Annotated in this window: 54 protein-coding genes and 2 tRNA genes (2 of these 56 only partly in view); 36 read left to right on the top strand and 20 right to left on the bottom strand. The window is 70.1% G+C overall.

Annotated elements, in window-relative coordinates; genetic code table 11:
• Positions 1–306 carry the end of a leucine--tRNA ligase gene (leuS, locus tag QNO21_RS06555; protein WP_257518970.1) on the top strand. Its footprint begins 2,271 nt before the window's first position, so only the last 306 of its 2,577 coding nucleotides appear in the window; the start codon falls outside the window, past its left edge; its stop codon occupies positions 304–306.
• Positions 307–324: 18 nt separating this feature from the next.
• Here the strand turns inward: leuS and QNO21_RS06550 are convergent, their stop codons facing one another.
• Positions 325–1,032 (bottom strand): gamma-glutamyl-gamma-aminobutyrate hydrolase family protein, encoded by a 708-nt coding sequence (locus QNO21_RS06550; protein ID WP_257518969.1) that lies wholly within the window; start codon positions 1,030–1,032, stop codon positions 325–327.
• A 213-nt stretch (positions 1,033–1,245) separates the two neighbouring features.
• Between QNO21_RS06550 and QNO21_RS06545 the strand changes: the two genes are divergently transcribed.
• Genes QNO21_RS06545 through holA form a run of 3 tightly spaced genes read left to right on the top strand, consistent with a single transcriptional unit; the run spans position 1,246 to position 5,285 of the window.
• Complete coding sequence (locus QNO21_RS06545) at positions 1,246–1,860, top strand: ComEA family DNA-binding protein (RefSeq protein ID WP_257518968.1); 615 nt, start codon at positions 1,246–1,248, stop codon at positions 1,858–1,860.
• Positions 1,857–4,223: a ComEC/Rec2 family competence protein gene (locus QNO21_RS06540; RefSeq protein WP_257518967.1), complete on the top strand. Its 2,367-nt coding sequence runs from the start codon at positions 1,857–1,859 to the stop codon at positions 4,221–4,223. Before QNO21_RS06545 ends, QNO21_RS06540 begins: the two co-directional genes overlap by 4 nt.
• Positions 4,224–4,232: 9 nt before the next feature.
• Complete coding sequence (gene holA, locus QNO21_RS06535; RefSeq protein WP_257518966.1) at positions 4,233–5,285, top strand: DNA polymerase III subunit delta; 1,053 nt, start codon at positions 4,233–4,235, stop codon at positions 5,283–5,285.
• Positions 5,286–5,649: 364 nt separating this feature from the next.
• On the opposite strand, the gene rpsT is transcribed toward holA, so the two are convergent.
• The 3 genes from rpsT to QNO21_RS06520 form a co-directional block, all read right to left on the bottom strand.
• Entirely contained in the window at positions 5,650–5,910 is a 261-nt protein-coding gene (gene rpsT, locus QNO21_RS06530; protein WP_257509709.1) for a 30S ribosomal protein S20, read from the bottom strand.
• A 116-nt stretch (positions 5,911–6,026) separates the two neighbouring features.
• The gene (locus tag QNO21_RS06525) at positions 6,027–6,770 is read right to left on the bottom strand and encodes an alpha/beta fold hydrolase (protein ID WP_257518965.1); all 744 of its coding nucleotides are present in this window, start codon (positions 6,768–6,770) and stop codon (positions 6,027–6,029) included.
• 65 nt (positions 6,771–6,835) lie between these two features.
• A complete protein-coding gene (locus QNO21_RS06520; protein ID WP_257518964.1) occupies positions 6,836–11,575 on the bottom strand; it encodes an ExeM/NucH family extracellular endonuclease in 4,740 nt (1,579 codons plus the stop codon).
• Between the two features lie 225 nt (positions 11,576–11,800).
• Between QNO21_RS06520 and lepA the strand changes: the two genes are divergently transcribed.
• From lepA to leuA, 14 genes are all read left to right on the top strand, one after another.
• Positions 11,801–13,645 carry a translation elongation factor 4 gene (gene lepA / locus QNO21_RS06515; protein WP_257516065.1) on the top strand — a complete coding sequence of 615 codons (1,845 nt, stop codon included), beginning with the start codon at positions 11,801–11,803 and terminating at the stop codon, positions 13,643–13,645.
• Positions 13,646–13,687: 42 nt separating this feature from the next.
• Positions 13,688–14,338 (top strand): DUF1990 domain-containing protein, encoded by a 651-nt coding sequence (locus tag QNO21_RS06510; RefSeq protein ID WP_257518963.1) that lies wholly within the window; start codon positions 13,688–13,690, stop codon positions 14,336–14,338.
• Positions 14,338–15,555, top strand: coding sequence for a radical SAM family heme chaperone HemW (hemW, locus tag QNO21_RS06505; RefSeq protein ID WP_257518962.1), 1,218 nt, complete (start codon positions 14,338–14,340; stop codon positions 15,553–15,555). The genes QNO21_RS06510 and hemW overlap by 1 nt, the downstream gene beginning before the upstream one ends.
• Positions 15,556–15,624: 69 nt before the next feature.
• The gene (gene hrcA / locus QNO21_RS06500; RefSeq protein WP_257518961.1) at positions 15,625–16,662 is read left to right on the top strand and encodes a heat-inducible transcriptional repressor HrcA; all 1,038 of its coding nucleotides are present in this window, start codon (positions 15,625–15,627) and stop codon (positions 16,660–16,662) included.
• 39 nt (positions 16,663–16,701) lie between these two features.
• Positions 16,702–17,811, top strand: coding sequence for a molecular chaperone DnaJ (dnaJ, locus tag QNO21_RS06495; protein WP_257518960.1), 1,110 nt, complete (start codon positions 16,702–16,704; stop codon positions 17,809–17,811).
• Positions 17,812–17,813: 2 nt separating this feature from the next.
• Positions 17,814–18,548, top strand: coding sequence for a 16S rRNA (uracil(1498)-N(3))-methyltransferase (locus QNO21_RS06490; RefSeq protein WP_257516688.1), 735 nt, complete (start codon positions 17,814–17,816; stop codon positions 18,546–18,548).
• A gap of 70 nt (positions 18,549–18,618) precedes the next feature.
• Positions 18,619–18,966: a histidine triad nucleotide-binding protein gene (locus QNO21_RS06485; protein ID WP_257516687.1), complete on the top strand. Its 348-nt coding sequence runs from the start codon at positions 18,619–18,621 to the stop codon at positions 18,964–18,966.
• A 58-nt stretch (positions 18,967–19,024) separates the two neighbouring features.
• A complete protein-coding gene (locus QNO21_RS06480) occupies positions 19,025–20,050 on the top strand; it encodes a PhoH family protein (RefSeq protein ID WP_257519030.1) in 1,026 nt (341 codons plus the stop codon).
• The gene (gene ybeY / locus QNO21_RS06475) at positions 20,047–20,517 is read left to right on the top strand and encodes an rRNA maturation RNase YbeY (RefSeq protein ID WP_257516686.1); all 471 of its coding nucleotides are present in this window, start codon (positions 20,047–20,049) and stop codon (positions 20,515–20,517) included. Before QNO21_RS06480 ends, ybeY begins: the two co-directional genes overlap by 4 nt.
• Positions 20,514–21,881, top strand: coding sequence for a hemolysin family protein (locus tag QNO21_RS06470; protein WP_257518959.1), 1,368 nt, complete (start codon positions 20,514–20,516; stop codon positions 21,879–21,881). Before ybeY ends, QNO21_RS06470 begins: the two co-directional genes overlap by 4 nt.
• Before the next feature lie 91 nt (positions 21,882–21,972).
• Complete coding sequence (gene bsh / locus QNO21_RS06465) at positions 21,973–22,947, top strand: choloylglycine hydrolase (protein WP_257518958.1); 975 nt, start codon at positions 21,973–21,975, stop codon at positions 22,945–22,947.
• 9 nt (positions 22,948–22,956) lie between these two features.
• Positions 22,957–23,856 carry a GTPase Era gene (gene era / locus QNO21_RS06460; RefSeq protein WP_257516473.1) on the top strand — a complete coding sequence of 300 codons (900 nt, stop codon included), beginning with the start codon at positions 22,957–22,959 and terminating at the stop codon, positions 23,854–23,856.
• Complete coding sequence (locus QNO21_RS06455) at positions 23,856–24,794, top strand: quinone oxidoreductase family protein (RefSeq protein ID WP_257518957.1); 939 nt, start codon at positions 23,856–23,858, stop codon at positions 24,792–24,794. The genes era and QNO21_RS06455 overlap by 1 nt, the downstream gene beginning before the upstream one ends.
• Before the next feature lie 396 nt (positions 24,795–25,190).
• Positions 25,191–26,951: a 2-isopropylmalate synthase gene (leuA, locus tag QNO21_RS06450; RefSeq protein ID WP_257518956.1), complete on the top strand. Its 1,761-nt coding sequence runs from the start codon at positions 25,191–25,193 to the stop codon at positions 26,949–26,951.
• Between the two features lie 88 nt (positions 26,952–27,039).
• On the opposite strand, the gene QNO21_RS06445 is transcribed toward leuA, so the two are convergent.
• Positions 27,040–27,780, bottom strand: a complete 741-nt coding sequence (locus tag QNO21_RS06445) for a trimeric intracellular cation channel family protein (protein WP_257516629.1) — start codon at positions 27,778–27,780, stop codon at positions 27,040–27,042.
• Between the two features lie 63 nt (positions 27,781–27,843).
• On the opposite strand from QNO21_RS06445, the gene recO reads away from it, so the two are divergent.
• Genes recO through QNO21_RS06430 form a run of 3 tightly spaced genes read left to right on the top strand, consistent with a single transcriptional unit; the run spans position 27,844 to position 30,134 of the window.
• Positions 27,844–28,596 (top strand): DNA repair protein RecO, encoded by a 753-nt coding sequence (gene recO, locus QNO21_RS06440; RefSeq protein ID WP_257516630.1) that lies wholly within the window; start codon positions 27,844–27,846, stop codon positions 28,594–28,596.
• Positions 28,593–29,396: an isoprenyl transferase gene (locus QNO21_RS06435; RefSeq protein ID WP_257516631.1), complete on the top strand. Its 804-nt coding sequence runs from the start codon at positions 28,593–28,595 to the stop codon at positions 29,394–29,396. The genes recO and QNO21_RS06435 overlap by 4 nt, the downstream gene beginning before the upstream one ends.
• Before the next feature lie 42 nt (positions 29,397–29,438).
• Entirely contained in the window at positions 29,439–30,134 is a 696-nt protein-coding gene (locus tag QNO21_RS06430) for a DsbA family oxidoreductase (protein ID WP_257518955.1), read from the top strand.
• Between the two features lie 79 nt (positions 30,135–30,213).
• Here QNO21_RS06430 and QNO21_RS06425 read toward each other — a convergent pair whose 3' ends face one another.
• Entirely contained in the window at positions 30,214–30,717 is a 504-nt protein-coding gene (locus tag QNO21_RS06425; protein ID WP_257516633.1) for a glutathione peroxidase, read from the bottom strand.
• 62 nt (positions 30,718–30,779) lie between these two features.
• Between QNO21_RS06425 and dusB the strand changes: the two genes are divergently transcribed.
• The 11 genes from dusB (at position 30,780) to QNO21_RS06370 (ending at position 42,570) form a co-directional block, all read left to right on the top strand.
• On the top strand, positions 30,780–31,943 hold the full coding sequence (gene dusB / locus QNO21_RS06420; protein WP_257518938.1) for a tRNA dihydrouridine synthase DusB: 1,164 nt from the start codon (positions 30,780–30,782) through the stop codon (positions 31,941–31,943).
• The gene (locus QNO21_RS06415) at positions 31,933–33,306 is read left to right on the top strand and encodes a deoxyguanosinetriphosphate triphosphohydrolase (protein WP_257517169.1); all 1,374 of its coding nucleotides are present in this window, start codon (positions 31,933–31,935) and stop codon (positions 33,304–33,306) included. The genes dusB and QNO21_RS06415 overlap by 11 nt, the downstream gene beginning before the upstream one ends.
• Positions 33,306–35,174, top strand: coding sequence for a DNA primase (dnaG, locus tag QNO21_RS06410; protein ID WP_257518936.1), 1,869 nt, complete (start codon positions 33,306–33,308; stop codon positions 35,172–35,174). The genes QNO21_RS06415 and dnaG overlap by 1 nt, the downstream gene beginning before the upstream one ends.
• 32 nt (positions 35,175–35,206) lie before the next feature.
• A complete protein-coding gene (locus tag QNO21_RS06405) occupies positions 35,207–35,986 on the top strand; it encodes an ATP-binding cassette domain-containing protein (protein WP_257518935.1) in 780 nt (259 codons plus the stop codon).
• 62 nt (positions 35,987–36,048) lie between these two features.
• A tRNA-Asn gene (locus tag QNO21_RS06400) sits at positions 36,049–36,124 on the top strand.
• Between the two features lie 235 nt (positions 36,125–36,359).
• The gene (locus tag QNO21_RS06395) at positions 36,360–37,370 is read left to right on the top strand and encodes a VOC family protein (RefSeq protein ID WP_257518951.1); all 1,011 of its coding nucleotides are present in this window, start codon (positions 36,360–36,362) and stop codon (positions 37,368–37,370) included.
• Positions 37,371–37,446: 76 nt separating this feature from the next.
• Positions 37,447–38,412, top strand: coding sequence for a fumarylacetoacetate hydrolase family protein (locus QNO21_RS06390; RefSeq protein WP_257518934.1), 966 nt, complete (start codon positions 37,447–37,449; stop codon positions 38,410–38,412).
• Positions 38,409–39,407, top strand: a complete 999-nt coding sequence (locus tag QNO21_RS06385; protein WP_257518933.1) for a cyclase family protein — start codon at positions 38,409–38,411, stop codon at positions 39,405–39,407. The genes QNO21_RS06390 and QNO21_RS06385 overlap by 4 nt, the downstream gene beginning before the upstream one ends.
• A gap of 42 nt (positions 39,408–39,449) precedes the next feature.
• Positions 39,450–40,583 carry an FAD-dependent monooxygenase gene (locus QNO21_RS06380; RefSeq protein WP_257514373.1) on the top strand — a complete coding sequence of 378 codons (1,134 nt, stop codon included), beginning with the start codon at positions 39,450–39,452 and terminating at the stop codon, positions 40,581–40,583.
• Positions 40,580–41,602 carry an amidohydrolase family protein gene (locus QNO21_RS06375; RefSeq protein WP_257518932.1) on the top strand — a complete coding sequence of 341 codons (1,023 nt, stop codon included), beginning with the start codon at positions 40,580–40,582 and terminating at the stop codon, positions 41,600–41,602. Before QNO21_RS06380 ends, QNO21_RS06375 begins: the two co-directional genes overlap by 4 nt.
• Positions 41,599–42,570 (top strand): fumarylacetoacetate hydrolase family protein, encoded by a 972-nt coding sequence (locus tag QNO21_RS06370; protein ID WP_257518931.1) that lies wholly within the window; start codon positions 41,599–41,601, stop codon positions 42,568–42,570. Before QNO21_RS06375 ends, QNO21_RS06370 begins: the two co-directional genes overlap by 4 nt.
• A gap of 71 nt (positions 42,571–42,641) precedes the next feature.
• Here QNO21_RS06370 and QNO21_RS06365 read toward each other — a convergent pair whose 3' ends face one another.
• Genes QNO21_RS06365 through QNO21_RS06345 form a run of 5 tightly spaced genes read right to left on the bottom strand, consistent with a single transcriptional unit; the run spans position 42,642 to position 47,466 of the window.
• A complete protein-coding gene (locus tag QNO21_RS06365) occupies positions 42,642–43,871 on the bottom strand; it encodes an ABC transporter substrate-binding protein (protein WP_257514376.1) in 1,230 nt (409 codons plus the stop codon).
• On the bottom strand, positions 43,868–44,986 hold the full coding sequence (locus tag QNO21_RS06360) for a branched-chain amino acid ABC transporter permease (protein ID WP_257518930.1): 1,119 nt from the start codon (positions 44,984–44,986) through the stop codon (positions 43,868–43,870). The genes QNO21_RS06365 and QNO21_RS06360 overlap by 4 nt, the downstream gene beginning before the upstream one ends.
• Positions 44,983–45,864 carry a branched-chain amino acid ABC transporter permease gene (locus QNO21_RS06355; protein WP_257518929.1) on the bottom strand — a complete coding sequence of 294 codons (882 nt, stop codon included), beginning with the start codon at positions 45,862–45,864 and terminating at the stop codon, positions 44,983–44,985. Before QNO21_RS06355 ends, QNO21_RS06360 begins: the two co-directional genes overlap by 4 nt.
• Positions 45,857–46,630, bottom strand: coding sequence for an ABC transporter ATP-binding protein (locus QNO21_RS06350; protein WP_257518928.1), 774 nt, complete (start codon positions 46,628–46,630; stop codon positions 45,857–45,859). The genes QNO21_RS06355 and QNO21_RS06350 overlap by 8 nt, the downstream gene beginning before the upstream one ends.
• Positions 46,627–47,466 (bottom strand): ABC transporter ATP-binding protein, encoded by an 840-nt coding sequence (locus tag QNO21_RS06345; protein ID WP_257518927.1) that lies wholly within the window; start codon positions 47,464–47,466, stop codon positions 46,627–46,629. The genes QNO21_RS06350 and QNO21_RS06345 overlap by 4 nt, the downstream gene beginning before the upstream one ends.
• A gap of 291 nt (positions 47,467–47,757) precedes the next feature.
• Between QNO21_RS06345 and QNO21_RS06340 the strand changes: the two genes are divergently transcribed.
• A complete protein-coding gene (locus QNO21_RS06340) occupies positions 47,758–47,940 on the top strand; it encodes a hypothetical protein (RefSeq protein WP_257514381.1) in 183 nt (60 codons plus the stop codon).
• A 171-nt stretch (positions 47,941–48,111) separates the two neighbouring features.
• Here the strand turns inward: QNO21_RS06340 and QNO21_RS06335 are convergent, their stop codons facing one another.
• The 4 genes from QNO21_RS06335 to def all read right to left on the bottom strand — a co-directional run bounded on the left by QNO21_RS06335 (position 48,112) and on the right by def (position 50,552).
• Positions 48,112–49,077, bottom strand: a complete 966-nt coding sequence (locus tag QNO21_RS06335; RefSeq protein WP_257518926.1) for a TIGR03557 family F420-dependent LLM class oxidoreductase — start codon at positions 49,075–49,077, stop codon at positions 48,112–48,114.
• A 90-nt stretch (positions 49,078–49,167) separates the two neighbouring features.
• A complete protein-coding gene (locus QNO21_RS06330) occupies positions 49,168–49,431 on the bottom strand; it encodes a helix-turn-helix domain-containing protein (RefSeq protein WP_257518925.1) in 264 nt (87 codons plus the stop codon).
• Positions 49,431–49,916, bottom strand: a complete 486-nt coding sequence (locus QNO21_RS06325) for a DUF2975 domain-containing protein (protein ID WP_257518924.1) — start codon at positions 49,914–49,916, stop codon at positions 49,431–49,433. The genes QNO21_RS06330 and QNO21_RS06325 overlap by 1 nt, the downstream gene beginning before the upstream one ends.
• A 69-nt stretch (positions 49,917–49,985) precedes the next feature.
• Positions 49,986–50,552, bottom strand: a complete 567-nt coding sequence (def, locus tag QNO21_RS06320; protein WP_257514384.1) for a peptide deformylase — start codon at positions 50,550–50,552, stop codon at positions 49,986–49,988.
• Positions 50,553–50,598: 46 nt separating this feature from the next.
• Here def and QNO21_RS06315 point away from each other — a divergent pair, with 46 nt between their 5' ends.
• Together QNO21_RS06315 and QNO21_RS06310 are read left to right on the top strand one after the other, a co-directional pair.
• Positions 50,599–51,615 (top strand): DMT family transporter, encoded by a 1,017-nt coding sequence (locus tag QNO21_RS06315; RefSeq protein ID WP_257514387.1) that lies wholly within the window; start codon positions 50,599–50,601, stop codon positions 51,613–51,615.
• A gap of 74 nt (positions 51,616–51,689) precedes the next feature.
• Positions 51,690–51,763, top strand: a tRNA-Ile gene (locus QNO21_RS06310).
• A 162-nt stretch (positions 51,764–51,925) separates the two neighbouring features.
• On the opposite strand, the gene QNO21_RS06305 is transcribed toward QNO21_RS06310, so the two are convergent.
• On the bottom strand, positions 51,926–52,402 hold the full coding sequence (locus QNO21_RS06305) for a cupin domain-containing protein (RefSeq protein ID WP_257518923.1): 477 nt from the start codon (positions 52,400–52,402) through the stop codon (positions 51,926–51,928).
• Between the two features lie 227 nt (positions 52,403–52,629).
• Here QNO21_RS06305 and QNO21_RS06300 point away from each other — a divergent pair, with 227 nt between their 5' ends.
• Positions 52,630–53,133, top strand: a complete 504-nt coding sequence (locus tag QNO21_RS06300; protein ID WP_257516086.1) for a DUF3145 domain-containing protein — start codon at positions 52,630–52,632, stop codon at positions 53,131–53,133.
• A gap of 146 nt (positions 53,134–53,279) precedes the next feature.
• On the opposite strand, the gene QNO21_RS06295 is transcribed toward QNO21_RS06300, so the two are convergent.
• The 4 genes from QNO21_RS06295 to QNO21_RS06280 all read right to left on the bottom strand — a co-directional run.
• Positions 53,280–54,518 carry a beta-ketoacyl-[acyl-carrier-protein] synthase family protein gene (locus tag QNO21_RS06295; protein WP_257516872.1) on the bottom strand — a complete coding sequence of 413 codons (1,239 nt, stop codon included), beginning with the start codon at positions 54,516–54,518 and terminating at the stop codon, positions 53,280–53,282.
• A gap of 55 nt (positions 54,519–54,573) precedes the next feature.
• Positions 54,574–54,822, bottom strand: coding sequence for an acyl carrier protein (locus tag QNO21_RS06290; RefSeq protein WP_257516871.1), 249 nt, complete (start codon positions 54,820–54,822; stop codon positions 54,574–54,576).
• A gap of 79 nt (positions 54,823–54,901) precedes the next feature.
• Positions 54,902–55,903 carry a beta-ketoacyl-ACP synthase III gene (locus QNO21_RS06285; protein ID WP_257516870.1) on the bottom strand — a complete coding sequence of 334 codons (1,002 nt, stop codon included), beginning with the start codon at positions 55,901–55,903 and terminating at the stop codon, positions 54,902–54,904.
• 2 nt (positions 55,904–55,905) lie between these two features.
• On the bottom strand, positions 55,906–56,158 hold the 3' portion of the coding sequence (locus QNO21_RS06280) for an ACP S-malonyltransferase (RefSeq protein WP_257518922.1). Its footprint extends 659 nt past the window's final position; only the last 253 of its 912 coding nucleotides appear in the window; the start codon falls outside the window, past its right edge — the gene reads right to left on this strand; its stop codon occupies positions 55,906–55,908.

Genomic DNA, 56,158 nt, shown 5'->3' with positions numbered 1-56,158 from the left:
GTGCTCGACCTGTTCGCGCCGCACACCGCGGAGGAGATGTGGGAGATCCTCGGCTACCAGCCGTCGATCGGGCTCGCACCGTGGCGGCAGGCCGACCCGACCCTTCTCGTCGAGGACACCGTCAAGGTGGCGGTCCAGATCGACGGCAAGGTGCGGGCGACCCTCGAGGTCCCCGCCCGCATCGAGGCCGCCGAGCTCGAGGCGCTCGCGCGCGGTGACGAGCGCATTGTGCGTTCTCTCGCCGGCCGCGAGATCACGCGCGCGGTGGTGCGGCCACCGAAGGTGGTCAGCTTCAGCACCCGCTGACCCGCAGCGCGCTCAGCTTCACAGGGCGCCCCGACCCGTCACATGACGCAGCAGCGCAGCGACCTGCGTCGACGCGGTGTCGGGGTGCTCGGGATGCCACTGCACGCCCACTGCCGGCGCCGATTCGTGAGCGACGGCCTCGACGACGCCGTCGACGGCACGCACCAGCACGCGCAGTCCCGGCGCGAGCTCGTCGATCGCCTGGTGGTGGGTGCACAGCACCGGTCCGGTCTCCGCGAGGGCCCCTACGGCGCTCTCACCCTGCGCGATCACCGGGGTGGCGACGAAGGGGTCGCCCTCCGCGGAGCGGTGCCCGTGCATGTCGGGCACGAGCGTGCCGCCCAGAGCCACGTTGATCAGCTGCAGCCCGCGGCAGATGCCGAGGAGCGGCGTGCTGCGCTCGACGGCATCCCGGATCACGGCGATGGTGACGCGGTCCGCCACGGGCTCGTGCAGGCCGGATCCCGGATAGTCCCGCGCCCCGCCGTAGAACGCGGGGTCCACGTCCTCACCCCCGAGCACGACGACGACGTCCACCCGCTGTGCTCGCTCGAGAACCGACTGCTCATCCACCTCGGCTGCGGCGACCAGCTCGGCTGTCCAGCCGAGCGCGTTCACCGCTCGCACGGTGGCGTCGTTGAGCACGTTCAGCTGCCGCTGGGAGTCGGGAGCGTGGGGCCTCTCGTCGCGGACGTGCAGCAACATGGCTGCGGGGCGCTGGTGCATCGTGGCCTCCGGTTGTGGGTACAGGCAGGATCCCAGAGGATCACGACGCCGGGGTGACGCCCGCGTTTCGCACGTGTGTCGCGACCGGGCGGCAAGGCGCCGCCGCGCTGACACCCACCGCCGTCTCCTCCACCGCCGCCGCCACAGCCACCGCCTCCACGGATGCAGCCGTGCGGCGGATGCGGCAGGGGTCGCCACACCTAACGTGACGGAGTGACCGGCGATCCTTCCGCACCGCCCGCCCGTCGGCGCCTCGGCGTCGGCGCAGTGACGGTCGTCGTGATCGCGGCGCTGGCGGTGACCGTCGCCATCGGCATCGTGCGCACGTCGTCGGTACCGGTCGAGTCCGTCACGATCGCAGAGACCCAGGCCACGCCCGGCGCAACCGTGCCGGCCGCGGAGGTGTACGTGCACGTGTTCGGCGCGGTGGCGTCTCCGGGGCTGTACCGACTGGCCGAGGGTGCACGCGTGGTCGATGCGGTGGCGGCCGCCGGCGGGCTCACCGAGGGCGCGGACCAGGGCGCGATCAACCTCGCGCGGGTCATCGGCGATGGAGAACAGCTTCGCGTGCCCCTGATCGGCGAGGCCCCCACCGCGCCGGGATCCGCTCCTGGCGGCCCACCGGGCGCCGACGGCGGCAAGGTCAACCTCAACACCGCGGATCTGGCGGCGCTCGACACCCTGCCGCGCATCGGGCCGGCACTGGCCCAGCGCATCATCGACTGGCGCGACGAGAACGGGCGGTTCACCAGTGTCGACGATCTGCTGGCGGTGCCCGGCATCGGCGACAAGATGCTCGCGTCGCTGCGGGATCTGGTGACGGTGTGAGCCTGCGCCGCGCGCGACGACGCGACCTGCGGCTGGTGCCCGCCGTCGGCGGCGCCTGGGCGGCGGCGCTGGTGGGCGCCGTGCATGTCGAGGCGACCCCCGTCGCGGCGATCACCGCGTGGGTGCTGTGTCTCGCGGCACTGGGGCTGACGTGCAGCACTCGGCGGCCTTCCGTCCGCACCGGGTTCGCTGCGGCGGTGATCGCGTGCGCCGCGGCCGGCGCGGTGCTGTCGCACCTGGCCCTCGCGCAGCCCGGCCGGTCCGTGGAGCATCTCGATGTGGACGGCGGCCGCGCGCTGAGCGTTACGGCCGTCGTCACCGGCAAGGTGGAGCCGTCCGCGCAGGGACTGGGTTTCGACGCCGTTGCCGACCGGGTCGTGATCGGGCCCACCGTGCACGTGACGTCCCTGCCTGTGACGGTGCGCGTGGCGCCCGAAGACGTGGACGCTCCCGGCGACCTCGCCCCCGGCGCCCGCGTCGAGGCGGTCGGCACGGCGTTCGCATCGCACCCGGGGGAGCGGGCCGTGCTGGTCGTCCGCGCGACCGGTGGGCTCACCGTGCAGACGGGGCCCGTGGGCGCCTTCGCCGCGACCGCACACCTGCGCGAGCGACTCGTGGCATCCACCCACGGCTTGCCGCACCCGGGTGGCGGGCTCGTCCCCGGCCTCGCCGTCGGGGACACATCAGCCGTCTCGGATGATCTGGATGCCGCGATGAAGGCGTCTTCGCTGTCGCACCTGACCGCGGTCTCGGGGGCGAACTGCGCGCTGGTGGTCGGGATCGCCTTCGCCGTCGCCGCGCTCTGCGGGGCCCGCCGCGGCGTCAGGGTCGCCTGCGGGCTGGCGGTCCTCGCCGGATTCGTCGTTCTCGTGACACCCGAGCCCAGCGTCGTGCGCGCGGCGGCGATGGCCTCGATCGCGATGCTGGGCGTGCTGCTCGGGCGGGTCGGCGCCGGTCTTTCGGTGCTGTGCCTCGCGGTGGTCGCGCTACTGGTCGCCGACCCCTGGATCGCCGCTGAGATCGGCTTCACGCTGTCGGTGGCGGCAACCGGGTCACTTCTGCTGCTCTCCGGTCCACTGGCCGACGGCATCGGCAGATGGATGCCACGCCCCCTCGCGCTGACCCTGGCCGTACCGCTGGCCGCACAGCTCGCCTGCGGGCCGCTGCTCATCATCGTGGAGCCGTCCGTCGCGCTGTACGCCGTCGCGGCGAACCTGCTCGCGGCCCCCGCCGCGCCTGTCGCGACCGTCGTGGGCCTCGCCGCATGTCTGGCCGCGCCGATCCCCGTGCTGCAGGCCGGGCTGACGGCAGCGGCTTGGCCCCCCGCCGCCTGGATCGCGGGTACCGCCCTCACCGCGGCGGGCCTGCCGGGCGCGACCGTGCCGTGGCCCGAAGGCGTGCGGGGAGTCGTCGCCCTCGCCGCGGTGGGCGCGGCGGTGGCAGTCGTTTGCGCAGCCGGCGCGCCGACGCGCGCCTGGCGGCGGGCGCGCGCCGCCAGCGCCGTGCTGCTGGCGATGCTCGCCGGGGCAGGCGCAGGGGCCGCCCTGCTGTCGACGGCGATCGCCCCGGCGACGGTGCCCACCGGGTGGTCGATCGCCGCGTGCGATGTCGGCCAGGGGGATGCGGTGCTGGTGCGCTCGGGAGGGGCGGTCGCCCTCATCGACACCGGGCCAGACCCGGCGGCGCTGGAAGAGTGTCTGCGTCGTTTCGGCATCCGTCGCATCGCCCTGCTCGTGCTGACGCATTTCGATGCCGATCACGTGGGCGGCTTGGAAGCGGTGGCCGGCCGCGTCGACCTCGTGGTGCATGGACCGCCCGCGGATGCGGCGGCGCACACCGCCCTCCGACAGCTCGAGGCGGGCGGGGCGCGCCGGGCCGAAGGCACCGCGGGCGTCTCGGGGGTACTCGGGCAGGCGCGCTGGCGCGTGCTGTGGCCGAACGCCGGGTCGGCGGCGTTCCCCGCCGGAAACGACGCCTCGGTCGTCGTCGATGTCTCGGGCGGCGGGGTGCCCGCGGCACTCTTCCTGGGCGATCTGTCTGCCTCGCCGCAAGAGGCCCTGGCCGCGTCGGGGCGGCTCGCCGCGGGCTATGCCGTCATCAAAGTCGCCCACCATGGCAGTGCCGACCAGGCCCAGCGGCTGTACCGCATGCTGCAGCCCGCGGTGGCGCTGGTCACCGTCGGCGTCGACAACGACTACGGTCATCCGCGCGGCGAAATCCTCGACCTGCTCGTGGAGGTGGGAGCGACCATCGCGCGCACGGATCGCGACGGCATCCTGGTGATCTCCTCCGCCGGCGCGGATGGCTTGACCGTGTGGCGCGAGCGCGCTCCGCTGGGCGTCGACGTCGGCACCCCGGGATAGGCTGGAGACATGGCATCTCCCGCGCGCAGACCCGCTGCGCGCAAGCCCGCAGGCAAGGCCGCGGCGAGCAAGATCCCGCAGCTGTCGTGGCGCAAGCCGCAGCCCGCCCCCATCGTTCTCGTCTCCGGTCCTGAAGAGGTGTGCGCTGAGCGCGCCATCGCCGGGCTGCGCGACTACCTGCGGGCCGAAGATCCGAGCCTCGAAGTCACCGACATCCGTGCCGACGACTACGCCGCCGGCACGCTGCTGGGGGTCACGTCGCCGTCGCTCTTCGGCGAGCCGAGACTGGTGCGTGTGTCGGGCGTGGAGAAGTGCTCCGACACGTTCCTCGCCGAGGCGATCTCGTACCTCGACCACCCACAGGACGGCGCCACGGTGGTGCTGCGCCACACCTCGTCGAGCGTGCGCGGCAAGAAGCTGCTCGATGCGATCCGCGCCGGCACCGGCGGCGGCGTCGAGATCGCCTGCCCCGCGGTCAAGCGCGACAGCGACCGATACGACTTCGCCGCGGGGGAGTTCTCCGCCGCCGGCAAGCGCATCGCCCCGGCCGCCCTACGCGCCCTGGTCTCGGCGTTCGCCGACGACCTGACCGAACTCGCCGCCGCATGCCAGCAGCTCATCGTCGACGTCCCCGACGACGTCACCGAAGCCATCGTCACCCGCTACTACGGCGGCCGAGTCGAGACGTCGGCCTTCACCGTGGCCGACACCGCCATCGCCGGCCGTTACGGTGAGGCGCTGCTGGCGCTGCGCCAGGCGCTGGCATCCGGCTCAGACCCGGTGCCGATGGTCGCCGCCATCGCGATGAAGCTGCGCACGATGGCCAAGGTCGCCGGACACCGCGAGCCCTCCGGCGCGCTCGCGGGCCGCCTGGGGCTGAAGGACTGGCAGGTCGATCGCGCGCGCCGGGACCTGATGGGCTGGAACGAGTCGTCGCTCGGCATGGCGATCCAGGCCGCGGCGCGGGCCGATGCCGAGGTCAAGGGCGGCTCCCGCGACCCCGTGTTCGCGCTGGAGCGCCTCGTCACCGTCATCGCCACCCGGCAGCCGTTCGGCGGCTGACCGCGGCATCCCGACACCTGGAGCCGGGCACCGCCGCTTCGTGTGGCAGAGGTGGTCAGCGACGGCCCATGGATGCCGCAACATCTGCCACCTGAGCGGGTGCGTCGGCGTTCGGGTCCCGCGTGTCTCGCTCGCGACGGCGGCGGCGATCCCCCGTGGCGGCTGTGGTGAGCCCGTGGGCGCGGGCCGTGCGACGGCCGCGAGCGCCCCCACCGCGCGCGCCCCCGCCCGCAACTCCTCAAGGACGAGCACGGACGGGCCCCAGACCGCCCGAACAGCCTCGGACCCGCGCCGTCTTGAGGAGTTCCGACCAACGACGAAGGCCCGCCCCACGCGGGGACGGGCCTTGACGTTCAGCTGCGTGTCAGAGCGCGGCAACCTGCTTGGCGATGGCCGACTTGCGGTTCGCCGCCTGGTTCTCGTGGATGACGCCCTTGCTGACGGCCTTGTCGAGCTTCTTGGCCGCCTTGATGAGGGCCTTCTCGGCCGCGGCCTTGTCGCCGGCGGCGATGGCCTCGCGGGTGCGACGCACCTCGGTGCGAAGCTCGCTCTTGACGGCCTTGTTGCGCTCGCGGGCCTTCTCGTTGGTCTTGTTGCGCTTGATCTGCGACTTGATGTTCGCCACGTCGACGTATCTTTCGTTCGGAGTGATAGGAAATGCCGAGCGGCAGTAGAGGGGTGCCCCCGGCAGTCGTGTGAGGAGGAAACCCACACGCAAGCCGACTACAGAGTCTAGCAGGCTCAGACGACTCGACCCGACGGCGCCACCTCGTGCTCGAGCGTCGCGACGGCGAGGTCGAGCACGGCGTTGAACACCGCGGGACGCATGGCGGTCACCAGGTGGGTGGTCCGGGGCACGACGATGAGTTCCGCCTGCGGCACGAGCCGGCAGAACAGCCGTTCGTTCACCCGCAGCTGGTCGTACTGGCCGTTGACGAACCACGTGGGCACGTCGATCCGTCGCAGGGCCGCCAGCAGGTCCAGGACCGACAGGCTCCGGAGCGCAACGTCCTGGGCGGTGAACGCGTATCCGCCCGCCCCGAAGTCCTCCCGCGTTTCGGGCGGCAGCGTGCGTGCCAGCATCCGCTTTGTGAACCAGATGCCGTGACTCGGCAGCGCGTCGAATCCGCGCGCGATCAGCCGGTACGCGGTCAACCCCACGCCACGCGGCACCGAGGTGCACGAGGCGCCGATGAAGCCGGCGACCGGCGGCCGGTCCTCGCGACCGACGTACTCGGTGCAGATCAGCCCGCCCATCGAGTGACCCACCAGCAGCACGGGACCGCGGGTCGCGGCATCCCGCACCGCCTCGTCGATCGTCGCGAACGCACCCTCTAACGTGAACGTCTCGGCCATGCGCGTGCCGTGTCCCGGCAGATCCAGCGCTTGGACGGGGATGCCACGGGCAGCCAGGTGCTCCACCTGGGCTCGCCACATCGTCGCCGACGTGCGGATCCCGTGGACCAGCACCACCTGCACCGTCATGGGTCCACCCTACGAGCCGGGCGCCCGGGGGAGCACGCAGCTCCGGCCGGACGCCCAGCACTTCGTCAGCCGATGGCGCGCACCTTCACCGGCGCACTCTCCGACCCGGCCACGGTCTCGGCATCCCGGGGGACGAAGACGGCCGTGTACGAGTGGGTGCCGCGGGTGAGCGTGCCCAGCCGCAGCGACGCCAGTCCGCCGCGCACGGGAGCTGTGCCGATGACGGCGCCATCGGGTCCACCCTCGCGGAACTCGACTGTGCCGTCGGCCCGTGTCCCGCTCTGCTGCACGTACGCGACGAGCGTCGTGGGCAGGAAACGGTTGATGTGCACCGGCAGCAGCGCCACGAGGCGGGTGCTGGTCTGCGCCTTCTCGACGGTGCTCGCCGCCACCTCGATCGGCACCGAGACGACGGTGCCCGAGGGCTGGGCCGTCAACGTGAGCGCCGCAGCGCCCGCGGCGACCCCGGCCGGCAGCGTGACCGAGACCGTCGCGGCGCCGGCGGTGACGGGCACCTCACCCAACACCGCGTCGCCGAGAGCGACCGACAGCGTGGTGTTCTCGAGAGCGCCGCGGCTGGTGAGGTTCAGCCCCGCCACCGAGAACTGCACCTGCGCGCCGGCCTCGACCGTCTCGGGCACCCCGGTGACCTGCACGGCCTGCTTGGCGTACGAGGGGGCAAGAGGGGAGTTGTCGGCGATGTAGTCGACCCACGCCTCGTAGTCGAGCAGACCGGTGTCGACGTACCCGGTGCCCTCGGTGAAGACGCGGAAGTTGTCACCGCCGCTGGCCAGGAACGAGAACGTGCCGATGCGGTACTCCGCCGCCGGATCGATGGGCTGGCCGTCGACCGTCACCGACGTGATCCGCTCACCCTCGGGGAGGGCGGGGTCGAACGTGTAGGCGACGTTGTCCGACAGGCCGAGCTGCAGGTACGGACGCTGCGGGACGTTGCCGTCGGCATCGCGCTGCCACTGCTGCTCGAGCATGGTGGTGAACTGCTCACCCGTCAGCGTCACGAGGCCGAGCGTGTTGTTGAACGGCAGCACCGCATTGGCCTGCGAGAACGACACCGTGCCGTCGGGCAGCCCCTGAACCGCGGTCGCTCCGAACTCCGCCTGCGTGTCCCACAGGTCCGCACGAAGCCCACCCGGGTTGGTGACGCCGATGACGGCGCCGTTCGGCAGGTCGGCGAGCGAGTCGCGCAGCATGTTCGCGACGGTGTTGCCGAGCGTCGATTCCGACGCCCGGTCATCGCGGGTGCCGCCGGTCCACACGCCGTCGACGAACGAGCCGCCGGAGTACGCGGTGGTGATGTCGGCCGCGACCTCTCCGACGGCCGTGTTGCCGACCTCGGCGGCTGCCGCCAGTGCCGCCTGAACGATCGCGGACACCTCGGCCACGCGGGGGTACTGCGCGACGAGGGTGGCGTCGTCGACCGTGGTGCGCTCGACGTTGCGCTCGGTGTGCGCGATGACCTCGCCGTTGTCGGCGTCGAGGGTGAGGGTGATCTCACCGACGCGGGCGCCGTACGAACCGGTCTGCACGATCGGACGGGTGCGGTCGGTGCCGGGGATGGCGGCCGACCACGCGTACTCCTTGTGCGTGTGCCCGGTGAAGATCGCGTCGACCTCGGCGGCGGTGTCGTTCACCAGCGCGGCGAAGGGGCCGCCCGCGGCGAGCTCCTCTTCGAGGGTCGCGCCGTCGGGAGTGCCGGCGCCGGCACCCTCGTGGTAGAGCGCCACGAGCACGTCGGCCTCGCCGTTGGCTGCGTCGCCGTCGCTCAGCTCGGCGGCGACGCGGTTGACGGCCTCGACGGGGTCACCGAACTCGAGCGCGGTGATCCCAGCGGGGGAGACGAGCGTCGCGGTCTCCTCGGTCACGGCGCCGATGACGCCGACGGTGAGTCCGTCCACCTCGTGCAGCGAGTACTCGGGTAGGGCCGGGGTCTCGGTGCCGGCCAGGTAGACGTTCGCACCCAGCTGCGGCGCGTCGAACGCGTCGGTCACGCGGCCCGCCAGGTCGTCCCAGCCGCGATCGAACTCGTGGTTGCCGACCGCACTGGATGCCAGATCGAGCGCGTTCAGCATGTCGATGGTCGGCTGGTCCTGCGCGACAGAGGATGCGAACAGCGAGGCGCCGATGTTGTCGCCCGCCGAGAGGAACAGCACATCGCCGGCGGCGCTCTCGCGCAGCTGCTCGATCGTGCCGGCGAACTTCACCGCGTTGGCGTCGATGCGCCCGTGGAAGTCATTGATGCCGAGCAGGGTCAGCTCGACGGGAGCGGCGGCCGCGCTCATCCCCACCTTGATGGGGTCGTGGTCGCTGGAGCGGTAGACGTCGGGGGCGTAGAACTCGGTGCCGTGCGAGCGGAACCGGCTGTACTCCAGGGCGAGGGCCTCGCCGGAGTTGATGTTCCAGATGTCCGCTCCGGTCGCGCGGCCCAGAGCCGCCTCGTTGAGCAGCACGTGGTCGAGCGAGCCCGACAGACCCGAGAAGCTGTAGGACTGCGTGGTCACGCCGAACGCCGACTCCGCGCCGGCGAACCCGGCCTCGTACAGCACCTGCAGCGGGTCCTCCTGGCCGTAGGAGTTGAAGTCGCCCACGAGCGCGACGGCATCCACATCGCCCTGCACGTCGGCCACCCAGTCGCGCAGCGCCGTGGCCTGGCGCACGCGCGACTCGTTCGACGAGCCCTGACCGTCGCCGGTGTCGGCGTCGCCCGGCCAGGGACCGGGGGAGCCCTTCGACTTGAAGTGGTTCACGACGAACAGGAAGGGCGCGCCGCCGTCGGCGGGCTCGAACACCTGCGCGATGGGCTCGCGGGCGTTGCCGAAGGCCTGGTCGGAACCGCTCTGGTCGCCGAGCGCCATCGCCGCACCGACGGGCGAGACCGCGGCCGGCTGGTAGATGATCGCATTGGTGATGACGTCCTGCTGCGACAGATCGGGCAGATCCTCGGACGAGGCGACGTACGCCCACTTCTCCTGCTCAGACGCGGCGTTGAGAGCATCGACGAGCGTCGCGGTGGCCTCGTCGGCCTCTTCGCCGAGGACGGCGGAGTTCTCGATCTCCATGAGCCCCACAACGTCGGCATCCAGCTGCTCGATGGCCGCGACGATCTTGTCCTGCTGACGCTGCAGGTCCTCGGCGTCCCACGCCCCACGCTGGTCGCAGCCCTGGCGCACCGTCACGCCGTCGCCGAAGCGGTCGGTGTAGGCGACGCACGAGGCGCTGTCGGTGCCGACGGTGGTGAAGTAGTTCAGCACGTTGAACGAGGCGATCGACAGGTCGCCACCCACCTCCTCGGGCGCGGCGGTGCGGGGGCTTGTGAAGGACACTCCGTCAGCGCCGGAGCCGTCTCCGGTCAGCGGTGCGGTCGGGTTGAGCTTCCAGGAACCGTTGCGGTAGTCGACGATGACCGGCTCGGCGAACTCCACCGCGCCGCCGACGACGATGGGCTCGGCGAGCGAAACGTACCCGGGGGTGAGCGCGCTGTTGGCGGCACTGAGGAAGTTGATGCTCGCGCCGTCATCGAGCGTCACGGCCCGCGCGGCGTTGTCCGCGGTGACGGCGTCGGCCGCGGGGCTGCCGGGGCGTGCCACGTCGGTCGGCTGACGCAGCGGAGTCTCGCCCGCGGCGAGCCCCACCTCGCCGTACTGGTTGGTCGAGTAGGTGTTGGTCACCGTGAACGACCCCTGCGGGGCGACGAGCATCGACTCGAGCGCCTCGCGCTGCGCGTCGTCAGCGGGCCAGCCCACGGTGGCCGGGACCGGCGCTGCCGCCGGCTCGACCACGGCGGCGGCACCCGGGGAGACGGTCAGCTGGGTGAGGCCTTGATACTCGCCGACGAGGCCGGTGACCTGCACGGTGTCGCCCAGGGCGACCTCCGACACGGCCTCCGGCGCGCGGACGAACACGGCGTCGGATGCCACGTGGGTGGCGGGGTCCAGCGCCCCTCCGGTGCCGGGGGTCTGGATGACGTAGCCGCCGAAACCGCCGGTGGGGTAGTGCGCGGTCACCACGCCGGTGGTCGTGACCGTGCGGCCGACGAGGGGCGACTCCGCCTGCGCGCCCTGGATGTCGGCGATCGCGACGACGGTGGGCTCGGGTTCCGGTTCGGGCTCGGGATCCGGATCGGTGCCTCCCGCGCCGAGACCCTGGGGCGTGGGCGCGGCGGCGGTGAAGTCCGCGGCGTTGTCGGCCGTGTTGGCAGCCGCCTCGTCGCGGCTCACACTCTGCGCGTTGGTGGTGCCGGGCGCGGCGGCGCTTCCGGCGAAGTGGGTCGCGCCGCCCCAGCCGACGAAGTCGACGACCTGGGGAAGGTCCACCAGGGCGCTCGCGCCCGACAGCGGGGTGAGCGAGGAGACCAGGGCGACCTTGCCCTGACCGCCGCTGAGGGCGATGGTCCCGTCGACGTCGGCCTCGAACACCGGCTGGGTCGTGTCGGTGCCGGTGGCCTGCCCGATCAGCAGGCGTTCGCCGGCGGGAAGCACCTGGCCGGTGAGCGCGGTGACCTGCCAGTTGCCACCGGTGGCGGAGGCGTACTGCACGCTGTACGCGGAGAGGTCCACTTCGGAGTCGGAGACGTTGGCGAGTTCGATGAAGTCACGCTGATAGGCGCCACCGGAGTTGCCGCCGCCGCCGTACACCTCCGCGATCACGACCGGCGCCCCGATGCTCACTGCGGCGTGTGCGGCCGGCGCGAGCGAGACACCGGCCGCGACCGTCGCCGCAACCGTGAGCAGCGCCCAGGGCCGCCGAAGCGCGGGCCGTGCGGACAGAGGAAGGGGGCGTTGCGTCACGATCGTCTCCTGTGATGGTCGGGCGCTGGGGGAATCGCGCAGACATCGGACACGCTACTGAGCAGACGGCTCAATTCAGGGGTCAGATCGATGACACGTCGGTTAACTTGTTCTCACCGAACCAGGGCTGGCGTGTCGCACCCCGCATCCCTTAGGATCCCGCGCGCAGCCCGGCGCGCGACCGAGCCCGCGACCGCGGCGCAGCCCCGGTAGACTCGACGCGACATGTCACCCCGTGCCCTCACGCCGCTCGCGCCCGCAGCCACGCCGCCCGCGCAGATCCGCAACTTCTGCATCATCGCCCACATCGACCACGGCAAGTCCACGCTGGCCGACCGCATGCTGCAGATCACCGGCGTCGTGTCCGATCGCGACATGCGCGCCCAGTACCTCGACCGCATGGACATCGAGCGTGAGCGCGGCATCACGATCAAGTCGCAGGCGGTACGCATGCCGTGGGCCGCAGGCGGCGAGACCTTTGCACTGAACATGATCGACACTCCCGGGCACGTCGACTTCACCTACGAGGTCAGTCGGTCCCTCGCCGCCTGTGAGGGGGCAGTCCTTCTCGTGGATGCCGCCCAGGGCATCGAGGCGCAGACGCTCGCCAACCTGTACCTCGCGCTCGAGAACGATCTGCAGATCATCCCGGTGCTGAACAAGATCGACCTTCCGGCGGCCGACCCGGACAAGTTCGCCGCCGAGCTTGCCGGCCTCATCGGCGGACGGCCCGAGGACGTGCTGCGCGTCAGCGGCAAGACCGGCGTGGGCGTCGAAGAGCTGCTCGACCGCATCGTCCGCGATGTGCCGGCGCCGCGCGGCGACGCCGACGCACCCGCCCGTGCCATGATCTTCGACTCGGTCTACGACTCCTATCGCGGCGTGGTGACCTACGTACGCATGATCGACGGCAAGCTGGAGCCGCGCGAGCGCATCCAGATGATGTCGACGCGGGCCACGCACGAGCTGCTGGAGATCGGGGTGTCCAACCCCGAGCCGGTCCCCACGAAAGGGCTCGGCGTCGGCGAGGTGGGCTACCTCATCACCGGTGTGAAGGACGTGCGCCAGTCCAAGGTCGGCGACACGATCACCACCCACCGCAAGCCCGCCACCGAGGCGCTTCCCGGCTACACCGACCCGAAGCCGATGGTCTTCTCCGGCATCTACCCGATCGACGGCAGCGACTACGCGGAGCTGCGCGAGGCCCTCGACAAGCTCAAGCTCTCCGACGCCTCGCTGCAGTACGAGCCCGAGACCTCGGTGGCGCTGGGCTTCGGCTTCCGCTGTGGATTCCTGGGCCTGCTGCACCTGGAGATCATCACCGAGCGGCTCTCGCGCGAGTTCGGCCTGGACCTCATCACCACGGCGCCGTCGGTGCCGTACGAGGTGCATACCGACACCGGCGAGACGATCACGGTCACCAACCCCAGCGAGTACCCCGATGGGCGCGTCGCCGAGGTGTCGGAGCCCGTCGTCAAGGTCGGCATCCTGCTCCCCAAGGAATACGTCGGCACCGTGATGGAGCTCTGCCAGGGCCGCCGCGGCACCCTGCTGGGCATGGACTACCTGAGCGAGGACCGCGTCGAGCTGCGCTACAACATGCCGCTCGGTGAGATCGTGTTCGACTTCTTCGACCACCTCAAGAGCCGCACGCAGGGCTACGCGAGCCTGGACTACGAGCCCGCCGGCTCGCAGACGGCCGATCTCGTCAAGGTCGACATCCTGCTGCAGGGCGAGAAGGTGGATGCCTTCAGCTCGATCGTCCACCGCGACAAGGCCTACGCGTACGGAACGCTGATGACCGAGCGCCTGCGCAAACTCATCCCGCGCCAGCAGTTCGAGGTGCCCATCCAGGCGGCCATCGGCGCACGCATCATCGCCCGCGAGAACATCCGCGCCATTCGCAAGGACGTGCTGGCCAAGTGCTACGGCGGTGACATCACGCGCAAGCGCAAGCTGCTGGAGAAGCAGAAGGAAGGCAAGAAGCGCATGAAGATGGTCGGCCGCGTCGAGGTGCCCCAGGAGGCGTTCATCGCCGCCCTGTCGGGCGACGTCGACGGCAAGAAGTAGTCGACCACCGTTCACGCACCCTCACGAAGTAGGCTGGATTCCATGCGCCGCGGGACCTTCAGGGACGAGACGGTCGACTACGCCGCCGTCGGGGCGACGCAGGCGTCCGACCTTCTGCAGTACCCGCCCGAGCGCAGCATCCCCGCCGCAGAGGCGTGGCGCCTCGGCAGTGGCGAGGACCGCTTCCGCACGGCCGGCGAAGCGCTGCTGTCGTGGGGCGCGCAGCGCGGGGCGGGCCTGGAGCTCGAGGACGTTCGCCCGGCGTCTGGACCGTCCTACTCCGGTGTCGCGTTCGACGCGGAGGGCAACGCCATCGCCCCCAGCCGCCGCGAGGCTGAGCAGCGCTACGACGCCGACGGCACCCCCTACGTCGGCGCCGGCACCACGGTGCACGTGCGCGGCCGCGTCAAGGGCCACCGCGCCGACGCCGAACTGCGCGTCATCTTCTGCGTCGAAGAGGCCCGCCGCATCGGCTTCGCCCTCGGCACCGTCGGCGGCTCGGTCGTCAGCGGCGAGGAGTCGTTCATGATCGAGTGGCGCGACAACGACGAGGTCTGGTTCACCGTCCGCGCGTTCGACGCGCCGACCGCGCCGCTTTACCGCCTGCTGCCGCCGCTCGTGCGGCGCCGGCGCCGCGAACTGTTCCGCGGTTACCTGCGGGCGATCTCGCCGCTGTACACGACATCGTCCTGATGCCCTCCACTCTTCCCGTCGGCGACCCGGCGCCTGCAGACGGCGCGCTGCCCCAGGACCTCCCCGTCGACCCAGCAGTCGACTTCGGCGTCTACCTGCACGTGCCGTTCTGCCGCGTCCGCTGCGGGTACTGCGACTTCAACACCTACACCGCGGGGGAGCTGCGCGGCGCACGCCAGGACCAGTACGCCGACACGCTGCTGCGCGAGGTCGCGCTGTCGCGCGAGGTGCTGGCCGCCGCCGGGGCTATCCGCCCGGCGAGCACCGTCTTCTTCGGCGGCGGCACGCCCACCCTGCTCCCCGCCGGCGACCTCGGCCGCATGCTCGCCGGGGTGCGCGACTGCTTCGGCATCGCGCCGGGGGCCGAAGTCACGGTCGAGGCCAACCCCGACACTGTCACCGAGACGGTGGTCGCCGACCTCGCCGCCTCCGGCGTCACCCGGCTGTCGATCGGAATGCAGTCCGCCGTCCCCCGCGTGCTGGCGGCGCTGGACCGCACCCACAACCCCGACAACGTCGCCACTGCGGTGGCCGCCGCCCGGAGCGCGGGGCTCGACGTGAGCGTCGACCTCATCTACGGTGCGCCCGGGGAGTCGCTCGACGACTGGCGGCGGTCGATCGAGACCGCCGTCGCGCTCGCCCCCGACCACATCTCCGCCTACGCCCTCATCATCGAGGAGGGCACGAAGCTGCACCGCCAGATCCGCCGCGGCGAGGTCCCGGCCCCCGACGACGACCTGCAGGCCGACATGTACGAGCTGGCCGACGAGATGCTCGCCGGCGCCGGCTTCGACTGGTACGAGGTGTCGAACTGGGCGCGTGGCGAGGCGCACCGCTCGCGGCACAACCTCGCATACTGGCGCGGCTCCGATTGGTGGGGGTACGGCCCCGGCGCGCACAGCCACGTCGCGGGGCTGCGCTGGTGGAACGTGAAGCACCCCGCCGCCTACGCCCAGCGCCTGGCCGCAGGCGAGTCTCCCGCAGCGGGCAGGGAACGCCCCGACGCGGCATCCCGCAACCTCGAGGACGTGCTGCTGCGCTCGCGCATCCGCGACGGCTTGGCGGTCTCCGAGGTGACGGATGCCGGGCGGCACGCGGTGGCGGCCCTGATCGCCGACGGTCTGATCGACGGCGCCTCGGCCTTGCGGGGCCGCATCGTGCTCACCCGCCGTGGCCGCCTGCTCGCCGACGCGGTCGTGCGCGCCCTGACCGCCTGACGCCGGTTGCAAGGTCGACACGGTAGAATTGGCACTCACCGACAACGAGTGCCAGCGGAGGGGAGTGGGATGGTCAGCGAACGGGGCCTGCAGGTGCTGCGCGCCATCGTGCAGGACTACGTCGACACCCGCGAACCCGTGGGAAGCAAGGCGATCGTCGAGCGCCACGCGTTCGGCGTCTCGGCGGCCACGATCCGCAACGACATGGCGCAGCTCGAAGACGAAGAGCTCATCGTCGCACCGCACACCTCATCCGGGCGGGTACCCACCGACAAGGGCTACCGCGTCTTCGTCGATCACCTCGCGCAGCTGCGGCCACTGACCACGGCGCAGCGGTCGGCGATCGAGTCGTTCCTCGAAGGATCCGGCGACCTCGACGACCTGCTCGCGCGCACCGTGCGCGCCCTGACCCAGCTGACCGGCCAGGTCGCAATCGTGCAGTATCCGTCGTTCGCCCGGGCGCATGTGTCGCACCTGGAGCTGGTCAACCTCGGCGGCGGCCGCGTGATCGTCATCGTCGTGACCGACATCGGCCGGGTGTCCCAGCGCATCGCGACCGTGCCGACCGAACTCGACGACGAGGGCATGACCCGGGTGCGGACACGGCTTGCCAGCATGCTCACCGGCAGCAGCGTGCAGGGCGGCGCCCAGGCCATCGCGGACCTGCTCGCCGCACCGGCGCAGCCCGATCCGTTCGACCACGCCGTCCGCTCGATCGCAATGGTCGTCGCCGAGGAGCTCGAGGAGTTCCGGCAGGATCGCCTCATGCTCGCCGGCAGCGCCACCCTTGCGCGGCGGGAGCAGGACTTCCGCGGCAGCATCTACCCGCTGCTGGAGGCGATCGAGGAGCAGGTGACGCTCATCCGCCTCATGACCGAGATGGTCCCGGACGACCAGGGTCTGGCGGCGAGCATCGGGCGCGAGAACGAGCCGTTCGGGCTCGCCGAGGCATCCGTCATCACCGGCGACTACGACGCCACCGGTTCCCGTGCGCGCATCGGGCTGCTCGGCCCCACGCGCATGGATTACCCCACGAACATGGCGGCCGTACGCGCCGTCGCACATTATCTGAGCCGGCTGCTCGAAGAAGACGAGCGCTCGCGCTGACGAACCCGACGCCGCCTTGCCGCGGCACGAAAGGCGACTGTGGCTGACCACTATGACGTACTCGGCGTCTCGCGCGACGCGACCCCTGACGAGATCAAGAAGGCGTATCGCCGTCTCGCGCGTGAACTGCACCCCGACGTCAACCCGGGCGAGGAGGCATCGGAGCGCTTCAAGCTGGTGACCCACGCCTACGACGTGCTCAGCGACCCGGACCAGCGCGCGCGCTACGACATGGGCGGCGACAGCGGCCTCGGCGGCGCCGGCGGATTCACCAACTTCGGCGACATCTTCGAGACGTTCTTCGGTGCCGGCGGCGGCGGGGGCCGGTCGGGGCGCCCGCGATCGCGCCGCGAACGCGGGCAGGACGCGCTGGTGCGCGTCACGCTGCAGCTGGGCGACGTCGTGTTCGGCGTGCACCGCGACATCGAGGTCGACACCGCGGTGCTCTGCGACACCTGTCAGGGCTCGTGCTGCCAGCCCGGCACGCAGCCGGCGACCTGCGACATCTGCCACGGCACCGGACACGTGCAGCGCACCGTGCGCAGCCTGCTCGGCAACATGGTCACCTCGCAGCCCTGCAACGTGTGCCAGGGCTACGGCACGACCATTCCGTTCCCCTGCACCACGTGCCAGGGCCAGGGACGCGTGCGCGCCCGGCGCACGGTGTCGCTCGACATCCCCGCGGGCGTCGAGACCGGCTTGCGCCTGCAGCTGCCGGGATCGGGCGAGGTCGGCCCCGCGGGCGGCCCGAACGGCGACCTGTACATCGAGGTCACGGTGGCGTCGCACGAGACCTTCAGCCGCGAGAGCGATGACCTGCTCGCCACTCTCGAGGTGTCCATGCCCGACGCCATCCTCGGCACGACGACGACCATCGAATCGCTCGACGGTCCGGTCGACCTCGAGGTGCGCCCCGGCGTGCAGTCCGGCGACGTGCTCACGATCAAGGGCCGCGGCATCACGCCGTTGCGCGGCGCACAGCGCGGGGACCTGAGGGTGGCCGTGCACGTGGTGACGCCTACGCGCCTCGACGCCAAGGAGCGTGCCCTCATCGAGGACTTCGCCCGGCGCACGAAGTCGCCGAGCCCGCGGCTGGCCGAGTTCCACCAGGGTCTCTTCTCCAAGCTTCGCGACCGATTCCGCGCCTGACGATGGCGCTGCACTTCGTCGATGACGCGGCCGAGGGAGCCGCGCCCGGCGACCACGTCACGCTGACGGGAGCCGAGGCGCACCACGCCGCCGCCGTCCGGCGCGTGCGCGTGGGCGAGGGCGTCACCCTCGGCGACGGCCGTGGCACCTGGCTCACCGGCGTCTGCGCGTCGGTCGCGCCTCGCGAGGTCGTCGTCGAGGTCCTCGAGCGCGAGGTCGTACCGGCGCCGGCTCGCCGCGTGGTGCTCGTGCAGGCGCTGGCGAAGGGCGACCGCGACGAGCTCGCCGTGCAGGCCGCGACCGAGCTCGGCGTGGACGAGGTGATCCCCTGGCAGGCGGCCCGCAGCATCTCGCGCTGGGATGCGGCCAAGGCCGAGAAGGGCCGCTCCCGCTGGGCGACCATCGCCCGCGAGGCCGGAAAGCAAGCGCACCGGGCGTGGCTTCCGGAGGTCGCCCCCGTCGTCACCACCCGGCAGCTGACGCAGATGGCCGAGACGGCCCACGTGCTGGTTCTCGAGCCCACGGCATCCGTTGCTCTGACGACGCTTGCGCTGACCGATGACGATCGCGACGTCGTGCTGGTGGTGGGCCCCGAGGGCGGCATCGCGCCGGAAGAGCTGCAGGCGCTGGATGCCGCCGGCGCGGTGCAGGTGCGCCTGGGCGCCACGGTGCTGCGCACCTCGACCGCGGGACCGGCTGCCCTCGCGGTCGTCAACGCGTCGCTCGGCCGCTGGTGACGGCGACGCGGCGCCCGCCCGCGTCCCGGGGCAGGGCGCAGTGAGCGGGGTGCTCGGTAGACTGGACCGCATGACTGAACCGAGCGTGTTCACCCGCATCCTCAACGGCGAGATCCCCTCCGACATCGTCGCCGAGACCGAGAACGCGTTCGCCATCCGCGACATCGCCCCGCAGGCCCCGGTGCACCTGCTCGTCATCCCCAAGACACAGGAGTACCGCAACGTCGCCGAGCTCGCCGCGGGTGACCCGCAGCTGCTCGCCGAGATGGTCGGCCTGGCCTCGAGCCTGGCCGCCGAGCACGGTGACGGCGACTTCCGTCTGGTGTTCAACACCGGCCCGAGTGCCGGTCAGACCGTCTTCCACGTGCACGCGCACGTGCTGGCCGGTGGCTTGGAGGAGTCGAGTGTCGCAAGCTGACGCAGGGGAGCCCTCGGGCGACGTCACGGTCGACCGCATCTGGGTCGACGGCGTCGCGATGGTGCAGCTGCTGGGACCGCAGGACCGCCTGCTGCGGGTGGTCGAGCGGGAGCACCCCGACGTGGACGTGCACGTGCGGGGAAACGAGATCACGCTGTCGGGAGACGCCGCTGCGGTGGTCGCCGCACGCGAGCTCGTCGACGAGCTGATCACCATGACCCGCGCCGGTCAGGGACTGGACGCCGTCGACGTCTCGAGTTCGAGCCGCATGCTGCGCAGCGACGGCCCGAGGCCGTCCGAGGTCATGGGCGAGGCGATCCTGACCACGCGCGGCAAGGTGATCCGCCCGAAGACCGCGGGTCAGAAGGCCTACGTCGACGCGATCGACGAGAACACCATCGTCTTCGGCATCGGTCCGGCCGGTACCGGCAAGACCTACCTCGCGATGGCCAAGGCCGTGCAGGCCCTGCAGCGCAAAGAGGTCAACCGCATCATCCTCACCCGTCCCGCCGTCGAGGCGGGGGAGCGGCTGGGCTTTCTGCCGGGCTCGCTGACGGACAAGATCGACCCCTACCTGCGCCCGCTGTACGACGCACTCAACGAGATGCTCGACCCCGAGCTCGTTCCCAAGCTCATGGCCAGCGGCACCATCGAAGTCGCGCCGCTGGCGTACATGCGCGGTCGCACCCTGAACGACTCCTTCGTCGTGCTCGACGAGGCGCAGAACACCACCCCCGAGCAGATGAAGATGTTCCTCACCCGCCTGGGCTTCGGCACCCGCATGGTGGTCACCGGCGACATCACCCAGGTCGACCTGCCGCAGGGCACCTCGGGGCTGCGCCTGGTCACGCGCGTGCTGAAGGACATCGACGACATCCACTTCGCCCAGCTCACCAGTGACGACGTCGTGCGTCACACCCTTGTCGGGCGCATCGTCGACGCGTACAGCGTCTACGACGAGCAGCGCCTCGCCCACCGGCGTGAGCGCGATGAGGCATCCGAATTCGCCAACCGCGCCGAACGGCGCGGTGCGTCGCGCACCGCCGGGCCGCGCGACCACATTCCCAAACGAGGACGCTCATGACCATCGAGATCAACAACGAGTCGGGAGTGCCGGTCGACGAGACCGTGCTGCTGCGACTCATGGAGCACAACCTCGCGGGCCTCAACGTCAGTCCCGACGCCGACGTGGCGATTCTGCTCGTCGACGAAGGCGCGATGGAGGCGCTGCACGTGCAGTGGATGGACGAGCCCGGTCCGACCGACGTGCTGAGCTTCCCGATGGACGAGCTGCGCCCCGGAACGGAAGACATGCCGACCCCCGCCGGGCTGCTGGGCGACATCGTGCTCTGCCCGCAGGTGGCCGAGGCGCAGGCGCTGGCGGCACGCCACTCCACGCTTGACGAACTGGTGATGCTCACGACGCACGGTCTGCTGCATCTGCTCGGCTTCGATCACGCCGAGCCCGAAGAAGAGCGCGAGATGTTCGGGTTGCAGAAGCAGCTCATCCTCGACTTCGCCGCGGCTGAGCGGCGGCGCCCCCGCACATGACCGAGCTGCTGCTGCTGCTCGCCGCCGTTGTTCTGGTGGCCCTCGGCGGCCTCATGGCGGCCCTCGACGCCGCTCTGGCGGTCACGGGGCGCGCAGGCCTCACCGAACTCGCCGCCACCGCCCGGTCGCGCACCGCCTTGACCAAGATCGCAGACGACCCCGAGGCGCACGGCAACGCGGTGGTGTTCATCCGCATCCTCGCCGAGACCACCGCCGCGGTGCTGGTGACGGTCGCATTCACCCTGGCCTTCGACAACATCTGGTGGGCGATGCTCGCCGCCGCGCTCCTCATGACCGTGGTGTCGTTCGTGCTGGTGGGCGCCAGTCCGCGTTCGGCGGGACGCCAGCACGCGACCGGGCTGCTGCGCAACGCCGCGCCGATCGTGCGCGGTGCCCGCATCGTGCTGGGACCGCTCGCCCACCTGCTGGTGATCCTCGGCAACCGCTTCACGCCCGGGGTGTCGCGCAACGCGACGTTCGCCTCGGAGGAGCAGCTGCTGAGCATGGTCGACGAGGCCGCCTCGCAGGACCTCATCGAGGAGGACGACCGCGAGCTCATCCACTCGGTGTTCGACTTCACCGACACGTTCGTGCGCGCCGTGATGGTTCCCCGCACCGACATGGTGTCGGTGGATGCCGAAGCAAGCACCCACGAGGCGATGAAGCTGTTCCTCGACAGGGGCGTCTCGCGCCTCCCTGTCGTCGACGACGAGGCCGACGACGTGGTGGGAGTCCTCTACCTGAAGGACCTGGTGCAGTTCGCGTTCCGCGACGAGAGCGCGTGGCGCAACGCCGCCGTCAGCCGCATCGCGCGCAAGGCCGTCTTCGTGCCGGAGTCGATGAAGGCGGAGACACTGCTGCAGCAGATGAAGCGCGACGCCGTGCACGTGTGCCTCGTCGTGGACGAGTACGGCGGAGTGTCGGGCCTGGTGACCCTCGAGGACCTCATCGAGGAGCTCGTCGGCGAGATCGCCGACGAGTACGACGCGCGGGCAGCGGAGGTGGTCGACCTCGGGGAGGGCCGGTTCCGGGTCAGTGCGCGCCTGGGCCTGGACGAAGTCGGCGAGCTGTTCGGCATCGAGCTCGAGGACGACGAAGTGGATTCGATCGGCGGACTGCTGGGCAAGGCCCTGGGACGCGTCCCGATGCCCGGCGTCACCGCCGAGACGCAGGGTCTCGTACTCACCGGCGGCGCATCGCGCGGCCGTGGGCGCGGGCTCGCGACGGTGTTCGTGGAGCGCGCGGAACCCCTCGAGAGCGCGGACGACAGCGCCCGGGCCCCGCGCACCGGCCAGATCCCGCGGACGCGCACCGGCGAGGTACGCGTGAGCCGGGGCGATGCGGAAGCCGCGCAGTCCTCGTAGCGGGCCACCCGACCCGTAGCGGCGCGTGCACGAGCGCCCCTACTGTTGCGCTACCGGACCAGCCGGACACCGCGACATCGGAGGTCGTCACATGTGCACAGGCGCGAACTACACCACCAAAGACCACTACTTCGGGCGCAATCTCGACCTCGAATTCTCGTACCACGAGACGGTCACGATCACCCCGCGGAACTTCCCGTTCGAGTTCCGCAAGGTGCCGACGCTCGCAACGCACCACGCCATCATCGGCATGGCGAACATCGCCGACGGCTACCCGCTGTACTACGACGCGACGAACGAGAAGGGCCTCAGCATGGCGGGGCTCAACTTCCCCGGGAACGCCGACTACAAGCAGGAGAACCCGGAGAAGACGAACGTCGGGTCGTTCGAGTTCATCCCGTGGGTGCTCGCACAGTTCGAGAGTGTCGCCGAGGTGCGGGCCGCGCTCGCGGACCTCGTCGTGACCGATGCTGCGTTCAGCGCCGAGTTCCCGCCGTCGCCCCTGCACTGGATCATCAGCGACAGGGACAGCTCGATCACCGTCGAGAGCGTGAAGGAGGGCCTCAAGGTCTACGACAACCCGTACGGGATCATGACCAACAACCCCACCTTCGACATCCAGTCGTTCAACCTCAACAACTTCATGCACCTGACGAAGAACCCCCCGGAGAACACCTTCGCCCCGGAACTGGACTTCGACGTCTACAGCCGGGGGATGGGGGCCATCGGACTGCCCGGCGACCTGTCGTCGGCATCCCGTTTCGTGAAGGCCGTCTTCACGAAGATGAACTCCGTGTCGGGGGATTCCGAATCGGAATCGATCAGCCAGTTCTTCCAGATCCTCGGATCCGTCGCGCAGCAGCGCGGCCTGGTGGAGGTGGAGCCGGGCAAGTTCGAGATCACGATCTACTCGTCGTGCTGCAACACCGACAAGGGCATCTACTACTACACGACCTACGAGAACAGCCAGGTCACCGGCGTCGACATGCACAAGGAGGATCTCGACGCAACTACACTGGTGGATTACCCCCTGATCAAGGGGCAGCAGATCCATATGCAGAATTGAGAGTTTCGCATCGACGAGAACGTCCACCGCTCCGGCTTCGTCACCTTCGTCGGACGCCCCAATGTGGGCAAGTCCACCCTCACCAACGCGCTGGTCGGCGAGAAGGTCGCGATCACCAGCGACAAGCCGCAGACGACTCGGCGAGCCATCCGCGGCATCCTGAATCGGCCGGACGGCCAGCTCGTGATCGTCGACACCCCCGGCATCCATCGACCCCGCACCCTGCTCGGCGAGCGTCTGAACGATCTCGTGGAACAGGTGCTGGGTGACGTGGACGTCATCGCGTTCTGCGTCCCCGCGACCGAGAAGGTCGGGCCCGGAGACCGCCGCATCGCGGAGTCGCTGTCGAACTACCCGCGCGCCAAGAAGGTCGCGCTCGTGACCAAGACCGACGTGGGCAGCCGCGAGCAGATCACCGAACGGCTGATCGAGGTCGATGGGCTGCGTGAGGACTGGCACGCGGTGATTCCGCTGTCCGCGCTCACGAACAACCAGCTCGATGTGCTTGCCGACGAACTGCTCTCGCTCATGCCGCCGGGACCGGCGCTGTACGAGGAAGGCGTCGTCACCGACGAGTCGACCGAGGACCGCATCGCCGAGATCATCCGTGAGGCGGCGCTCGAGGGCGTCCGGGACGAGCTGCCGCACTCGATCGCGGTGACGGTCGATGACATCGCCCAGCGCGAGGACAGCGACCTCACCGACATCTTCGCGAGCATCGTCGTGGAGCGCGACAGCCAGAAGGCGATCATCATCGGCCACCGGGGTTCACGGCTGAGCGACGTGGGCGCCCGCGCCCGCGCGCAGATCGAGCCGCTGATCGGGAGCCGGGTGTTCCTGAAGCTGCACGTGCGGGTCGCCAAGGAATGGCAGCGCGACCCGAAGCAGCTCGGGCGCCTCGGGTTCTGATGGCCCGCCGCTGGGAGGCGCCGCGCTGGGGCCCACCGGAGGGCTGGGAGCTCGTCGACGTCGAGGTCCCAGCGCCCCTCCACGGCGAGGTCACGATCAGGGTGGCGGCCGCGGGAATGAACCCGGCCGACGTGAAGCACGTGGCCGTCGAACGGCCCGGCCTGGTCTTGCCCGTGCCGATCGGGTACGAGGTATCCGGCGTGCTGACGGCGATCGGACCGGGCACGGAGATCGCCTCGGGCACCGCCGCGGTGGGCGACGAGGTGCTGGCCTTCCGCATCACCGGCGGATACGCGACCGAGCTCACGGTCCCCGCCGACACGGTGTTCGCCAAGCCCGCGTCGCTGACGCACCCGCAGGCGGCGAACCTGCTGCTGGCCGGCACGACGGCATCCGAGCTGCTGCATGTGACGGGCGTGGCGCCGGGGGAGACCGTCCTCCTGCACGGCGGGTCCGGCGCCGTGGGGGTGGCGGTGCTGCAGCTGGCGCGGCGCCTCGGCGCGCGCGTCATCGCGACGGCGTCGCCCTCGTCGTTCGAACGGGTGCGTCGCTACGGCGGGGTGCCGGTGGCGTACGGCGAAGGGCTGCTGGATCGCGTGCGGGATGCCGCGGAGGGCGCCCCCGTGGTCGCCGCGCTCGACGCAGCCGGGACCGACGAGGCCCTGCGCGTCTCCCTCGAGGTCGTCGCCGATCCGTCGCGCGTGGTGACGATCGCCGCGACCGGCGCGGCCGAGAGCCTCGGCATCCGTCGCATCGCCGGTGGCATGCCGGCGAGCGCCGCATACCGCGACAGCGTGCGGGCCGACCTCATCGCCCTCGCCGGGGCGGGGGAGCTGGAGGTGCCGATCGCGGGCGTCTTCCCGCTCGAACGCCTGCACGACGCACTGGAGGTTCTGCTGTCCGGCCACCCCGGCGGCAAGCTCGCCCTCGTCCCCTAACCGGCTCCCCGGAATCGATGACGGTTCCCCGACCGATCGCGTCGGCGGCAGGCGGGTCCGGCTTCACGGGCCCGCCCCTGCTGCCCCGTCGCCGCTGCCCCGGAGCCGGGTGTCGTGGCGCACGCCGAGAGAGGGCGACGGATGCCACGACGATCCCTGCAGCGATGAGCATTCTGCTCGGCGATGGTGTCCTCACACCTCGATCGTGTCCGTATCAGGCGGTCCGTCTCCGCGTCGGCACCGCATCCTGTTAGCATCGACCCATGCGCGCGGGCACGCTTCTCCTTCTTAGCTGCCGCGACGAGTCCTCGTTCTAGGGCCCTCTCGTCGCGGAGCTTCTGGTCGGCCCGTATCAGCCTTGAGCCCGCCTCCCCGGCGAGAGAAGAAGCGAAGACCATGGACAACACTCAGAAGCCGTCCGGCATGCCGATCCACAAGTACCGGGCATATCAGGACCAGTTCCGCGTCGACCTGCCCGACCGCACGTGGCCGGACAACCGCATCACGACCGCACCGCGCTGGTGCGCCGTCGACCTGCGGGACGGCAACCAGGCCCTCATCGACCCGATGAGCCCTGAGCGCAAGCGCATCATGTTCGAGCTTCTCGTCGGCATGGGCTACAAGGAGATCGAGGTCGGCTTCCCGTCGGCGAGCCAGACGGACTTCGACTTCGTGCGTCAGCTGATCGAAGAGGACCTCATCCCCGACGACGTGACCATCCAGGTCCTGACGCAGGCGCGTGAGCACCTCATCGAGCGCACGTACGAGTCGATCGCCGGCGCGAAGCGCGCGATCGTGCACCTGTACAACTCCACCAGCGTGCTGCAGCGCGACGTCGTGTTCCGCACCGACAAGCAGGGCGTCATCGACATCGCCCTCGAGGGCGCGCGCCTGTGTCGCGAGTTCGAGAAGCGCATCCCCGAGACCCAGGTCTTCTACGAGTACTCGCCGGAGAGCTATACCGGGACCGAGCTCGAGTTCGCCGTCGAGATCTGCAACCAGGTGATCGAGGTCTTCGAGCCGACGCCCGACCGCAAGGTGATCATCAACCTGCCGGCGACGGTGGAGATGGCCACCCCCAACGTCTACGCCGATTCGATCGAGTGGATGAGCCGGCGCCTGGCGCACCGCGAGAACATCATCCTGTCGCTGCACCCGCACAACGACCGCGGCACGGCGATCGCCGCGGCGGAACTCGGCTACATGGCCGGCGCCGACCGCATCGAGGGATGCCTGTTCGGCAATGGCGAGCGCACCGGCAACGTCGACCTCGTCGCCCTGGGGATCAACCTGCTCACGCAGGGCATCGACCCGCAGATCGACTTCAGTGACATCGACCAGGTAAAGCGCACCGCGGAGTACTGCAACCAGCTGCCGGTGCCCGAGCGCAGCCCGTGGGCGGGCGACCTCGTCTTCACCGCTTTCAGCGGGTCGCACCAGGACGCGATCAAGAAGGGCTTCGAGGCGATGGAAGCCCGCGCCGCGGCATCCGGGGTCTCGGTCGACGAGATCGAGTGGGCCGTGCCCTATCTGCCGATCGACCCGAAGGACCTGGGGCGCTCGTACGAGGCGGTCATCCGGGTGAACTCGCAGTCGGGCAAGGGGGGCGTCGCCTACCTGCTGCGCACCGACCACGCCTTGGACCTGCCTCGCAAGCTGCAGATCGAGTTCTCGGGTGTCGTGCAGGCCAAGACCGACGCCGAGGGTGGCGAAGTCACCAGCGAGCAGATCTGGGACATCTTCACCGACGAGTACCTGCCCTCGACGGCCGATGAGGCCAAGTGGGGCCGCTTCGAGCTGCTGGCGACCCGCACTCAGAGCGACATGTCGGGCGACGTCACCCTCGATGTGACGCTGCGCGACGGCGACGGCCAGGAGGATCTCACCGGCACCGGCAACGGGCCGATTGCGGCGTTCCTGTCGGTGCTGAGCGCGCGCGGCTTCGACATCTCGCTCTACGACTACGTCGAGCACACGCTCAGCGCGGGGGGCGACGCGCAGGCGGCCGCCTACGTCGAGCTGCAGGTGGACGGCGAGCGGCTGTGGGGGGTCGGAATCGACGGCGACATCTCGACTGCGAGCCTCAAGGCGATCGTCTCGTGCGTGAACCGCGCGATCCGCACGCGCACCCGCGAGGCCCAGCTGACCGCCGTGTGACACCGCCGCGGTCCCTCAGGGCCGTGAGACGAATGCTGGCGGCCGAGACCGTGGGTATCACCCGCTGTCTCGGCCGTCGGTTTTCGTCTCAGCGCTGAGGGCGGGGGCGCGGGCGGGGGCGGCGGAGCCACGCGCGGCGGGGCGGATCCTGCGTGACGATCGGGATCGCGCTCGTCTCGACAGCGACCTTGCGGCGGTGAAGACGCCGCTGCTCGGGAAGTGAGATGTCGAAGATCACGGCGAGCAGCCTGATCACAGCGGTCACCACGACGCTGGCGACCGCGGCAGCAGTGAGCGGCACCCCCAGCGCGTCGAGTCCCGCGAGGACAAAGCAACCGACGCCCGCAGCCACCGCGTACAGCGACCCGACGTGCATGATGGCGACCGGCAGCCCCATGATGACGTCGCGCAGGATGCCGCCGCCCACCGCCGAGCACACCCCGATGAACACCGCCGGCACCATCGGCAGCCCGAGGGCCAGCGCCTTGCTCGTGCCGAAGGCGCCGAACAGCCCGATCACGACGGCATCCAGCGCGATGATCACGTGGTTGAGCCGCTGGAAGATGCCGGACAGCAGCATGCCCACCAGTGCCGCACCCATCGCCGTGAGCAGGTACCAGTTGCTCTGCAGCGTCACCGGTGTGGTGTTCAGCAGCAGGTCGCGGATGAGGCCGCCGCCCATGCCCATGACGATGCCGATGATCGCCACACCCAGCAGGTCGAGGCGTCGCCCGGTGAACCCAGCCGCGAACAGAGCGCCCTGCACCCCGCCCAGTCCGACCGCGAGAAGGTCCGCCCACAGCGGAATGGCGAAGGTGGTTTCGGGCACGCGTTCATTGTTGCCGTCGCCGCGCCGCGACGCGAGTGCGCCTCGCCGGTCGATAATGGAGGGGTGCCCACCTATCGCGACGAAGTCGTGGTTCTGCGCACCCACAAACTGGGTGAAGCCGACCGCATCGTGACGATGCTCAGTCGCCGCCACGGCAAGCTGCGCGCGGTCGCGAAGGGCGTGCGCCGCACCTCGTCGAGGTTCGGCTCCCGGCTCGAGCCGTTCATGGTCGCCGATGTGCAGCTCTACCAAGGCCGATCGCTCGACATCGTGCAGCAGGCCGAGTCGCTGGGCTCCTACGGCGCGCAGATCGCCGCCGATTACGACCGTTACACCGCCGCCAGCGCCATGGTCGAGACCGCCGACCGGCTGAACGAGGCCGAGACCACCTCGCAGCAGTACCTGCTGCTCGTCGGCGGCCTGCGGGCGCTGTCGCGCGCAGAGCACGCGTCGCGGGCCGTGCTGGACTCCTACCTGCTGCGCGTCATGGCGCTGTCGGGCTGGGCACCCAACCTGCTCGACTGCGCCCGATGCGGGGCGAAGGGCCCGCACGAGTGGTTCGTCGCTCAGCTGGGCGGCATGGTGTGCGCCGCGTGCGCGCCGGCCGGCTCGGCGCGCGTGCATCCCGAGACGGGAGCGCAGCTTCGTGCGTTGCTGGCGGGGGACTGGGACGTCGTAGACGGCGCGACCGACGGCGCGTCCGGTGCAGCGTCGGGACTCGTGGCCGCATACGCGCAATGGCATCTGGAGCGCGGCATCCGCTCGCTTTCGCACGTGGCGACAGCCCAGACCCCGAGAGCGGGAGCTTCACGGTGACACCCAAGCCCTACACGCACCGCGACGCGGTGCCGTACCGCCCCCTGGATTGGACGGGACAGTACCCGCCTGACTTCCCCAAGAAGGGCGTGCCGCAGCACATCGCCATCGTCATGGACGGCAACGGCCGCTGGGCGAACCGGCGCGGCCTCACCCGGATCGAGGGCCACAAGGCCGGCGAGGAGGTGCTGCTCGACGTCGTCGCCGGCGCCATCCAGGCAGGCGTCAAGAACCTCTCGGTGTACGCGTTCTCCACCGAGAACTGGGCGCGCTCGCCCGAAGAGGTGCGCTTCCTCATGGGCTACAACCGCGACGTGCTGCACCGCCGGCGCGACCAGCTCAATGAGTGGGGCGTGCGCGTGCGCTGGGCGGGCCGCAAGCCGCGGCTGTGGGGCTCGGTCATCAAAGAGCTGCAGTACGCCGAGCAGCTGACGGCGGGCAACGACGTGCTCACTCTCACCATGTGCGTCAACTACGGTGGCCGGGTCGAGATCGTCGACGCCGTCCGGGCGATCGCCGACGACGTTGCCGCGGGCCGGATCAAGCCCTCGGCGGTGAGCGAGAAGCTGATCCAGCGCCACCTGTACGTGCCCGACATGCCCGACGTCGACCTTTTCCTGCGGTCCAGCGGCGAGCAGCGCACGTCGAATTTCCTGCTGTGGCAGGCGGCCTACGCCGAGATGGTGTTCCTCGACACCCTGTGGCCGGACTTCTCCCGCACCGAGCTGTGGCGCGCGATCGGCATCTATCTCGATCGCGACCGCCGCTTCGGCGGGGCGGTCGACGCGCCGAGTGTATGACCCGCACGGAATAGATCGCCCGAGCGCGGCGTTGGCCCCGGCATGACGGATGCCATCAAGATCGACGTATGGAGTGACATCGCCTGCCCGTGGTGTTACATCGGCAAGCGCAACCTCGAGAACGGGCTGGCCGCGGCATCCACCGACGCCGACGCGCCCATCGTCGAGGTGACCTACCACTCGTACGAGCTGTCACCCGACACGCCCGTCGACTTCGACGGCGACGAGATCGACTTCCTCGCCGGCCACAAGGGCATGCCCCGCGAGCAGGTGCAGCAGATGCTCGAGCGCGTCACGGGGGTCGCCGCCGAAGCCGGACTGGACTACCGGTTCGACCTCCTGAAGCACACCAACACCGTCAAGGCGCACGAGCTGCTGCACTTCGCCAAGGCACACGGTCGCCAGCACGAGATGGCCGAGCGACTGATGGCCGCGTACTTCACCGAGGGGCGTCACGTCGGCCGTATCGATGACCTCGTGCAACTGGCGGCCGATGCCGGCCTCGACGCCGAGGCCGCCCGCGCGGCGCTCGAGAGCGGTCAGTACCTGGCCGACGTTCGCGCCGACCAGGCGCAGGCGCAGGCCTATGGGATCACCGGCGTGCCGTTCTTCGTCATCGACGGCAAGTACGGTGTGAGCGGCGCCCAGCCCGCCGACGCGTTCGCGCAGATCGCACGACAGGTGTGGGCGGAGCGCACCACCCAGTCCGACCCGGACTCCGCCGTCCCCGCCGCCTGAGACCGATGAGAAGGGCCTCGCCGCTGCTGCGGCGAGGCCCTTCTCGTATGTTGCGACGCGCGCCCGCCCGCCGGCGCTCTCAGCCCGCCAGTGCGTCTTCGATCGCGGCGATGACCTCGGGTGCGTCGGGCTTGACCTGCGGACGGAACCGGTGAACGGCGCCGTCGGGGGTGACCAGGAACTTCTCGAAGTTCCACATCACGGGCCCTCGGGCTCCTTCGACGTTGCGGGCCTTCTTCAGCGCCTTGTACAGGGGAGCCGCGTTGCGACCGTTGACGTGGATCTTCTCCTGCACCGGGAAGGTCACGCCCCACGTGGTCGAGCAGTACTCGAGGATCTCCTCCATCGAGCCGGGCTCCTGGCCCATGAACTGGTTGCTCGGGAACCCCACGACCGTCAGCCCACGGTCGCCGTAGGTGCGCTGCAGTTCTTCGAGCGTCTCGTACTGCGGCGCCAGGCCGCACTTCGATGCGACGTTGACGACGAGGAAGGGTCCGTCGCCGAGATCGGCGAGCGTCTTCTGCTCCCCGTCGGCCGTGCGGAAGGGGATCTGGCGGATGTCCACACTCTGGTCGTCGGTCATGTTCTCCACGATAGGGCCGTGGGTCGCCTGTGGGGCGGCCAGCATCTGGGAGAATGGAGAGGATGTCTTCCACCGTCGCACTCGCCCCCACGCTGCGCATCGGGCCGATCGAGCTCGATGCGCCCGTCGTGCTGGCTCCGATGGCGGGTATCACCAACACCGCCTTCCGGCGGCTGTGCCGCGAATACGGCGCCGGGCTGTACGTCAGCGAGATGATCACCAGCCGTGCGCTGGTCGAGCGCAACGCCACGACCATGCGTCTCATCCGCCACCACGAGTCCGAAACACCTCGCTCCATCCAGCTGTACGGCGTGGATCCGGTCACGGTCGAAGCCGCCGTGCGCATCATCGTCGACGAGGGCCACGCCGACCACATCGACCTCAACTTCGGCTGCCCCGTACCCAAGGTGACCCGCAAGGGCGGGGGAGCGGCACTGCCCTGGAAACTCGGGCTCTTCCGCGACATCGTCACGCGCGCCGCCCGGGCCGCAGGCGACATCCCCCTGACCGTGAAGATGCGCAAGGGCATCGACCGCGATCACCTCACCTATCTCGATGCCGGGCGCATCGCCGAGGATGCCGGCGTCGCCGCCGTGGCCCTGCACGCCCGCACCGCGGCGGAGTTCTACTCGGGGCACGCCGACTGGGATGCCATCGCGCGCCTGAAAGAGACCGTCACCAGCGTGCCCGTGCTCGGCAACGGCGACATCTGGTCCGCCGAAGACGCGGTGCGCATGATGAGCGAGACGGGCTGCGACGGCGTCGTGGTCGGTCGCGGCTGCCTCGGGCGTCCGTGGCTCTTCGGGGATCTCGCGCGCTCGCTTGCTCCGGGCTCCGCGACTGCGCCGCCGGTGGACGCCACGCTCGGCTTCGTGGCGGCCGCCTTCCGCCGGCACGCCGACCTGCTCGTGGAATTCCACGAAAGCGAAGACCGCGGCTGCCGCGACATCCGCAAGCACGCGTCGTGGTACTTCAAGGGCTACCCCGTGGGCGGCGACACCCGGGCGCGGCTGGCCACCGTGTCGAGCCTCGCCGAGATCGACGAGGTGCTCGCCACCCTCGACCTCGACGCGCCCTACCCTGGCAGCGGCGCCGAAGGCCAGCGCGGCCGCGCCGGCACCCCCAAGCGCCCTGCGCTGCCCGATGGGTGGCTCGCCTCGCGCGACATCGCCGCCGACGCCGGCGCGCTGCTCGCAGAAGCGGAGATCGACAACAGTGGCGGGTGAGCGGGCCAGCGGCGTCGGCGTCTTCACCGGGCGCCCCGACGGATACGACGACGACGACGCGGCACGGTTCCACCCCGAGCGCCACCGGTCGCAGCGCGACAGCTTCGCTCGCGACCGCGCGCGGGTGCTGCACTCGGCCGCGCTTCGACGCCTGGCATCCAAGACCCAGGTACTCAGCCCGGCGAGCCCGTACGACTTCGCCCGCAACCGTCTGACGCACTCGCTCGAGGTCGCACAGGTGGGGCGGGAGCTGGCGACCGCGCTTCAGCTCTCACCCGACGTCGTCGACACCGCCTGCCTCAGCCACGACATCGGGCATCCGCCTTTCGGTCACAACGGCGAGCGGGCACTGAACGACTGGGCCGCCGACATCGGCGGGTTCGAGGGCAACGCGCAGACGCTGCGGATCCTCTCGCGCCTGGAACCGAAGGTCGTCGACGACGACGGGGTGAGCTTCGGCCTGAACCTCACCCGGGCGAGTCTCGACGCGACCTGCAAGTACCCGTGGACCGCGGAGCACCCCGTCCCCGATCCCGGGGGGCGCCTGAAGTTCGGCGTCTACCCCGAGGACGAGGCCGTCTTCCGCTGGATGCGCCAGGATGCACCGGGACGACTGCGCTGCATCGAAGCCGAGGTGATGGACCTCTCCGACGACATCGCCTACTCGGTGCACGACTTCGAAGACGCGATCGTGAACGGCTATCTCGAGCCGCAGCGCCTGTCGGACCCGCGCGAGCACGAGGCCATCCTCAGCGCGATCCAGACCTGGGTCGGCTACGACTTCGCCCGTGACGAGCTCGACGACGCGCTGTTCCGTCTGATGCGGATGCCGGAGTGGATCACGACCTTCGACGGGTCGCGTGCCGCGCATGCCAGGCTGAAGAACCTCACCTCCGACCTCATCGGCCGCTTCGCCCGCGCCGCCACATCGGCTACACGCGAGCACTTCGATACCCCGGTGCTCACGCGCTACCGCGGTCGCGTCATCGTGCCGCGGGTGATCGAGGCCGAGATGGCGGTGCTCAAGGGCATCATCGGCGCGTTCGTCGTCTCCATCGAAGGTCGCAAGGGCCTCTACAAGGAGCAGCGCCGCCTGCTCAAGCGCCTCGCGACCGCGCTGTGGGAGCGGCCCGACCACCTGGACCTGCTCCATGCCGAGGACTTCGCCCGCGCCGAGACCGACGCCGCGCGCCGCCGGGTCGTGGTCGATCAGGTCGCCACGCTCACCGACCGTTTCGCAATCTCGTGGCACTCACGCCTGGTCGAGCCGGTGGATCTGGCGAGCCTCGGCCTCTGGGCGCCGGGAAGCCGGGTCATCGCCTCGGACGCGTACGCGCTGCCCGAGCCCCTCGAGGGGCTTTGATGGCGGGGCGCATCCGTCAGGCCGACGTCGACGAGGTGAAGGCCCGCACCAACATCGCCGACGTCATCGGTGAGCGCGTCGCTCTCAAGCCCGCGGGCGTCGGATCGCTCAAGGGGCTCTGCCCATTCCACGACGAGCGCAGCCCCAGCTTCAACGTGCGCTCGCAGGCCGGCTTCTACCACTGCTTCGGCTGCGGGGAATCGGGCGACGTCTACACCTTTCTGCGGCAGATGGACCACGTCTCATTCACCGAGGCGGTGGAGCGGCTGGCCGGCCGCCTGGGTTACACGCTGCACTACGAGGACGGCGCGGCCGCACCCGAGACCTCGGGCAGGTCACGGCTCTACGCCGCCAATGCGGCAGCAGCGGAGTGGTTCCGCTCGCAGCTGTCGATCCCCGAGGCCGAGGCCGCGCGCAGCTTTCTGGGCGGGCGCGGGTTCGACGCCAACGCGGCCGCGCACTTCGGGGTCGGTTATGCCCCCAAGGGCTGGTCGCACCTGCGGGACGCGCTGAAGTCGAAAGGCTTCAGCGACGACGAGCAGGTCGCGGCGGGCCTGCTCTCGCAGGGCCAGCGCGGTGTGTACGACCGGTTCCGGGGCAGGCTGGTCTGGCCCATCCGCGACGTCACCGGGCAGGTCATCGGCTTCGGCGCGCGCAAGCTCTTCGACGACGACCAGGGCCCGAAGTACCTCAACACCCCCGAGACGACGATCTACAAGAAGTCGCAGGTGCTCTACGGCCTCGATCTCGCCAAGCGGGACATCTCCCGCCAGCACCGCGTCGTGGTCGTCGAGGGGTACACCGACGTCATGGCATGCCACCTCGCGGGGGTCACGACCGCCATCGCCACGTGCGGCACCGCCTTCGGGTCCGAGCACATCACGGTGCTGCGCCGGGTCATGGGCGACAGCGACGTTTCGGGCGAGGTCGTCTTCACCTTCGATCCCGACGCTGCCGGGCAGAAGGCCGCTCTGCGCGCATTCTCCGAGGAGAAGCGCTTCGCCGCGCAGACCTACGTCGCCGTCGCCCCCGGGGGACTGGACCCGTGCGACCTGCGTGTGCAGCGCGGCGACGGCGCCGTGCGCGCCCTGCTCGAGTCGAAGTCGCCGATGTTCGAGTTCGTCATCGAGCAGCGCCTCGCCGGGTTCGACCTTGCCACGGTCGAGGGTCAGGTCGGGGCGCTCCGCGCCGCCGCGCCGATCGTCGCCGACATCCGCGATCCTTCGCTGCGTCCGGGCTACACCCGCGTGCTCGCGCGCAAGCTCGGGCTCGACCTCGGCGAGGTGAGCCAGGCGGTCGAACGCGCCGCCCGCAGCGGTGGCGACCGGCATCCGCCGAAGAATGCAGCCCCCACCTCGTCCACAGCGCCGGTCGCGGACGGCGGCGAGGCGCCGACGCCGCGGGTGACGCTGGCATCGCTTCCGCGCACCGCCGACGTGGCGCTCGAGCGCGACGCGATCATGGGCGTGCTGCAGTACGGTCACGCGGTGGATGCCGCCATCCTCGACCCCGCGCTGGCGCTGCCGTTCCACCATCCTGCGCTCGAAGCCGTACGTCGCGCCGTCGTCGAACAGCCCGACCGTACCCGGATCGGCTGGGCGGCGGCCGCCGTCGAAGCGGTGCGCGAGCCCTACCGCACCCTGGCCGCCGAACTGCTCACGGCCGACTTCCCGGCGCGCACCGAAGCCGGCGCCCTGGCCTCGACCGCCGACCTCGCGCGTCGGCTGCGCTTGCGGGTCATCGAACGCGAGAAGAGCGAGCTCATGCGGCACATCCAGCGTGTTGATGTGGACTCCGACGGGGGCCGCGCGGTGCGCATCCGCCTTCGGGAGCTCGACGTCGAGCGTGCCCGGCTGATCGCCGAGTAGCCCGCGCCCGCCCGACCGGGCAGGATGGGACCATGACCCCGAGCAGTGGCGACGAGTTCTCTGTCCGGTGCGACGACCTCTCCATCGCCCACACCGGGTCGATGCAGCGGGTCGTGGACGGTGCCACGTTCACCCTCCCGCGCGGCGGCACGCTCGCCCTCATGGGACCCACCGGCTCCGGCAAGTCCAGCCTGGCCGCGGTCTTGGCGGGCCGCGGCGGCTCTGCGTTGTCGCTCGTGGGTGGCAGTGCCGTCGTCGAAGGCGTGCGGCTCGGCCGCCGCGGACGCGCCCACCGCCTGCACACCTACCTCACCGGCTACCTTCCCCAGCGGGCCGGCGCCGACCTTCCGGCACGCTCGACCGTCGCAGAGGTGGTGGGGGAGCCCGTCACCAGTCGCGACCGGAGGGTGAACCAGCGCGCACTGGCGGTGCGCGTCGCCGCTCTGCTCGACGAACTGCAACTGCCCCTGGGTGCGGCACAGAAGTACCCCTACGAGCTGAGCGCGGGCATGCGCCAGCGCGTCGCGCTGGCGCGCGCACTCATGCTGCGTCCGCATCTGCTGGTCGCCGATGAACCGTACGCGAACCTCGACGTCGAGGTGAGGCGGGCCGCGCGCGACGCGATCCTGCGCCGCCGGGCGGAGTACGGCATGGCCGCCGTCATCGTCACCAATGAAGCGGCCGCCGTCGACGAATTGGATGCCGACGTGCTCGTCCTTCGCGGCGGACACACCGTCGCGACCGGCCACGGGACGGGCGGTCTGCTGTGGACGCCCGGCGACGATGCGAACCCGAGACTGGTCGCGTCGTAAGTCACGAGCACCCTCTGACGTTTGCTAGGATTGACGAGTTGCCCGCCGCAAGGTGTGCATGATCCTCGGTAGCTCAATTGGCAGAGCAATCGGCTGTTAACCGATAGGTTCTTGGTTCGAGTCCAAGCCGGGGAGCCAACAAGCCCCGAACTCCCTTGATTCATCAAGGGAGTTCTTGCTTTGGGGCACTCTCCGGCTGCCTATCGCGCAAAGTACTCGACGCGAGCGCAGCGTGGAACACTGGCACACCCATCGGGCCTACATATAAACGGGATTGATGCTGCGCATTGGCAACCGGGTGTTCCCTGATACGTCCGAGATGCGGATAGTGGGAAACACGAGGCGCATGGAAGCCCTCTCGGAAAGGTCAATGATGATCACGCTTCTCTCCCACCTCTCGTACGTCTCGATCACGTCGACGGATGTCGAGGCCTCGGTGGAGTTCTACAAGGATCAGGTCGGTCTCACCGAAGTCGACCGCGTGGGCGATGCCGTCTACCTGCGCTGCTGGGGCGACTACTACGCCTACTCGCTCGTGGTGGTGCCCGGCGACGAGCCCTCTCTCGAGACGATGGCATGGCGTACTTCCAGTGCCGAGGCGCTGGAAGAGGCCGTCCGCCGCATCGAGGGCGCCGGAGTGCAGGGCGAATGGATCGAGGCGCACGCCATCGGTCGCGCCTACCGCTTCACGGGACCGTGGGGACACTCGATGACCCTGCACTGGGACGTCACGCGCCACCGCGCAGATCCGTCGGTCGCGTCGATCTACCCCGACCGTCCGCAGAAGCGCAGCCACGTTGCCGGCGCCCCCCGCCAGCTCGACCACGTCACGATCGCCACGAGCGATGTCGACGGATTCGCGCGCTGGTACAACGAGGTGCTGGGCTTCCGGATCATGGCCCGTACCGTGCTCGACGAAGCGCCGATGTCGGTGTTCTCGGTGCTGACCACGAACGAGAAGTCTCACGACCTCGGCGTTGTGCTCGACGGATCCTCGCGCGCCGGGCGGGTCAACCACTACGCCTTCTGGGTCGACACGCGGGAGGAGCTGCTGATCGCCGCCGACGTCCTGATGGAGCGCGGCACCGCGATCGAGTACGGGCCCTCCATCCACGGCATCGGCGAGCAGAGCTTCCTCTACTACCGTGAGCCCTCGAGCATGCGGGTCGAACTGAACACCGGGGGGTACCGCAACTACGTGCCCGACTGGGAGCCGCAGACGTGGAAGCCGTCGCTCGGGTCGAGCAACATGTACCGCAACGGCGCCATGCCGATGTCGATGACCGAGTCGTTCCCGCCCGCCGACGGGCCCACCGCCACGGAGGAAGGCGTGCCCGACGAGATCAAGGCGGCGCTGCTGAACCCGTACACCCGTCACGGCTGAGCGCTGTTCTCTGTCCCGGGGCGGCCGCTGAAGCGGCCGTCCCGGGTCGCACTACGTCACGACTCGAGGAGGATTCATGACCCATACCCCACCCACCGCCCCCTTCGCGCTCGGCCGATACCGACAGGGCGATGATGTCGTTCTCGGGCTCGTCGCGGGCGACCGCATCCGCCCCCTCGGTGAGGAGGAACTCGGTGCGTCCGATCTGAACGCGTTCCTCGCAGCCCCCGACTGGGACCGCCTCGCCGCGCTCGCCGAGGCGGAGGGGCCGTGGACTGCGCTGTCCGAGGCGGTCCTGACCGCGCCGGTGCAGCCGCGGCAGGTGCTCCAGGCCGGCGCGAACTACCGCACGCACGTCGTGCAGCTGATCGTCGGCGGACTGACCAAGGGCGAGTCGGCGCTGACGCCGGAGGAGGCGCGGGCCCGTGCCGAACGCATCATGGATGCGCGCGCCGCCAGCGGTCGCCCGTTCGTCTTCATCGGCATGCCGCAGTGCGTCGTGGGAGACGACGTCCCCCTCACGCTTCCGTCCTACAGTGACGTGCATGACTGGGAGCTCGAACTCGCCGTCGTCATCGGCCCCGAGGCGTTCCGCGTGGGGCGAGACGAGGCCATGAGCCACGTTGCGGGGTACACGATCACCAACGACATCTCGACCCGCGATCTGCTCTTCCCCTCCGACGTGGGCGACATCGGCGCCGACTGGTTCAGCGCCAAGAACGCGCCGGGCTTCCTCCCCACGGGGCCCTACCTCGTCCCGGCGCCGTTCGTTGACCCCGCGAACCTCGCCATCCGCCTGGAGCTGAACGGCGAGGTGATGCAGGATGCCACGACCGCGGAGCTGGTCTTCGACGTCGCCGCGCTCGTGTCGACCGCGTCCCAGACGCTGCCGCTTCTGCCGGGCGACATCCTGCTCACCGGCAGCCCCGCGGGCAACGGCCAGCACTGGAAACGATTCCTGCGCGACGGTGACGTGATGACCGGCACGATCGAGGGCGTCGGCACGCAAGTCGTCCGCTGCGTCGCGGAGGCGGCCGCATGACCGCGCCGAGCGAACATCCCGCCGACCTCGACCGCAACGATCCCGAAGGCGAGATCGCCGCGCGCGTGATGGCGTATCGCAATTGGGGCCGGTGGGGCGAGGACGACGTCCTGGGCACCCTCAACTTCATCGACGAGGCCAAGCGCGTCGAGGCGGCGGCACTCGTGACGCAAGGGCGTGTCGTCTCGCTGTCGCAGGCGTTCAACACGGACGGCCCCCAGAAGGGGTGGCGGCGCCGGATCAATCCCGTCCACACCATGACCGACACCGGCACCGACGCCGAACGCGGCAACCAGCCGTTCCCGCACGGCATCGGCGGCGCCGACGACTACATCACGATGCCTCTGCAGTGCTCCACGCAGTGGGACGGCCTCGGCCACATCTTCGACCACGGGATGGCGTGGAACGGTCGCCGTGCGGGCGATGTCGTCACCAGTGACGGCGACCTCGTCACCGGGATCGAGCACGCGGCCGCTGTCATCGTCTCCCGTGGCGTCCTGCTCGACATGGGCCGCTTCCTGCAGCCCGACACCGGAGAACTGCCCGACGGCTACGGCATCACCGCCGCCGACCTCGACGCGTGCATCGCGGCACAGGGGGAGTCCAGCCGGGTCGGACGCGGCGACATCCTGCTGGTGCGCACGGGCCGGCTCGCCCGTGCCCGACGCGAGGGGTGGAACGACTATGCCGGCGGCGAAGCGGCCGGCATGTCGCTGACCACCGCCGGCTGGCTGCACCGGAGCGAGATCGCAGCGGTCGCCACCGACACGTGGGGCTTCGAAGTGCGCCCCAACGAGTTCGACGCGCCGTCGTTCCAGCCGCTGCACCAGATCGCTATCCCGAACATGGGACTCACGATCGGCGAGATGTGGGACTTCGACGAGCTCGCCGACGCGTGCGCCGCACGCGGACGCTGGGACGTGCTGCTGTCGGCGCCACCACTGCCGATCACCGGGGCGGTCGGTTCGCCGATCAATCCGGTGGCCGTCTTCTGACACACACCACCGCACACCCGAACAGAACAGAGAGGTTCTGACATGACTGCAGTGCACACCGTCGCGATCGTGGGGTCCGGCGTCGCCGGCCTGGCCGCCGGCATCCAGCTGGCCAAGGCCGGCGTCGAGGTCGATCTCTTCGAAGCCAAGCCGCAGCTGACCGCCCTCGGCTCCGGCATCAGCCTGCAGGGCAACGCCCTGCGGGTGTTCGACGCGCTGGGCGCGTGGGACGACATCCGCGAGGCCGGATACCCGTTCGAGGGGCTCACCTTGCGCGCGCCCGGTCCCGGTGCTCCCGTGGTCGCCGAGCTTCCCGATGTGAAGACGGGAGGTCCGGATTATCCGGCCGGGATGGGGATGCCGCGGGCAGAGCTTGCCCGCATCCTCTTGGCGCACGCCGAGCGCGCGGGCGTGCAGGTGCACTTCGGGGCGAAGCTGACCGGCCTCACCCAGGATGCGGACGGCGTCCAGATCGAGATCGAGGGCGCGCCTGCGGGTCGCTACGACCTCGTGATCGGCGCGGATGGGCTGCACTCGACGGTGCGCGAGCTCATCGGGATCGAGGCGAAGCCCGAGTCGACGGGGATGGGGATCTGGCGCACGTTCGTCTCGCGCCCGGCGGAGGTCGAACGCAGCACGCTCTACTACGGCGGACCGGTCTACATCGCCGGCTACACCCCGACGGGTGAGGACAGCATGTACGCGTTCCTCGTGGAGAAGGCCGAAGACCGCTTCGGCGTCGACCCTGACGAGGCGCGCCGGCTCATGCTCGAGGCATCGCGCGCGTACGACGGGCCGTGGAACCAGATCCGCGCCGACATCGAAGCCGGCGCCGACGCGCACTACACGTGGTTCACGCAGCATCTCGTGGCAGAGCCGTGGAACCGTGGCCGCGTGGTCATCATCGGTGACGCCGCGCACAGCTGCCCCCCGACGATCGCCCAGGGCGCCGCGCAGGGGCTGGAGGATGCCTTCGTCCTCACCGAACTGCTCACGCGGGGCGAGAGCCTCGACCAGGGGATGTGGGACGAGTTCCACGCCCGCCGCATCCCCCGCGCGGGGGCGGTGGTGGCGGCGTCGGTGCAACTCGGCCAATGGCAGATCGACGGTGATCGCAGCGCCGACGCCGGCGGGCTGATCTTCGGGATCGCGCAGAAGATGGCGGAGCCCGCATGACCGCGCCGCGGCAGCCCGTCACCGACGTCCACGCCCATCTTCTCCTGCCTGGGCTGCACGCCGAGGTCGCGCGCCGCGCCCCCGATCTCGTCGCCGAGGCCGCTGCACTGGAGCTCGTGCGCCACGGTGCCGACAGCCAGGCGGTGTCAGGACCGATGGTCGGTGCCCGCGTCCCCAAGCTCACCGACGTGGGCCTGCGCCTGGTGGCGATGGACGCGCAGGGCGTCGACGTGCAGTGGGTCAGCGCCTCGCCCAACCATTTCTATCCGTGGGCGCCCGAGGGACTTGCGGTGTGGGCCGCGGCCGAAGCGAACCGCCTCATCGCAGAGCACACCGCACAGGCGCCCGATCGCCTCGTGGGACTGGGACTCGTGCCCCTGCAGCATCCGGAGCGCCTCGTCGAACTGCTCGACGACGCCGTGCTCGGCCGCGGGCTCGCGGGGGTGGAGATCTCCTCCTTCGCCGGTGACGTGGAACTGTCGGATGAGCGGCTGGAGCGGTTCTGGGCGCGCGCGGCGGAGCTCGGCTGCGTCGTCTTCCTGCATCCGTTCGGCTGCTCGCTCGACGAGCGGCTCGACCGGTTCTACCTCGCCAACACCGTCGGGCAGCCCGTCGAGAACGCCGTCGCCCTGTCGCACCTGATCTTCGCGGGGGTGCTGGACCGTCACCCCGGTCTTCGGCTCGTCGCGGCGCACGGCGGCGGGTACCTGCCGACCTCGATCGGCCGCAGCGATCACGCGTGGCGCGTGCGTCCCGATGCGCGCGGCTGCGCGCACGCACCGTCCAGCTACCTGCGGAAGATCTGGTTCGACACGGTCGTCCACGACGCCGGCGCGCTGCGTCACCTCATCGAGGTCGCCGGCGAGAGCCAGGTCGTGCTCGGCAGCGATTTCCCGTTCGACATGGGCTCGGAGGATCCCGTCGCCTTCGTGGAGTCCGCCGGTCTCGCACCGCAGACCGCGGAGCGCATCCTGCGCTCGAACGCGGCGGCCCTGCTGGGAAAGACGGTGAACGCATGAGAATCGCTCGCTGGACCCACGAAGAGACCGTGGGGGAGGGCTTCGTCGTGGACGACCGCGTCGTGCCCTTCCCCGACGGGCTGACGGTCGCCCACGCCCTCGCCCGGGGGATCGACGGAGCGGCCGCGCTGCTGTCGCGCGTCGCCGACACCGCCGGCATCCCGCTCGCCGACGTGGACCTCCTCGCCCCCGTCGTACCGCCCTCCGTGCGCGACTTCGTCGCCTTCGAGGAGCACGTCGAAGGCGTCAGTGCCGGAGTGGAGGGGAAGAGCGACGTGCCGCCCGAGTGGTACCAGGCGCCGACGTTCTACTTCACGAACCCGCACACGATCCTCGCCCCGTTCCAGGAGGTCACGCCACCGGTCACCGAGCGCCTCGACTTCGAGCTCGAGGTCGCCGTCGTGATCGGGGCAGTGCCGGGATCGACGGGGTCCAACCTCACGCCGGACGCGGCCGCCGAGCACATCTTCGGGTACACGATCATGAACGACTGGTCGGCCCGCGACCTGCAGGCCCGCGAGATGAAGGTGCGCCTCGGGCCGTGCAAGGGCAAGGACTTCGGCACGACGCTGGGGCCCTGGATCGTGACGGCGGACGAGCTCGCGCCCTACCTCGACGCGGAGGGCTTCCTCGCCGTCCACGCCGAGGTGTACGTCAACGACGCGCTCGTCGGCGAGGACCTCGTGTCCAACGCGGGCTGGCCGTTCCCGGAGTTCGTGGCGTACGCGTCGCGCAACTCGCGAGTGGTCCCCGGCGATGTGCTCGGCTCGGGCACCGTCGGCAACGGTGGATGCCTCGGCGAGCTGTGGGGACGCAACCAGGGCCTCATTCCGCCTCCGCTGCAGACCGGCGACGAGGTGCGGATGGTCGTCGAGGGCATCGGCGAGATCCGCGCCCGCGTCGGCGCGCCCGTGCCGGCTCCGGTTCTGCCGCCCGCACGCCCGCGCTCACGGGCGCGTCGTCGCTGACGGCTCCTCGGGAGCACAGAAGATCGCCCCCCGCACGGTATCCGTGCGGGGGGCGATCTCTTGCGTTGCGGCTATTCGACGATGCCGAGGTCGCGGAGGTCGATCACGTCGCCCTGCGGCACCCAGGTCTCACCGTCGAACTGCGTGAGCTGCACCTGGAAGATGAGTCGCCCGCCGAAGCCCGCGTCCAGCGTCATGCCGTCCTGGAGGTACGGGTTCTCGGTGTCCTCGAGAGCGTCCCACGCCTCGAGCAGCCCGTCTGCGGTCAGCTCGGGAGCGTTGTTCAGTGCCTCCACCAGCGCGGCACCCAGTCCGTAGCCGTTGAACGCGAGGGCCTGTCGGATGTCGCTCTCGTAGCCGTACTCGGTCATGACCTCGATGAACGTCTGGGTCGCGGCATCCTCGGCGTTCTTCGGGTCGGCCGGGTCCTTGCCCCAGTGGAACGCGTAGGCGTCGGCGACGGCGTCCGCGCCGGCGGGGTCGACCACGGTGACGAAGTCGGCCATGTTGCCTGCGAGCAGGAGAGTGGGCTCGTAGCCGATCTCGTCCATGTACTTCGTGACCGCGCCGATCGTGGGGGCGCCGATGTTGATGATGACGGTGTCCACGCCCGCCGCCTGGAACTGGCTGACCTGCGCGGTGAGGTCGGCCGTGCCCGGGGGAACCATGGCGACCTGCGCGGGGGCCAGGCCACCGGCCTCGAGACCCGCGATGTGGCTCTCGCTGAGGTCGTTGTTGAACCCGATGAAGCCGACGACCGCGTCGGGGCGGTTCTCCTGCAGCCACTGGGCGTGCAGCTGGCCCTCCCACACCACGTCGGGCCAGAAGGCGCGCGTATAGGGGAAGTTCTCCACGTCGCTGAGCGGGGTCTGCCCGGCCAGTGCGATCTGCGCGACCTTCTTGTCGTTGAGATACGGCCGGCCGGGAACCGCGATGCCGCCGAAGTTGACGACGGCGATGGCGCCCTCCTTCTCCACGAAGCTGCGCTGGTTGTCGGCGAGACGGGCGGGGTCATAGCCGTCGTCAGCGGTGACGAGCTTGATCTCGCGTCCGTCGATGCCGCCTTCGGCGTTGGTCATCTCGATGTAGGCCTCGAAGCCGTGCAAGCCTGCGGCCGCGGCGGCGAGCGGCCCGCTTTGGGGCCAGCTGGCCCCGATGACGATCGGGCTGTCATCCTGCGGCTCAGCGGCTGGTTCGTTCGCGGCCTGCCGTCCCGTGCAGCCGCTGAGCAGCAGTGCGGTGACCGCTACCGCGGCGGCGGAGATGACGGCGGAGCGAGCTCGTCGTGACGTCTTCATCATCGATTCGCTTCCTTTCGTGTGAATGCTGTTGTTGTTTCGGGATAGGACTCGGGGTCGGTGCTGCTGCCGGATTCGGTCTCGGGGGTGCGTGGGGCGGTGCTTCGGCGACCGCGCACGAGCGCGGCGCCGCGGCGGGCGATCGACGTGCCCCACGCGGCCAGGCCGCCGGGCGCGAGGATCAGGCAGACACCGAGGAGCACGGCGAAGATGAGCTGGGCGAACTGCCCTGACGCCTGGCCGGGCAGGACCTTGCTGGCGAAGTCGGGGAGGTACACGACGATCGCCGCACCCACGATCGCGCCGATCCACGAGCGGCTGCCTCCGACCGTGGCGGCCATGAGCAGGATCAGCGAGAACGTCAGCAGGTAGCTGTCGGGCGTCGCGACCGTCAGGACGAGCACGAGGATGCCGCCGGCCAGACCCGCCACGGCCGAGCTGACGACGAAGGCGATGAGCTTCAGCTGGGGCACGCGCACGCCGTTGGACACGGCGAGGATCCGGTTCGTCCGAACCGCGGCGTAGGCGCGGCCGAAGCGACCCACCGTGATGTTGCGGAGGAGCACGAGCGCGCCCGCGAGCGCCAGGAGGGCGAAGAGGAAACCGAACTGGGCGGGCGTGAGCGCGATCCCGTCGGGCGCGACGAAGGGAGAGGTCGGCAGCGCCAGCCCCACGGTCCCGCCCGTGAAGTCACTGAACCGGCTCACCACGAGCGGGAAGACCGCGGCGATGGCTATGGTGAACAGCCCGAGGTTCAGTCCGCCGAGCTTCAGCGCCGGAATGCCGATCACGAGGCCGACGAGGAGCCCTGCGCCGATGCTCGCCACGAGGGCGAGCGGCCACGGCACGTCGATCCTCAGCATCAGGAGCATCGTCGTGTAGCCGCCGATGCCGAAGATCGCGCCGTGGCCGACGCTGATCTGCCCCGAGAACCCGACGAGGAGGTTCAGACCCGCCACACCCAGAGCGATCGCGAGCACGCGCGTCATGTTGAACAGGTCGTAGTCGCTCACCAGGAACGGGATCGCGACGCCCACCGAGAACAGGGCGAGGGTGAGCAGGCCCCGCGGGGTGCGGTACCAGGGCCGCGCATGGGGGTAGGGGATGGGACTGGTCATGCGCGCACCATCCGCTCTTTTCCGAAGAGTCCGCCGGGCTTGACAAGCAGGACGATCACGATGAGGACGAAGGCGACCACGATGTTGAGGTCCCCGCCGAGGAAGGGGATGTACCGGCCGGCGAACGCCGTGACGACGCCGATCAGCAGGCCACCGACGACCGCGCCCACTCGACTGGTCAAGCCTCCGAGCGTGGCGGCGGCGAGGGCCATCAACAGCGGGAAGTTCATCATCGACGGGGACAGTCCCAGGGTGGGGGCGGCCACGACGCCGGCCACCGCGCCGACGGCGCCGGCGATCGCCCACCCCAGGGCGAGCCACACGGGGGCCGACAGCCCCAGCAGTGCCGCCGAGGGGGCATTCTGCGCGACGGCGCGCAGACGCAATCCGATCGGGGTCTTCTGGAAGAGGAGCGCGGTCAGGCTCATCGCGACGACGACGAGGAGCGCGCCACCGGCCTGCTGGTAGGTGAGGCGCAGTCCGGCGAACTCGATGAGTCCGGAGCCGAAGGGGCTGGGGTAGCTGCGCGGGTCGGTTCCCCAGATGATGCCGGCGAGCGCGCTGATCCCGAGGAGCAACGCCACACCCATCGCCATCAGCACGCCTTCATTGCGGGTGTCGGCCCAGCGGACCACCAGCACGTGCACGAGGGCGCCGATCACGGCGGATGCGGCGACGGCGATCAGGATCGCGAGCCACGGCGAGATGCCGGTCGACAGCGTCGTGAACGCGATGAAGGCGGCCACGACGGCGAGCTCCCCCTGCGCGAAGTTCAGCATGCCGGTGCCTTGGAACACGACGCTCAGCGCCAGGGCGAGGGCGGCGTAGACGGTTCCGGTGGTGAGGCCGTCCAGGAAGATCTGGAAGAACTCAGTCATCGAGCGCTCCTCGGGTCGAAGGGAACGGGCGGTCCGCAGGAGCGGACGGCCCCTCGCCGAGGTAGGCCGCACGCAGCGCGTCGTGATCCTGCAGATCCGCGGCGGGGCCCTCGAGCGACACACGACCCCGGGTGAGGACGACCGCGCGGTCGGCCACCCGCAGCGACAATCGCGCATTCTGCTCGGCGAGCAGGATCGTCAGCGACCACGCGTCCCGCAGCGACTGGAAGCGGTTGAACAGCTCCAGCGTGGTCAGGGGGGCGAGCCCCAGTGACGGCTCGTCGACGAGAAGCAGCCGGGGTCGGGCGAGAAGTGCCCGCGCCACTGCGAGCATCTGCGCCTGTCCTCCCGACAGCGCCCCCGCCTGGCGGCCGCGCATCTCGTGCAGCACCGGGAAGGTCTCATTGATCAGGTCCAGGTCCTCGTCCGCCGTCGCACGCACGGGGCGAGGCCGGGCGAGAATGCCCAGGCGCAGGTTCTCCTCGACGGTCAGCTCCGTGAAGGTTCCGCGGCCCTCGGGGACATGGCCGATGCCGAGGCGGGCCACGCGCGCCGTCGTCATCTTGTCGATGCGGGTGCCGTCGAGTGTGATGGCACCGGTCGAGTCGACCTGCCTGCAGATGGCACGGAGCAGGCTCGTCTTGCCGGCGCCGTTCGCGCCGAGCAAGGCGACGATCTCACCCTCCTCGACGGTGAGATCCACACCGTGGAGCACTTCGACCCCGCCGTAGCGCGCGCGGAGGTTCTGGGTCGTGAGGACGGTCATGGCAGCAGCTCCCCGTCAGAAGGCGCGTCGGCACCGAGGTACGCGGCGATCACGCGGGGGTCAGCGGACACGGTTGTCGGGTCCCCGGAGGCGAGCAGCCGGCCGGCGTCGAGCACCGCGACGAAGCGAGCGACGCGCATGACGAGGCCGACGTCGTGCTCGACGAGGAGGCTCGTCATGTGTGTGTCGGCCCCGAAGTCGGCGATGACCTCCAGCAGTTCGTCGGCTTCGTCGGCACTCAGTCCGGCGGCGGGTTCGTCGAGCAGGAGCAGCGAGGGACGTGACAGCAGCGCGCGCGCCACTTCCACTCGGCGTCGATCGGCGTGGGCCAGGCTGCTCACCGGCGCGAGCGCCAGAGGTTGCAGCGCGAGCGGACCCATCAGATCCCACGCCTCGAGGCGGACGGCGCGTTCCTCGCGGCTCGCTCGGCCGATCCGCAGCGCGGCGGACCACATTCCGGCGCGCATTGCACCGTGCGCACCCAGCAGGACGTTTTCGAAGACGTTGAGGTCGGGAAGGAGCGCGGGCGTCTGGAAGGTGCGGGCGATGCCTGCAATCGCCCGGGCCTGCGCAGGCACGCCGCTCATGGGCCGGCCGGCCAGCTCGATCTCGCCCTCGTGGCGGTAGATCCCGCTGATGCAGTTGAACAGGGTCGTCTTGCCCGCCCCGTTGGGCCCGATGACCGCGCTCGTTCCGCCGCGAGGGATCGAGAAGCTGACGGCGTCCAGCGCGCGGACGCCGCGAAAGCCGATGCCCACGTCACGGATCGTCAGGGCAGGGGCGGGCATATCGCGCTCGTCAAGGCCGACGGTCGCATCGGTGTCCAGGGTCATCATCCTCGATGTCTCGGGTAGGCGGGGCGGCAATGCCTCATCGCCAACATACGAGGATGCACGCCTATGGGCGAGGGTGATTCACCTATATGCCTAATCGACCGTGTTTATAACGGGCGCCGATCCCACGAGCACGACGACACCGCCGCGGCGGAGTATGGAGGTCGGCCATCCGAGACGACCGTGCAGAATCTGCAACACGCTGTCGCGGCCTAGCGGGGGGCTGCGCCCCCGTCAACGGGGTGCGCGGCCCCCGGCAGCGTCGCATCCTGGCCGAGAGGAAAGGAAAGCGACATGAGCCTGAGTATCCCCGACGGCGAGGGTCTCATCGACCCTCGCACGGGCGTCCCCATCCCCTTCATCGACGACGATCGCCCCCTCGACCCGGAGACGGGCCTGCCGGAGCCCCTGCCACCGCATGAGCGCCCGATACCGCTCGACGCCGACGGCGAGGCCATCGCGGACGCGGAGGATTGAGGCGCCCAGCGGCCGGCAAAAGGTGAAGGCCAGGGGTGGAAGCCCTGGCCTTCGGTCGAGGGCCGCGCAGATGACGCGGGATCCTCGGTACCAGCTTAGGCCACGCGTCACGCGGGCGTGAACATCCGGCTCCACCGGTGAGATTCGGAAGGGCGAGGGCGCGCGGCAGGGTCAGAGCGTGCGCAGCTTCTCCAGGAGCGGCCGGGCGACCTCGGTCACGAAGCGGTCCTGCTGCTCGTCGCCGACCTGCACGATCGCGACGTCGGTGAAGCCCGCGTCCAGGAAGGGCTGTACGCTCTCGGCCAGCTCGTCCAGGTCGGGGCCCGCGGCGATGGATTCGGCGACGTCTTCGGGCCGGACGAACTGGGATGCCGCGGCGAAGCCGGCCGGCGTCGGCAGGTCCGCGTTGACGGACCATCCGCCCGCGAACCACCGGAACTGCTCGTGGGCGCGTGCGATCCCCGCCTCGCGGTCGGGGTCCCAGCTGATCGGGATCTGGCCGATCTTGCGGGATGCCTCTGGATGCACGGCATCCCACCCCTCGATCAGCTCCGCCTGCGGCTCCACCGCGATGAGATGGTCAGCCAGTCCCGCGAACCGCTCGATGGAGGACTCGCCCGACACCGCGACGCCGAGAGGCACGCCACCCTCGGGGCAGTCCCAGATGCGCGCCGAATCCACCCGGAAGTACTGGCCGTCGTAGGTGACGAGCTCTCCGGTGTGCAGCGCACGGATGATCTCGATCGCCTCGACCAGCATGTCCTGGCGCATCTGCACCGCCGGCCACCCCTCGCCGACGACATGCTCGTTCAGGTTCTCACCGGACCCGAGGCCCAGGGTGAAGCGGCCCTCCGAGAGCAGCTGCATCGTCGCCGCCTTCTGCGCGACGATCGCGGGGTGATAGCGCATGGTCGGGCAGGTGACGTAGGTCATGAGCTCCACGTCGTGGGTGGCGTAGGCGACGGCCCCGAGCATGCTCCAGGCATATGCGGCGTGCCCCTGAGCGGTGAGCCAGGGGGAGTAGTGATCGCTCGAGACGACGAAGTCGAACCCGGCCGCCTCGGCTTTCACCGCGTAGTCCACGAGCTGACGTGGACCGCTCTGCTCCGTCATGAGTGTGTATCCGAACCGAGCCATGCCGTCCTCCTCGCGTGGGTGTGCGGGGAACGCTACCGATCGATGACGGCGCGCGAACGGGGGTTGCGAGGGCGGATCGGATGAGGCAGGTCACGCCCTCGCGTCGGCGGTCGCTTCCCCTTCTGCGTGCGGCGAAAGGTCGACCGCGCCCTGCGGCTCCCACCGCAGCAGGTCGCCCGGCTGACAGTCGAGGGCTTGGCAGAGCGCCTCGAGGGTGGTGAAGCGCACCGCTTTCGCACGTCCGTTCTTCAGCACGGCGAGGTTCGCCGCCGTGATGCCCACGCGTTCGGCGAGCACCGCGACCGGCATCTTGCGTCGGGCGAGCATGACGTCGATGTCGACGACGATCGGCATCAGATCACCTCGCTCAGCTCAGACCGCAGCCGCCGCGCCTCGACCTCACGCTCGACGGCCTGCGCCAGCAGCATCCGCAGCACGTAGACCACCAACGCGACACCGCCGATCACCAGTGCGGCCCCACAGATCAGCCCGACTAGGCCGGGCGCCACCTCTCCCGGAGCCAAGAGCACCGCCAGCGCGAAGACGAGCACCGCCGCGGTGAGAATCGCACCGATCATCGCATCCACGTAGCGGAACGCCCGTGACGAGAAGACGGACCCGTGGCGCACCATCGAGAGGAGCTGCCAGATGCACACGGCGCACACCTGCAGGGTCATGATCCCGAGCACCACGATCACGACCGCCGTGACACGCGCGGCGTCGGGCGCCCCCTCGAGGTCGACCCACAACAGAGGAACCATCACTGCCTGCACGAAGAGGGCTCCGGCGAAGGACACAGCCAGCACCACACGGAGCGCACCGATCACGAAAGCACCCATCGCACACCTCCGAACCTCGATACATATCTATCGAAATACGATAGCTCTACGCATCCAGGAGCGAAAGGGTCAGGCGTCGAGGTCGTCGACTCCCGGCATCCAGCTGACTCCAGGGCGACCCCAGCCGCGCTTGCGGGCGATCTTCTGCACGGTCTTCCAGTCGCCGTCGTCGAGGCGATCGACGTAGAGGATGCCATCGAGGTGGTCGAACTCGTGCTGCATGATGCGCGCGCGCCACCCGTCGACCTCGATGCGCACGGGTGCGCCGTCGAGGTCGATGCCGGTGACCAGGACCTCATCCGAGCGCCGTAGCGGGAACCGCTCGCCGGGGAACGACAGACATCCTTCGGACTCCGACTCGGGGTCGGGGGAGCCGGGCTCTGGGGGGCGCATCCACAGCTCGGGGTTGAGGATCACGCCGCGCCACGGCTGACCGTCGTCGTCTTCGTACGTGTACGTGTAGATGCGCAGGGGCACACCCACCTGCGGGGCCGCTAGGCCGACGCCAGGCGCGGCATCCATCGTCTCGAACATGTCGGCCACCAGCTGACGCACCTCGTCGGTGATCTCGTCGACGGGGGCGGCGGGGGAGTGCAGGACGGGATCGCCCATGATGCGAATCGGTAGAACAGCCACGTCCTTGAGCCTACCGAGAAGGCGTTGGCGCTACTGTCGAGGGGTGATGTGGGCGGTGGGTATCGAAGATGTCGGCGACCAGCTGGTCGGCGTCTTCCGCAACCCCGGATTGCTGCTCGGAATCCCGCTGGCGCTCGCCGGCGCCGTCTTCATGTCGTTCGGTGCCCAGTACCAGCATCGGGGTGTCGAGAAGGTCGAGCGCCTCAGCGGCAAGGACGGCTCGACTGGGCTCACCGGCGGTCAGCTGCGACAGCTGCTCGCGCGGCCCTCGTGGGTGGTCGGCACGCTCATGCTCGGCCTCGCCATCGTCTGCCAGCTCGGCGCGCTGACCGTCGCGCCCCTGATCGTCGTGCAGCCCCTGGGCGCCGTGGCGCTCGTCATCACCACACTGCTCAATGCGCGTGTGACCGGGCATGCCCCCACCCGCCGGTCGCTGATGGCGATCATCGCCTGCGTCGGCGGCATCTTCTGGTTCGTGATCGTCGCGGCACTGTTCGCCGTCGAGCAGACCGTCACGAACCGCCAGCTGATCACGGTGCTCATCATCCTCGTGATCGTCGCGGCAGTCCTCGTCGTCTCATGGCTGCTGGTGAGGCGTCGCCATGGCATCCGGGCGCTGTTCTACATCCTGGCCGCGGGCATCGTGTACGGATTCGTCGCGACCCTCGCCAAGATCGTGATCAAACGCATCGAGGCGGGCGACTTCGAGTGGCTGACAGTGCTCTGCGTCGTAGCGCTGCTGGCAGGCACGGCGCTGGGCGCCTACTTCGTGCAGACCGCATACTCATCGGGCCCGCCCGACCTGGTGATCGCGGGCCTCACGGTCGTCGACCCGATGGTCGCCGTCCTTCTCGGCCTGCTCGTGCTCGGCGAAGGCGCTGCGGTCCCCGTCTGGGGCTACGTCATGTTCGCCCTCGCCGGCGCCATCGCCATCTGGGGCGTCATGACGCTGGCGCGCTATCACCCGCAGGTGGTCTCCCAGAGCCAGGAGCTGCCGTTCCCTCGAGGCAGTTCCGGGGGCACCGAGGGTCCTGCATCGCCCGGCGACAAGCCCCGCGGCTGAGGGTCCGCTTCAGAGCTGCCGCCCACATGCCAGGTGCGAGCGAAGCCAGGCACGCCTAGTAAGGTCGTTGTGAGGGGGCGGTGGCCAAGCTGGTCAAGGCAGCGGGCTCATAACCCGACGATCGTGGGTTCAAGTCCCACCCGCCCTACAAAACCCTCCCGATTCCCACACGGTCACGGGTCTAGAGGGGATGAGGGAGAGCGAAGCTTCGCACTGCTCGCGATCACGACTCGCCCGCGACGATCTCGACATTGGAGCCCGCCGAGTTCTCGAGCCACCCTGCGTAGGGATCGGGTCCTCCCGCGTGCGGCTAAGCGTGCTGGTCGTCGCCGACCGTGGGCGGCTGCGCCGTCCACGGCGGGGGCTCATCCGTGCCGGCCGCCTCGTCTCGCTCCGCGTCGGCCCGTGTCGCCTGCACGATCCCGGCCGCGTGGTGTGAGGGCGCGTAGACCGTATAGAGGCGCAGGGCTTCGTCGCCCGTGTTGATGACGTCGTGCCATGTGCCTGCGGGAACCTGGATGGACCATCCGTCCGCGACATCCTGCTCGAAATCGAGCTGATCCTTCTCGGGGCCCATGACGACCCGACCCCGACCGGCATCCAGGCGAAGGAACTGGTCGGTGTCGGGATGCGCCTCGAGGCCGATGGACTCACCCGGGCGAATGGACATCAGCGTGACCTGCAGGTGCTTCCCCGTCCACACGACCGCGCGGTAGTTCTCGTTCTGCCGGGTCGCGGCTTCGATGTCGAAGGCGTGAGGGCGAGGGCCGATGTCGCTGCCAGTCATGATCGTGTCTCCTTGTTGAGATAAGGCGGCCCGAAGGGCGCGGGCCTGCTGATCATCGCAAGGTGAGGCATCCGTGGGAAGGGGAGAGGCCGCCCCCACGCGTCGATCGCCGGAATCACACACTTGTCATCCCGCACGTGCTTCCGTGATAATGGCGGGAACACAACCGAAGAAGCCGTGGTCCGCATCAGGTCGTAGGGGAAGACGTACCTGACGAAGGAGAGATCATGGCGACACCACAGGCGCGCGGAGTGATCTACATTCACTCGGCGCCGCGCGCGTTGTGCCCGCACCTCGAATGGGCTGTGGGCCGCGCGCTCGGCCGCGCCGTCAACTTCGAATGGGCCGACCAGCCGGTGCTGGCCGGCAGCCGCCGCGCGGAATTCTACTGGGAGGGCCCCGCCGGAACGGGGGCTGCCCTGGCCACGGCAATCCGCGGCTGGGAGCACCTGCGTTTCGAGGTCAGCGAGGACCCGACGCCCCGCAGCGACGGAGGTCGCTGGCTGCACACGCCGGGGCTCGGCATCCACTATGCCCAGACCGACACCGCTGGAAACATCGTCATCGGCGAGGATCGCGTGCGCTACGCGATGGAAGTCGCCGCCGGTGACCCGATCGAGCTGCAGCACGAGCTGCAGGTCGCGCTCGGCTCCGCATGGGACGAGGAGCTGGAGCCCTTCCGCCACGCCGGCGATGACGCATCGGTGGTGTGGCTGCACAAGGTGGGATGAGACCCCCGCCGCGGATCTCAGGGCACGCGGCGCCAGTACCGGACCTCGGTGATCATTCCCGGGAACCGGGAGAGCGTCCCCTCCCTGAGACCCGGAACGCCCCCGGATGCCGTCAGCGACAGCATCCGGGGGCGTGGCGTCGGGGGTCAGACCGAGCGGAACGCGACGACCGCGTTGTGCCCGCCGAAGCCGAACGAGTTGCTGATCGCGAGCTGATCGCCGTCGCCGAGCGGCGTCGGTTCCCCCGACAGTCGGAAGGGAACGGCGGGGTCCTGCTCGGTGAGGTTGATGGTGGGCGGCGCGACTCGGTCGCGCAGGGCCAGCACGGTGAAGATCGCCTCGAGCGCTCCGGTGCCGCCGAGCAGGTGGCCGGTCGATGCCTTCGTCGCCGACACGGGGATCTCGTCGACGCGATCGCCGAAGACCGCTCGCAGCGCCTGATACTCGTTCGGGTCTCCCACGGGAGTCGACGTGGCGTGGGCGTTGATGTGCGTCACATCGTCAGGGGAGGCATCCGCCTGGGCGAGCGCCATGGACACGGCGCGCGCTGCGCCCTTGCCCTCGGGGTCGTTGGCGGTGATGTGGTACGAGTCGGCGGTCACGCCGCCGCCCGCGACCACCGCGTAGATCTTCGCGCCTCGCGCCTTGGCGTGCTCCTCGGTCTCGAGGATCAGCACGCCCGCGCCCTCGCCCATGACGAAGCCGTCACGGTCGATGCTCGCCGGTCGCGACGCCGTTGCAGGATCGTCGTTGCGGCGCGACAGCGCCTGCATCGACGCGAACGATGCGACCGTGATCGGATGGATGGCCGATTCCGTGCCACCGGCGATGACGACGTCGGCGTACCCGGCCCGGATGTGCTCCACGGCGTTGACGATCGACTCCGTGCTCGAGGCGCAGGCGCTGGCCACGGTGCGCGCGTAGGCGCGGGCACCGAAGTGCAGCGAGAGGTTGCCGGCAGCGGCGTTGGGCATGAGCATCGGGACGGTCATCGGCATGACGCGCCGCGGACCCTTCTCGCGCAGCGTGTCCCAGGCGTCGAGCAGGGTCCACACGCCGCCGATGCCGGTCGCGAAGTCGACACCCAGTCGCTCGGGATCGATCTCGGGGGCCCCGGCGTCCTCCCAGGCCTCCATGGCGGCGACCATCGCGAACTGCGACGCGGGGTCGAGCCGCTTGGAGACCGGCCGCGCCAGAACGGTGTCCGGGCGCACAGCGGCCTGCGCGGCGAATGTGACGGGCAGCTGGTACTCCTCCACCCAGTCGTATTCCAACGTGCGCGCGCCGGACGCACCGGCCAGCAATGCGGACCAGCTCTCGGGCGCGGTGCCGCCGATCGGCGACGAGGCGCCGATCCCGGTGACAACGATGCGGGGGCTGCTCATGTGTGTGGTTCCTCCACGCCAGCGGGTGGGGGCCGCAGCCCCCACCGGTGCCGGCTCAGACCTGGTTGGACGTGATGTAGGTGACAGCGTCGCCGACGGTCTTGAGGTTCTTGACCTCTTCGTCGGGGATCGTGACGCCGAACTTCTCCTCGGCGTTGACGACGATCGTCATCATCGAGATGGAGTCGATGTCGAGGTCGTCGGTGAACGACTTCTCCAGCGCGACCTCGTCGGCCGAGATGCCGGTCTCGTCGGTGATGAGCTCGGCGAGTCCTGCGAGGACCTCGTCGTTCGTGTAAGCCATGGGTGCTCCTGTTCTTAGGTGTGACGGGGATGGTCGGCCCGGCGGGCCGCTGTTCAGTTTAGGGTCGCGGTCGCCGCGCTCACGGGAGCACGACCACCTGCGCGCCGAAGACGAGACCGGCGCCGAAGCCGATCTGCAGCGCCAGGCCGCCCGACAGCTCCGGGTGCTCTTCGAGCAGCCGGTGGGTGGCGAGCGGGATGGACGCTGCGGAGGTGTTGCCCGTCGTCTCGATGTCGCGCGCAATGACGACGGACTCGGGCAGCTTCAGCTGCTTGGCGAACTCGTCGATGATCCGCATGTTCGCCTGGTGCGGAACGAAGGCGGCGAGATCCGCTGCCGTCACGCCCGCAGCCTCGAGCGCCTGGCGAGCGACCTTGACCATCTCCCAGACCGCCCACCGGAAGACCGTGGGGCCTTCCTGCCGGAGGGTCGGCCAGGGGGCGAGTCCGTCGCGGAAGTCCACGAGAGTGTGACTCATGCCGACGGCGTCGGCCTTCGAGCCGTCGGAGCCCCAGACGGTCGGGCCGATGCCCGGGAAGTCGCTCGGACCGATGACGACGGCCCCGGCGCCGTCGCCGAGCAGGAACGAGATCGAGCGGTCGGTGGGGTCGACGATGTCACTGAGCTTCTCGGCCCCGACGACCACGGCGTAGTGTGCGGCGCCGGCGCGGATGAGCGCGTCGGCTTGCGCGACCGCATAGGCGAAGCCGGCGCAGGCGGCGTTCACGTCGTACGCCGCGGCGGGGTTCGCCCCGATGCGGTCCGCGACGATCGCCGACACCGACGGGGTCTGCTTGGGGTTCGAGACGGTCGCGACGATCACCGCGTCGATCTCGGACGGGTCGACGCCCGACCGGGCGACGGCCTCGGCCGCGGCAGTCGACGCGAGATCCACCGCGGTGGTCTCACGGACCGCTCGAGTGCGGGTGACGATGCCGGTGCGCTGGCGGATCCACTCGTCACTGGAGTCGATGGGTCCCACGAGGTCGTCGTTGGGCACGGACACCTCACCGCGCGCGGCGCCGTAGGCGTAGATGCGGGTGTGGGCCGGGCCCGTGACCTGGTGCAGGGTCGCGCTCATCTTCATGCTCCCAAGAGGGCCGCCGCAGCGCCCAGATCGTCAGGTGTCTTCACTGCCACGGTCGGAACGCCCCGCAGCGCCCGTTTCGCCAGGCCCGTCAGGGTGCCGGCGGGGGCCAACTCGATGATGCCGGTGACCCCATGCTCGGCGAACGACGCCATGCAGAGGTCCCAGCGCACCGGCGAGGCGACCTGCGCCACCAGCAGGTCGAGCGCTTCGCGTCCGCCGGTCACGGTGGCGCCGTCGTGGTTGGTC

Origin of the sequence: Microbacterium sp. zg-Y818, assembly GCF_030246905.1 — a bacterium.
In the GTDB taxonomy this organism is placed as follows: domain Bacteria; phylum Actinomycetota; class Actinomycetes; order Actinomycetales; family Microbacteriaceae; genus Microbacterium.
Note: the sequence above shows the minus strand (reverse complement) of the source record. Positions and strands in the feature narration are given on the sequence as shown.

What these genes read in the sequence shown, in the direction of transcription:
- QNO21_RS06300 (WP_257516086.1), top strand. Translation starts at nt 52,630, where the DNA reads ATGGCGACACCACAGGCGCGCGGAGTGATCTACATTCACTCGGCGCCG.
- QNO21_RS06295 (WP_257516872.1), bottom strand. Translation starts at nt 54,518, where the DNA reads ATGAGCAGCCCCCGCATCGTTGTCACCGGGATCGGCGCCTCGTCGCCG.
- QNO21_RS06490 (WP_257516688.1), top strand. Translation starts at nt 17,814, where the DNA reads ATGGCGCTGCACTTCGTCGATGACGCGGCCGAGGGAGCCGCGCCCGGC.
- leuA (WP_257518956.1), top strand. Translation starts at nt 25,191, where the DNA reads ATGGACAACACTCAGAAGCCGTCCGGCATGCCGATCCACAAGTACCGG.
- QNO21_RS06390 (WP_257518934.1), top strand. Translation starts at nt 37,447, where the DNA reads ATGACCCATACCCCACCCACCGCCCCCTTCGCGCTCGGCCGATACCGA.
- QNO21_RS06360 (WP_257518930.1), bottom strand. Translation starts at nt 44,986, where the DNA reads ATGACCAGTCCCATCCCCTACCCCCATGCGCGGCCCTGGTACCGCACC.
- hemW (WP_257518962.1), top strand. Translation starts at nt 14,338, where the DNA reads ATGCCCTCCACTCTTCCCGTCGGCGACCCGGCGCCTGCAGACGGCGCG.
- QNO21_RS06385 (WP_257518933.1), top strand. Translation starts at nt 38,409, where the DNA reads ATGACCGCGCCGAGCGAACATCCCGCCGACCTCGACCGCAACGATCCC.
- QNO21_RS06330 (WP_257518925.1), bottom strand. Translation starts at nt 49,431, where the DNA reads ATGCCGATCGTCGTCGACATCGACGTCATGCTCGCCCGACGCAAGATG.
- QNO21_RS06290 (WP_257516871.1), bottom strand. Translation starts at nt 54,822, where the DNA reads ATGGCTTACACGAACGACGAGGTCCTCGCAGGACTCGCCGAGCTCATC.
- ybeY (WP_257516686.1), top strand. Translation starts at nt 20,047, where the DNA reads ATGACCATCGAGATCAACAACGAGTCGGGAGTGCCGGTCGACGAGACC.
- bsh (WP_257518958.1), top strand. Translation starts at nt 21,973, where the DNA reads ATGTGCACAGGCGCGAACTACACCACCAAAGACCACTACTTCGGGCGC.
- QNO21_RS06350 (WP_257518928.1), bottom strand. Translation starts at nt 46,630, where the DNA reads ATGACCGTCCTCACGACCCAGAACCTCCGCGCGCGCTACGGCGGGGTC.
- QNO21_RS06285 (WP_257516870.1), bottom strand. Translation starts at nt 55,903, where the DNA reads ATGAGCGCGACCCTGCACCAGGTCACGGGCCCGGCCCACACCCGCATC.
- QNO21_RS06425 (WP_257516633.1), bottom strand. Translation starts at nt 30,717, where the DNA reads ATGACCGACGACCAGAGTGTGGACATCCGCCAGATCCCCTTCCGCACG.
- QNO21_RS06525 (WP_257518965.1), bottom strand. Translation starts at nt 6,770, where the DNA reads ATGACGGTGCAGGTGGTGCTGGTCCACGGGATCCGCACGTCGGCGACG.
- QNO21_RS06550 (WP_257518969.1), bottom strand. Translation starts at nt 1,032, where the DNA reads ATGCACCAGCGCCCCGCAGCCATGTTGCTGCACGTCCGCGACGAGAGG.
- dusB (WP_257518938.1), top strand. Translation starts at nt 30,780, where the DNA reads ATGTCTTCCACCGTCGCACTCGCCCCCACGCTGCGCATCGGGCCGATC.
- QNO21_RS06470 (WP_257518959.1), top strand. Translation starts at nt 20,514, where the DNA reads ATGACCGAGCTGCTGCTGCTGCTCGCCGCCGTTGTTCTGGTGGCCCTC.
- lepA (WP_257516065.1), top strand. Translation starts at nt 11,801, where the DNA reads ATGTCACCCCGTGCCCTCACGCCGCTCGCGCCCGCAGCCACGCCGCCC.
- QNO21_RS06380 (WP_257514373.1), top strand. Translation starts at nt 39,450, where the DNA reads ATGACTGCAGTGCACACCGTCGCGATCGTGGGGTCCGGCGTCGCCGGC.
- QNO21_RS06455 (WP_257518957.1), top strand. Translation starts at nt 23,856, where the DNA reads ATGGCCCGCCGCTGGGAGGCGCCGCGCTGGGGCCCACCGGAGGGCTGG.
- QNO21_RS06340 (WP_257514381.1), top strand. Translation starts at nt 47,758, where the DNA reads ATGAGCCTGAGTATCCCCGACGGCGAGGGTCTCATCGACCCTCGCACG.
- QNO21_RS06305 (WP_257518923.1), bottom strand. Translation starts at nt 52,402, where the DNA reads ATGACTGGCAGCGACATCGGCCCTCGCCCTCACGCCTTCGACATCGAA.
- QNO21_RS06430 (WP_257518955.1), top strand. Translation starts at nt 29,439, where the DNA reads ATGACGGATGCCATCAAGATCGACGTATGGAGTGACATCGCCTGCCCG.
- QNO21_RS06370 (WP_257518931.1), top strand. Translation starts at nt 41,599, where the DNA reads ATGAGAATCGCTCGCTGGACCCACGAAGAGACCGTGGGGGAGGGCTTC.
- QNO21_RS06405 (WP_257518935.1), top strand. Translation starts at nt 35,207, where the DNA reads ATGACCCCGAGCAGTGGCGACGAGTTCTCTGTCCGGTGCGACGACCTC.
- QNO21_RS06395 (WP_257518951.1), top strand. Translation starts at nt 36,360, where the DNA reads ATGATCACGCTTCTCTCCCACCTCTCGTACGTCTCGATCACGTCGACG.
- QNO21_RS06345 (WP_257518927.1), bottom strand. Translation starts at nt 47,466, where the DNA reads ATGATGACCCTGGACACCGATGCGACCGTCGGCCTTGACGAGCGCGAT.
- QNO21_RS06480 (WP_257519030.1), top strand. Translation starts at nt 19,025, where the DNA reads ATGGTGCAGCTGCTGGGACCGCAGGACCGCCTGCTGCGGGTGGTCGAG.
- QNO21_RS06325 (WP_257518924.1), bottom strand. Translation starts at nt 49,916, where the DNA reads ATGGGTGCTTTCGTGATCGGTGCGCTCCGTGTGGTGCTGGCTGTGTCC.
- dnaG (WP_257518936.1), top strand. Translation starts at nt 33,306, where the DNA reads ATGGCGGGGCGCATCCGTCAGGCCGACGTCGACGAGGTGAAGGCCCGC.
- QNO21_RS06355 (WP_257518929.1), bottom strand. Translation starts at nt 45,864, where the DNA reads ATGACTGAGTTCTTCCAGATCTTCCTGGACGGCCTCACCACCGGAACC.
- QNO21_RS06485 (WP_257516687.1), top strand. Translation starts at nt 18,619, where the DNA reads ATGACTGAACCGAGCGTGTTCACCCGCATCCTCAACGGCGAGATCCCC.
- QNO21_RS06335 (WP_257518926.1), bottom strand. Translation starts at nt 49,077, where the DNA reads ATGGCTCGGTTCGGATACACACTCATGACGGAGCAGAGCGGTCCACGT.
- QNO21_RS06365 (WP_257514376.1), bottom strand. Translation starts at nt 43,871, where the DNA reads ATGATGAAGACGTCACGACGAGCTCGCTCCGCCGTCATCTCCGCCGCC.
- QNO21_RS06510 (WP_257518963.1), top strand. Translation starts at nt 13,688, where the DNA reads ATGCGCCGCGGGACCTTCAGGGACGAGACGGTCGACTACGCCGCCGTC.
- QNO21_RS06315 (WP_257514387.1), top strand. Translation starts at nt 50,599, where the DNA reads ATGTGGGCGGTGGGTATCGAAGATGTCGGCGACCAGCTGGTCGGCGTC.
- QNO21_RS06375 (WP_257518932.1), top strand. Translation starts at nt 40,580, where the DNA reads ATGACCGCGCCGCGGCAGCCCGTCACCGACGTCCACGCCCATCTTCTC.
- hrcA (WP_257518961.1), top strand. Translation starts at nt 15,625, where the DNA reads ATGGTCAGCGAACGGGGCCTGCAGGTGCTGCGCGCCATCGTGCAGGAC.
- holA (WP_257518966.1), top strand. Translation starts at nt 4,233, where the DNA reads ATGGCATCTCCCGCGCGCAGACCCGCTGCGCGCAAGCCCGCAGGCAAG.